Raw genomic sequence first — 56412 nt, 5'->3', positions numbered from 1 at the left:
GCTGGCGGCCAAGCGCATGACCCGCTTCACCTGGCGCGACATCGTCGAGATGACCGCGCCGGCCACCCTGGCCGAGCACCGCCAGGTCGGCGTGCAGATGCTCGACCGGCTGATGCAGCACCTGCCACGCCTGTCGCAGACCGGCCAGGACAGCGGCGTGGCCCTGCGCGACCTGCGCGTGGGCCTGAACCTGCTCGACCTGCTGGCCTACCTGCCGCGTGCCGGCGCCGAGGCCCGCGAGCGCCTGCGCACGGTGATCGAGGAGGTCGGCAATCACTACGCCGCCTGCCTGCGCGCCGGCGAGCGCCTGCATGCCCCGGCGGCGCTGCTGCGCAACATGGAGCGCGCGCGCCTGGCGCTGAACCTGGACGAACTGTACGAACGCGGCGACGCCCGCACCCACCTGCTGCACGCCCTGAGCGGCCTGCGCCTGGCGCTGCTGCCGGGCGTGGAAGTGATGCTCGAGCCTGCCGAGCAAACGCAACTGCCCCCCGGGCTCGACGGAGCGCCCCTGTGATCGGTGAACTGGATATCAGCGGGGTATTCCTGCCCACGCTGCTGGTGATGATGTTTGGCACCTACCTGCTGTTCCTCGGGGTGCACGCGGTGCTGGTGCGCCTGCATTTCTACCGCCTGGTCTGGCACCGGGCGCTGTTCAACGTTGCCCTGTATGCCGTGCTGCTTGGCGCGGTGGACCACTTTTGCCGAAGCCTGATGCTGCCATGAAAAAACCTTTGCTGACCCTGGGCCGCGTGGTCCTGACCTTGCTGGTAGTGACCTTCGCCGCCGTGCTCGTGTGGCAGATGGTGGTGTACTACATGTTCGCCCCCTGGACCCGCGACGGTCATATCCGCGCCGACGTGATCCAGATCGCCCCGGATGTGTCCGGGCTGATCCAGAAGGTCGAGGTGCGTGACAACCAGACCATCAAGCGCGGCGACGTGCTGTTCACCATCGACCAGGACCGCTTCACCCTGGCCCTGCGCCAGGCCAAGGCGACCCTGGCCGAGCGTCAGGAGACCCTGGCCCAGGCCTCCCGCGAGGCGCAGCGCAACCGCAAGCTGGGCAACCTGGTGGCGGCCGAGCAGCTTGAAGAGAGCCAGTCCCGCGAAGCCCGCGCCCGCTCGGCGGTGAACGAGGCCCAGGTGCAGGTGGATGTGGCCCAGCTCAACCTCGACCGCTCGGTGGTGCGCAGCCCGGTGGACGGCTACCTCAACGACCGCGCCCCGCGCGCCCACGAGTTCGTCAGCGCCGGGCGCCCGGTGCTGTCGGTGGTCGACAGCGCCTCGTACCACGTTGACGGCTACTTCGAAGAGACCAAGCTGGGCGGTATTCATATCGGCGACGCCGTGGAGATCCGCGTGATGGGCGACAACACCCGCCTGCGTGGCCGCGTGCAGAGCCTGGCCGCCGGCATCGAGGACCGCGACCGCAGCAGCGGCGCCAACCTGCTGCCCAACGTCAACCCTGCGTTCAGCTGGGTGCGCCTGGCCCAGCGGATTCCGGTGCGCATTGCCTTCGACGAAGTGCCGCAGGACTTCCGCATGATCGCCGGGCGCACCGCCACGGTGTCGATCATCGAGGGCCAGCATCCATGAAACAGCTGATCCTGGCGGGGCTGTGCCTGTCCCTGGGCGCCTGCATGATGGTCGGCCCTGACTACGAGCTGCCCAAGGACGCCGCCGTGCAGCGCGGCGACCTCAATGGCCCGCTGCGCCAGGACGCCGACAGCGTGGTCTCGGCGCCGGTGCCCGAGGACTGGTGGCAGCTGTACCAGGATCAACGGCTCAACGAGCTGGTGCGCCAGGCCCTGGGCGCCAACACCGAACTGCGCGTGGCCGCCGCCAATATCGCCAAGGCTCGTGCCCAGGTGGAGGTGGCCGAGTCCCAGGGTGGTTTCAACGGTGGCGTCAAGCTGGGCGCCCAGCGTCTGCAGGAGTCCGGCGAGGCCTTCCTGCAGCCGGAGAAAGTGCCGGTGGCCAATATCGGCGAAGCGATCATCAGCGCCAGCTACCAGTTCGACCTGTGGGGTACCTTCAAACGCGGCACCGAGGCCGCCAAGGCCAACGCCGACGCGGTGCAGGCCGCCGCCGACACCGCGCGCATCACCCTGGTGGCCGATGTGGTCAAGGCCTATACCCAGGTGTGCTCGGCCAACGAGGAGTACCACATTGCCCGCGAGTCGCTGGACCTGCAGCAGCAGAGCGTGCAGCTGACCCAGCGCCTGCGCGACGCCGGGCGTGGCGACGAGACCCAGGTCACCCGTTCGCAGACCCAGTTCAAGTCCCTGCGCGCCGAATTGCCGCGCTTCAAGGCCGAACGTGAGGCGGGCCTCTACACCCTTGCTGCGTTACTGGCCAAGCCGGTCGAGCAATTGCCCGCCGGCACCGCCGATTGCGCCGAACTGCCCCATCTGTCGCAGCTGGTGCCGGTCGGTGACGGCGCGGCCCTGCTCAAGCGCCGTCCGGACGTGCGTCAGGCCGAGCGCCAGCTGGCGGCGGCCACCGCCAGCATCGGCGTGGCCACCGGCGCGCTGTACCCGGACATCAGCATCGGCGCCCAGGTGGGCACCATCGGCATTCTCGAGAATCTCGGCGAGCCGGCCACCAACCGTTGGGGCTTCGGCCCGCAGATCAGCTGGAACATCCCCACCAACGGCACCCGCGCGCGCATCCGCATGGCCGAGGCCTCGACCCAGGCGGCGCTGGCGCATTTCGACGGGGTGGTGCTCAACGCCATTCGCGAAACCCAGACCCGCCTGGCGCAGTACAGCGCGTTGCTGGACCGACGCGACGCACTGGCCGAGGCGGAGCGCTCGGCCAAGGAGTCGGCGGACCAGACGCATCTGCGTTACCAGGTGGGGCGTGAGTCGTTCCTGGCGGATCTGCAGGCGACGCGGACCTATACAGACGTGCGGGCGCAGCTGGCGGCGGCCAACAGCCAGGTGGCGATGGGGCAGATCGGGGTGTTCCTGGCCTTGGGTGGCGGCTGGAAAGGCAGTGCCAGACCCTGATGATTCCCCTGTAGGAGCGGCCTTGTGCCGCGAAAGGGCCGCATAGCGGCCCCGACAGCAGTAATGCATGAATCGCTGGGGCTGCTCTGCAGCCCTTTCGCGGCACAAGGCCGCTCCTACAGGGATTGCGTGTGGCTTAGTTCAGCACCTGCGCCGGCTCATCCGGCGGCAGGTTGTCCCGGCCGCGTGGCTGCTTCGGCTGCCCGGGCACGGAACCGCCCAACTGCTCGGCCAGCTGCTGCGCCACATCCTCGCCCAGGGCCTTCGATACATCACGCACCACCCGCGGACGGTTCAGCGTCACGCGGCGGTCCTGGCTCTTCACCAGCTTGGTGTCCTGCCCCTCACCCATGGCGGTGAACGCCGAGGTGATCTCGTAGGTGCGGGTGTTGATCAGGCTGAAGTCGGCGACCACGGTCAGGCCCAGCACCGCCGAGTAGCTGTCGGTGTGGTCCAGCGAGTTGATGTCCTGCTGGAAGTCGATGTCCGACAGGGTGCCGAACAGCACGTAGTCGGCACCCTTGAACGCGCCGTTCTTGATGCGGCGGATCACGTCGTAGACGTCTTCCTTCGAGTCGGCGGTATAAGGGCGGCCCTGGACCAGCTGGAACATGCCGGTCTTGAGGATCTCACCCTTGATGTCGCCACCGAACTTGCGCAGTTCGGTCTGCTCGATGTAGCTGTTGAGGCTCTCGTACTCGCTGTAGCTCGACTGGCCGCTGGCGTGGTACATGCCGGCCTGGCCGCTGCTCTGGGCGTTGATGGTGTGGATGTACTCCTCCACCTGCGCCTGATAGGCCAGGTCGGTCACTGCCACCTTGGGGGCCGCCTGCGCGCCGAAGGCGCAGGCCAGGCCGATGATTGCCATCCATGCACGCATTGATCAGCGCTCCGTGGTCTTGCGGATTTCTTTTTCGTCCATCCACTCGGCCAGGCCGCTTTCCACGTCGATCAGCTGCAGGCTGAACTTGTAGAACACGTCCTTGTAGTCGCTGCTGCGCTTGACGATCGAGCTGATCGAACCTTCCAGGCGGTACTTGGCGGCGATCATGTTGCCGGTCTTGGCCACGGTCTTCTTCTTGTACAGGCCGCTCTGGTTCTGCAGCTTGAGCTGGTCGACCTGGCTCTGCATCTCGGTGTTGTCGCTGGCGAAGCGGGCGGCGCCGGACTTCATCAGTTGGGTCTTGATCGAGGTGGTGATCTCGCGGGTATCGATGTACTCGCTGGTCTTGTTCTTCACGTCGTACACCTGCACCACCGGGCGGCCGTGCAGCACGCCGGACTGGGCCAGGGAGCGGGTCATGCTCTCGGCGATCATCTGCAGGTCGGTGGAACCGAACTCGTTGGTCACCAGCTCGACGGCCTTGCTGTCGCCGTAGCTGATGTTCTTGCCGCCGAGAACCGGCGACGGGGTGCTGCAGCCGCTGACCAGGGCGATGGCGATGGCGGCGAGGGAAAGGCGTGCAAACATGGAACGTGCTCCTGAATGGGATTACCGGGTGTGGACTTCGAGGCGGAAGTCGCGGGCAGCAGGGGTCGGGGCGATGGCGGGGAGGAACTTGGCCTGCTTGCCGTACAGCGGCAGGGCCTTCCAGCTCTCTTCGTCGGCCACCGGGAAGCCGTCGTTGCCCAGCCAGGCGAAGCGGTAGTAGAGCGTGCGATTGCTGCGGCTGGTGTTGGTCAGCGCCACGTTGACGGTGAGGTAGCCGTTTTCGCGGGCGACGCGCATCTGGCCGACTTCGATGTCATCCAGCTGGCCCATGGTCACCACCTTGCTGGCGGCGCTGCCGGGGGCAGGGGGCGGGGTGGCGCAGCCGGCCAGGAGGGCGACGGCGGCCAGGGCGAGGCATGTTCTGCGCATGTTCGATCCTTGGGTTACTTGAGGCTGGCGACAGCGGTGGCTGCGGCCTGCGGGGCGACGATGACGGCCGGGCCGCCAGCGAATACGCGGTTGCCGACCACGCGCAGGCTGATCACCTGGTAGGGACGATCGACCTTCACGGTGACCTGGGTGCCACCGAGGCTCGATGGCAGGCTCAGGTGGTGTTCGCCTTGCTTGAGGCGTACCCGGGCCACCTGGGTTTCGTCGGGCAGGGTGCGCCAGGTGCGGGTATCGGCGCCTTCCAGCACGGTGGAGGCGATGCCCACCACCAGCCCGGCCATCGGGTTGGCCTTGTTCAGGTTTTTCTGCGCCACGCCGCGGCTGATGGCGCGTACGCTGGTGCGCAGGATGATGCCCGGCATGTCGTCGCGCAGGGCGCGGCGCGACATGGCCGTGGTGCTGTTGAGCGCGGTCAGGGCCAGGGCCTTGTCGTTGAGCTGGATCTCGCCCACGTGCGCGGTCGAAGTGTCTTCCTTGATGATCGGGAACGACAGCGGGGTGATCACCAGGTTGTCCTGGATCGGCAGCGGCAGTGGGATGCGGATCGAGTCACGGGCCGGGGCCAGGCCGGTCTGCACCACGATCAGCACGTCGCTTTCGCCGGCCTTGGCGCTGTTCTTGTCCAGTTCGAGCAGTGCCTGGTCGAGCAGCGGCGTGTTCGGGCGCAGTTCGGCGGCCTTGCGATAACCCGGCGCGGCCAGGCCTTTCTCACCGAGGGCCTCGTAGACATAGCCGGACAGGTAATGGCTGAAGGCGCTCTGGTAGCTGTTCTTCAGGCCGACCACCTCAGGGGCGTCGAGGCTGGCGACCGGGTAACCCTGCAGGTCCTTGTACTCGGTCTTGATGCCTTCCTTCTCGGCCTGCTCCTCGCGCTTGAGATATTCCTTGTCGCGCAGCTCGGCGATGATCGCCTCGCGCTCGTGGGTCTTCTTGATCTCGGTGCGGGCACCGTCGAAATCGTTCTGTGCCAGCAGGTTCAGGGCCATCTGCGTGGTCAGCATGACTTTTTCGTAGTCATAGCCTTCGTAGCGACGGACCTTGTCGTTGACCAGGTAGCTGCCGAACTGGCTCAGGTACTTGTCGGTGTCGAGCTTGACCGACTCTTCCCACTGGAACACCACGCTGTCGGCCGAGCGCCAGGCGTCCTGGCTGCCCTTGAGGTCACCCTTGGAGCGCAGCAGCTCGCCTTTTTCGAAGTAGTAGAGCAGGTCTTTCTGCTCGCCCTTGTTATTGCTCTCGAGCAGGGCGAGGGCGGCGTCGACGTTGCCGGCGGCCAACTGCTTGTTGGTCTCCTGCAGTTCGCTGTCGTAGCTGCGGAACACCGAGCAGCCGGTGAGCTGCACGGCGGCGACCAGGGTCGCCAGGGTGAGGGCGCGGGATACCATCGGACTTTCTTCTTTCCCTGAAACGGTTGGCCGCGTGGGCGGGGGCGGCAGATCCCTCTGTTTTATCGCCAGAACCTCTCGATGGAGGCGCCTTGATTGCTAATGGCTATTACGGCGGCGCGGGATTATACCCAAAGTAGTAGCGGGGTGATGGCGAATTGCTTCGCATTTTTAGGTTGATGCCATCAGTCGGAAAAAACCGTTCCCAGCGGGTGTTCCGTCAATTTGTCTCAAGATTTTTCATGAAATCTGCCCCTGAGCCTTGAGCGGGGGAGAGTGGAAGTGAACAATGTTCTCTTTCGTATTTCCGTCGAGATTGGCCATGATTTCTCGTTTCCGTCTGCCTGCCTGGCTGCCTGCCCTGTTGCTTGGCCCGGTGCTGGCGCTGTGCAGCCTCCCGACGCTGGCCGAAGCGCCTGCCGAGGCGACCAAGGCGCTGCACCTGCTGGACTACATCGGTGCCGACTACCCGCCGACCGTGCGCGACGGCAAGGTGGTGGACGACGGGGAATACCGCGAGCAGCAGGAGTTCAGTGGCGTGCTGGCCGAGCTGGTCAAGGGCCTGCCCGAGCATGCCGAGCGCGGCGCCCTGGAACAGGGCGTGCAGAGCCTGCGTCAGGCCATCGACCAGCGTCAGGACGGTGCCGCCGTCGCCCGCCAGGCCCGGCAACTGGGTGCGCGCCTGGCAGTGGCCTACGAGGTCAGCCAGGCCCCGGTGATCACCCCCGATCCTGCTCGCGGCGCTTCGCTGTATGCGCAGAATTGCTCGATCTGTCATGGTGACACGGGCCTCGGCGACGGCCCGGCCGGGGTCGGCCTGGAGCCTGCGCCAGCCAACCTGCGCGATGCCGGGCGCCTCGACCAGTTGAGCCTGTTCGACCTGTACAACACCCTCGGGCTGGGCATCGAAGGCACCGAGATGCCGTCGTTCGCCGACCAGCTCGACGAGCGCCAGCGCTGGGACGTGGCGGCCTATATCGCCAGTTTCACCGCCGATCCGCAGGCGGCCAAGGGCGGCAAGACCTGGAACATCGCCGACCTGGCCCGGCAGACCCCGGCCGAAGTCGCCGCCAGCGAAGGCGCGGATGCCGTGGCCGCGTTCCGCGCCCAGCGGGCGCAGCCGCCGCAGGTCAAGCGTGGCCCGGCACAGCTGCTCGAATACACCTCCAGCACTCTGGACAAGAGTCTGGCGGCCTACCGCGCCGGCGACCACGACCAGGCCTACGACCTGTCGGTGGCGGCCTACCTGGAAGGCTTCGAACTGGTGGAAAGCTCCCTCGACAACATCGACGCCCAGGCCCGCAAGGACACGGAAAAGTCGCTGATGGCCTACCGTCAGTCGTTGCAGGACGGCTTGCCGGTGGCCCAGGCCGAACAGCGCCTGGCCGAGGCCAAGGCCAAGCTGGAGCAGGCGTCCAAGCTACTGGGCAGCGATGGCCTGAGCTGGTCGCTGAGCTACATTTCCGGCCTGCTGATCCTGCTGCGCGAGGGCCTGGAGGCGATCCTGGTGCTGGCGGCGATCCTGGCCTTCCTGCGCAACACCGGCCAGCAGTCGGCGGTGCGCAGCGTCAATATCGGCTGGGGCCTGGCGCTGGTCGCCGGTTTCGCCACCTGGGCCCTGGCGGCCTATGTGATCGACGTCGGCGGTGCGCAGCGCGAGCTGCTCGAAGGCTGCACGGCGCTGTTCGCCGCGGTGATGGTGCTGTGGCTTGGCGTGTGGATGCACGATCGCCGCCACGCCGCCGCCTGGCAGGACTACATCAAGAGCAGCCTGGTCAGTGGCGGCGGGCGTTTCGGTTTTGCCGTGCTGGCGTTCTTCTCGGTGTACCGCGAGCTGTTCGAGGTGATCCTGTTCTACGAGACCCTGTGGCTGCAGGCCGGTCCGGCTGGCCATCAGGCGGTGCTGGCGGGCGGCGCCACGGCGCTGGTGCTGCTGGTGGGCCTGGCCTGGGTGATCCTGCGCGGCTCGGCCAAGCTGCCGCTGTCGTTGTTCTTCAGCATCAACGCCGCTTTGCTGTGCGCGCTGTCGGTGGTGTTCGCCGGGCATGGCGTCAAGGCGCTGCAGGAGGCCGGCGTGCTGGGTACGCGGCCGGTGGCGTTCTTCGAGTTCGACTGGCTGGGAATCCACGCCGACGCTTATTCGCTGGGTGCGCAGGCGCTGGCGTTGCTGGCCATCGTGTTCCTCTATGGGCGCAGCCGGTTGGCCGAGAAGCGCCGGGCGGCGGCCAGCTGAGATCAGTGGTGGTTTCTTCACGGGTAATCCCCCTCCCACAGGTGCTGCGCTGTCTTCAGCAGTGGTGAGTTCCCTGTGGGAGCGGGTTTACCCGCGAAAGGGCCGAACCTGCGACAATGGCTATCCGCCAAACCCAGGAAACAACCAATGCGTGTATGGATCGATGCCGACGCCTGCCCCAAGGCGGCCAAGGACCTGATCGTCAAGTTCGCCCTCAAGCGCAAGCTCGAAGTGGTGATGGTGGCCGGCCAGCCGCAGATCAAGCCGGCCTTCGCCTGCGTGCGGCTGATCGTGGTGCCCAGCGGCATGGATGCTGCCGATGACTACCTGGTGGAGAACGCCGAGCCCGGCGAACTGGTGATCTGCAGCGACGTGCCGCTGGCCGACCGGCTGATCAAGAAGGGCGTGGCGGCGCTGGATCCGCGCGGTCGCGAGTTCGACGAGCGCAACATGGGCGAGCGCCTGGCGGTACGCAACCTGTTCACCGAACTGCGTGAGCAGGGCCAGGTCGGCGGTGGCCAGGCGCCCTATGGCGAACGCGAGAAGCAGGCGTTCGCCAATGCGCTGGACCGGGTTATCACCCGATTGTCGAAGCTGTAGTTGCCCGGGCCTGCTGCGCCGGCCATCGCGGCACAAGGCCGCTCCTACAAGGAAACGCGATCCGCCTGTAGGAGCGGCCTTGCGCCGCGAAAGGGGTGCGTAGCGCCCCCAGTGCCTTACTTATCGTTCTCGTGGGTCAGTTCCAGCACCCGATCCACCAGCTTGTAGATGCCGCCCGCCGCTTCGCTGATCGACTTGGCCAGCATGTACGCCGGGGTAGTCACCAGCTTGCGCTGGGTATCCTCGACGATATCGTGCACATCGCATTCCTCATGGGTGCCGCCCATCTTCACCACCGCCGCGCTGGTGCCGGCGTCGTTGCCGATGGTGCAGACCACGCCTGGGCCGTAGATCTTCGCCGCAAGGGCTGGCGAGATGCAGATCAGGCCAACCGGCTTGCCCGCCTCGGCGAAGGCTTCGGCCAGGGCCAGCACGTCCGGCTGCACGCTGCACTTGTCGCCTTCGACGGCAAAGTTGGAGAGATTCTTGGCCGCACCGAAGCCACCGGGCACGATCAGGGCGTCGAAATCCGAGGCATTGGCCTCGCGAATGTCCTTCACCTCGCCACGGGCGATACGCGCCGATTCCACCAACACGTTGCGCGACTCGGGCATCTCTTCCCCGGTCAGGTGGTCGATCACATGCATCTGCGCGATGTTCGGCGCGAAGCACTGCACCTGGGCGCCACGCTGGTCCAGGCGCAGCAGGGTGATCACGCTCTCGTGGATCTCGGCGCCGTCGTACACGCCGCAACCGGACAGAATCACCGCAACTTTTTTCGTCATGCTCAATACTCCAGTGTCGAGGCGCTAAATGTCCTCTAGTTTGGCAGATGTAGCCATGGGATTTGCCCTTCGGCGGGCCTAATCTTCGTGGACAACCTTGGAGGTGGCCGTTCATGGACCTGATTCTGCTGGCCGTGCCGTTCTTCTTCGTGCTGATCGCGGTGGAGCTGATCGCCGATCGCGTGCGCGGGCGGCGCAACTACCAGCTCGCCGACTCGATCAACAGCCTGAGCACCGGCGCGCTGTCCACCAGCACGGGGCTTCTGACCAAAGGGGTGGGGCTGGTCACCTATGCCGTGGCCTGGGAGCACCTGGCCTGGCTGCGCCTGCCCGCCGATGCCTGGTGGGTGTGGGTGGTCGCCTTCGTGCTCTACGACCTCTGCTACTACTGGCTGCACCGCCTGGGCCACGAGCGCAATGTGCTGTGGGCCGCGCACTCGGTGCACCACCAGAGCGAGGAATACAACCTCACCACCGCCCTGCGTCAGACCAGCAGCGGCTTCCTGTTCTCCTGGATCTTCTACCTGCCGCTGGCGCTGCTGGGCGTGCCGCCGCTGGTATTCATCACCGTGGCGTCGCTGAACCTGCTGTACCAGTTCTGGGTGCACACCCGCCATGTGCCCAAGCTGGGCTGGCTGGAGTGGATCTTCATCACGCCGTCCAACCATCGCGTCCACCATGCGCAGAATCCTCTGTACTTGGATCGCAACTACGGCGGCGTGTTCATAATCTGGGACCGACTGTTCGGCACCTTCCAGGAGGAGGACGAGCGCGAGCCGGTGATCTTCGGCGTGACCACGCCGCTGGCCAGCTGGAACCCGCTGTGGGCCAACGTGCAGTTCTACGCCCAGCTCTGGCATGACGCCCGTCGCGCCGGCAGCTGGTGGGACAAGCTGCGCATCTGGTTCATGCCCACCGGCTGGCGCCCGGCGGATGTGGCCGCCGCTTATCCACAGCCCAAGCAGGACCTGGCGGCGTTTCGCAAGTTCGCGATTCCCCTGGGCGGCGCGCGGCAGGTGTACGTCACCGTGCAGTTCGCGCTCTATGTGGCGCTGGGCAGCTATCTGATGGAGGTGGCGGAGCAGGTGGCGCCTGCAGCCCTGGTATTGGGCTGGACGGTGATGGCGTTCGGGCTGTTCGTGCTGGGGGCGGCGCTGGAGGACCGGCCCTGGGCAGGGCGCATGGAACTGGCACGGCTGCTGTCGAATGCGCCGGCGCTGTATCTGGCCGGCGCGCTCGGCTTAGTGTTGGTCACGCCCGTGTTCTGGTTGCTGCTTCTGGGCTACAGCCTGCTCAGCGTCGGCGGCCTGGCCTTCTGCCGCCGCGCGGCGCTCGGCGCGGAGGTTGCGAAAACGTCGGCGCAGCCAGAGCGCCAGGCCCAGCACCAGCAGGCCGCCGAGCACCCATAGCTCGTACTTCTTGATGCTGCCGAGCATGCCTTCGAGAATGGCGCCGAAGTGGTAGGCCGCCAGGCCCAGGGCCAGGGCCCACACCGCGGCGCCGATGCCGTTGAGCAGCAGGTAGCGGCGCGGTGGGTAGCCGGACAAGCCGATAGCCACCGGCATCACCGTACGCAGGCCGTAGACGAAACGGAAACTCAGTACCCAGATATCCGGATGGCGGCGGATGTGCTCCAGCGCCCGGTCACCCATGGCCTGCCAGCGCGGCTTGCGGGCAAGGATCTTGCGCCCGTGGCGGCGGCCCATGAAGTACCACAGCTGGTCGCCGGCGTAACTGCCGCAGAAGGCCACCAGGACCACCAGCTTGATGTCCATGTATTCGCGGAACGCAAGAAAGCCCGCGAGCACCAGGATGGTCTCGCCCTCGAAGAACGTGCCGAGAAAAAGGGCAAAGTAGCCGAAATCGTTCAGGAATTGTTGAAGCATTTTCTGGCGTGCTGGCGAAATGAACGCGCAGCCTACCCCTTCAGACGCGCTGGGGAAAGTGTCCAAATGTGTCTCGACGTGAAGATTCCCTGCAACGACAATGGCTGCGGCCACAAGTCGCAGGGTTGCCTAAGGATGTAACACAGGCGTCATAATGGCCGCTTATAACTGTCGCGCTGCCCGCCCGCGCGGGCTCAGGAGTCTGCCGTGAGCTTTACCCCCGCCAACCGTCTGTTTCCTGCCACCCGCCTGCGTCGCAACCGCCGGGATGAATTTTCCCGTCGTCTGGTTCGCGAAAACACCCTGACCGTCGATGACCTGATTCTTCCGGTATTCGTGCTGGACGGCGAGGGCCGTCGCGAAGAAGTACCGTCCATGCCGGGCGTAGAGCGCCTGTCGATCGACCTGCTGCTGGAAGCCGCACAGGGCTGGGTGGAGCTGGGTATTCCAGCGTTGGCGCTGTTCCCGGTGACCCCGACCGAGAAAAAATCCCTCGACGGCGCCGAAGCCTGGAACCCGGACGGCATCGCCCAGCGCGCCACCCGCGCCCTGCGCGCCCGCTTCCCGGAGCTGGGGGTGATCACCGACGTCGCTCTGGACCCGTTCACCACCCATGGTCAGGACGGCATCCTCGATGAAGAGGGCTACGTGCAGAACGACATCACCGTCGAGGCCCTGGTGCGTCAGGCGCTGTCCCACGCCGAGGCCGGTGCCCAGGTGGTGGCCCCTTCGGACATGATGGACGGTCGCCTTGGCGCGATCCGCCAGGCCCTGGAAGAGACCGGCTACGTCAACGTGCGCATCATGGCCTACTCGGCCAAGTACGCCAGTGCCTACTACGGCCCGTTCCGCGACGCGGTCGGCTCGGCGCTGAACCTGGGCAAGGCCAACAAGGCCTCCTACCAGATGGACCCGGCCAACAGCGACGAGGCCCTGCACGAAGTGGCCACCGACCTCGCCGAAGGCGCCGACATGGTCATGGTCAAGCCGGGCATGCCGTACCTGGACATCGTTCACCGAGTGAAAGCCGAGTTCAAGGTGCCGACCTTCGCCTACCAGGTCAGCGGCGAGTACGCCATGCACATGGCCGCGATCCAGAACGGCTGGCTCAGCGAGGCCGTGATCCTCGAATCCCTCACCGCTTTCAAACGGGCAGGCGCTGATGGCATCCTGACCTATTTCGCCGTGCGTGCCGCTCAATTGATGAGAGGGCAGTAACGCCCTCCAGGAACGTCAGATGAATAACGAAGTGCTAACCCCTGTCGAGATCAAGGATGCCCAGGCCGTGCCCGAAGAGATGGTGCAGACCCCGCCCGACCTGCCAGCGGTAGTGGAACCGGAAGCGGTCGCCGAAGCCGCCCCGGCACCCGCGCCTGCGCCGGCTCCGGCGATCGCCGTGCCGAGCCTGGACGACAGCAGCCTGTACATTCATCGCGAGCTCTCGCAGCTGCAGTTCAACATCCGCGTGCTGGAGCAGGCGCTGGATGAGTCGTATCCGCTGCTCGAGCGCCTGAAGTTCCTGCTGATCTTCTCCAGCAACCTCGACGAGTTCTTCGAGATCCGCGTGGCGGGCCTGAAGAAGCAGATCAACTTCGCCCGCGAACAGGCCGGCGCCGACGGCCTGCAGCCGCACCAGGCGCTGGCGCGCATCAGCGAACTGGTGCACATTGAGGTGGACCGCCAATATGCGATCCTCAACGACGTGCTGCTGCCGGAGCTGGAGAAGCACGCCATTCGCTTCATCCGCCGGCGCTACTGGACGCCCAAGCTCAAGACCTGGGTGCGCCGCTACTTCCGCGACGAGATCGCGCCGATCATCACCCCGATCGGCCTCGACCCGACCCACCCGTTCCCGCTGCTGGTGAACAAGAGCCTGAACTTCATCGTCGAGCTCGAGGGTGTCGACGCCTTCGGCCGCGATTCGGGCCTGGCGATCATCCCGGCGCCGCGCCTGCTGCCGCGGGTGATCCGCGTGCCGGAAGAGGTCGGCGGCCCCGGCGACAATTATGTGTTCCTGTCGTCGATGATCCACGCTCACGCCGATGACCTGTTCCAGGGCATGAAGGTCAAGGGCTGCTACCAGTTCCGCCTGACCCGCAACGCCGACCTGGCGCTGGACTCCGAGGAAGTCGACGACCTGGCCCGCGCCCTGCGCGGCGAGCTGTTCTCGCGCCGCTACGGCGATGCCGTGCGCCTCGAGGTGGCCGACACCTGCCCGAAACACCTCTCCGACTACCTGCTCAAGCAGTTCAGCTTGAGCGAGAGCGAGCTGTACCAGGTCAACGGCCCGGTCAACCTGACCCGCCTGTTCAGCATCACCGGCCTCGACAGCCACCCGGAGCTGCAGTACACGCCGTTCACCCCGGCGATCCCCAAGCTGCTGCAGAACGCCGACAACATCTTCAGCGTGATCGGCAAGCAGGACGTGCTGCTGATGCACCCGTTCGAGTCGTTCACCCCGGTGATCGACCTGCTGCGCCAGGCCGCCAAGGACCCGCATGTACTCGCCGTGCGCCAGACCCTGTACCGCTCGGGCGCCAACTCGGAGATCGTCGACGCCCTGGTGGACGCGGCGCGTAACGGCAAGGAGGTCACCGCGGTGATCGAGCTGCGCGCGCGCTTCGACGAAGAGTCCAACCTGCAGATGGCCAGCCGCCTGCAGGCCGCAGGCGCGGTGGTGATCTACGGCGTGGTCGGCTTCAAGACCCACGCCAAGATGATGCTGATCCTGCGCCGCGAGCAGGGCGAGATCGTCCGTTACGCGCACCTGGGCACCGGCAACTACCACGCCGGCAACGCCCGCCTGTACACCGACTACAGCCTGCTGACTTCCGACGACGCCCTCACCGAGGACGTCGGCAAGCTGTTCAGCCAGCTGATCGGCATGGGCAAGACCCTGCGCATGAAGAAGCTGCTGCACGCCCCCTTCACCTTGAAGAAGGGCATGCTCGACATGATCGCCCGGGAGACCCAGTTCGCCCTGGAAGGCAAGCCGGCGCACATCATCGCCAAGTTCAACTCGTTGACCGACGCGAAGATCATCAAGGCGCTGTACAAGGCCAGCCAGTCGGGCGTGCGCATCGACCTGGTAGTGCGCGGCATGTGCTGCCTGCGTCCGGGCATTCCGGGGGTGTCGCACAACATCCACGTGCGCTCGATCATCGGCCGCTTCCTCGAGCACACCCGGGTGTTCTACTTCCTCAACGGCGGCGAGGAGCAGATCTACCTGTCCAGCGCCGACTGGATGGAGCGCAACCTCGACAAGCGCGTCGAGACCTGCTTCCCGGTGGAGGGCAAGAAGCTGCTGCTGCGGGTGAAGAAGGAGCTGGAGGGGTACCTGACCGACAACACCCAGGCCTGGACCCTGCAGCCGGACGGGCGCTACGTGCGCAGCACGCCGACCGGCAACCAGAACCCGCGCAGTGTGCAGGCGACGCTGCTGGAGCGGCTGAGCAATCCGGTGCTGAACGTTCGGTAGTACCGATATGGGGGCCGCTTTGCGGCCCTTTCGCGGCACAAGGCCGCTCCTACAGGGGCCACTATCGCCTGTAGGAGCGGCCTTGTGCCGCGAACACCGGCGCAGCCGGTGCCATGACCCGCGGTTTACCGGACGCTGAGAACAAAATTGACCCGCGCCAGCCACTCCGCCTCGTTGGCAAAGTCAGCCTGGGTCAGCTGGTTCTGCTCCAGCCAGCCACTCGGGAACACCACTTCCAGGCTGTTGTCGCCTGCCTGCAATTCCACCTTGGGCATCTGCTGGGTGCCGCGGATATGGTGGAACAGGATGGCGAAGCGCAGCAGTACGCACAGGCGGATCAGCTTGACGCCTTCGTCGCCGAACTCGGCAAACTTGTCCTTGGGAATGTTGCGGCGGTGGCCACGCACCAGCAGGGCCATCATCTGCTGGTCCTCGCGGGAGAACCCTGACAGGTCGGAGTGCTCGATCAGGTAGGCACCGTGCTTGTGGTAGTGGTAATGGGCAATATCCAGTCCGATTTCATGGATTTTCGCCGCCCAACCCAGCAGATCACGCCAGTTTCCGTGCTCCAGGTCCCACGCTGCGGCTACCTGGTCGAAGGCGTGCAGTGCCTTGCGCTCCACGCGCGCGGCCTGGCCCTGGTCGACGTGGTAGCGCTCCATCAGCGAGTTCAGGGTGCGCTCGCGCACGTCCTCGTGGTGATGGCGGCCCAGCAGGTCGAACAGCACGCCTTCGCGCAGGGCGCCGTCGCAGTGGTCCATGCGCTGCAGCTCCAGGGCGTCGAAGATCGCCTCGAGGATGGCCAGGCCCGCTGGGAAGATGGTCCGCCGATCGGGCTTGACCCCTTCGAAGTCGATCTTGTCGGTCTCGCCGAGCTTGAACAGCTTGCGCTTGACCGCCGCCAGGCCCTCGGCGTTGACCTCGCCGCTGCCCTGGCCGATGGCCTTGATCGCCGCGGCGATGGCGCGGATGGTCCCGGACGAGCCGATGGCCTCGTCCCAGGTCAGGCGGTGCAGGGCGTTCTCGATGCTCATCAGTTCCAGGCGCGCGGCGGTGTAGGCCTGGGCGTAGCGCGCCGGGGTGATCTTGCCGTCACGGAAGTAGCGCTGGGTGAAGCTCACGCAGCCCATCTGCAGGCTTTCGCGCAGCAGCGGCTCGAAACGCTGGCCGATGATGAACTCGGTGCTGCCGCCGCCGATGTCGGCAACCAGGCGCTTGCCGGGGGTGTCGGCCAGGGTGTGGGACACGCCCAGGTAGATCAGGCGCGCCTCTTCACGGCCGGAGATGACCTCGACCGGGTGGCCGAGAATGGCTTCGGCGCGCAGGATGAATTCATTGCGGTTGCGCGCTTCGCGCAGGGCGTTGGTGCCGACGATGCGCACCGAACCCTGGGGCATGCCGTTGATCAGCTGGGCGAAGCGCTTGAGGCATTCCAGGCCGCGCTCCATGGCTTCTTCGCTGAGCTTGCGCTCATCGTCGATACCGGCGGCGAGCTGAACCTTTTCTCCAAGCCTTTCGAGGATGCGGATTTCCGTGTGATGGGCCTTGGCCACGACCATGTGGAAGCTATTGGAGCCCAGGTCGATGGCGGCGATCAGAGACAGGTTCTTCGCGGTGGTGTGCGGCATGGTCTGGAGGTTCTCGGTCGTTAACCCGGCAATCGTGCCACGATCGCCGGCATACGCCAACGAGCGGCACGGCAAGGCTTGATGCATGGCAATGTCATAGCAATGTTATGACCGTGACATGACGGTTTCGATTCGTGGCGTCTTGCACAACTATAGTTACACTCAATCAGCTGTGGCTTCCTGTCGCGCCAGGGTGCGGCTATGATGGGCAACGTTTTTTTATGCTTACGACCTGGAGATATCCATGAGCAGCGATCTTATCAAACATGTCACCGACGCCAGCTTCGAAGCCGACGTACTCAAGGCTGAAGGCGCGGTGCTGGTCGACTACTGGGCTGAATGGTGCGGCCCATGCAAGATGATCGCTCCGGTGCTGGACGACATCGCCTCTGAATACCAGGGCAAGGTGACCATCGCCAAGCTGAACATCGACGAAAACGCCGAAACCCCCGCCAAGCACGGCGTGCGTGGCATCCCGACGCTGATGCTGTTCAAGAACGGCAACGTCGAGGCCACCAAGGTCGGCGCGCTGTCCAAGTCGCAGCTCAAGGCGTTCCTCGACGCCAACGTGTGATGTGACAAAGCCCCGCAAATGCGGGGCTTTTCTTTATCTGTTGTAGGCATTTTCCCTGAGGGCTGGCGAGCCCCGCTATCGCGCCCATCCAGACGGATAGCCCCGGAAAACGGTGGTCAAAACCACTAGACGTCGAAAAAAGCAAGTGTTACATTCGGCCTCGCACTGCTTCTCCAGTGCCCTCTGCACGCCGTCGCCGAAGCATCCCTAATTCGAATCAGTACGCGATCCTGTCGCCATCTAGCGGCGCGGCCTCATTAAGCCAACGCTTAATTTCTCCCTTCCTTACATGATTACGTCACTCCCCTTATGAACCTGACAGAACTCAAGCAAAAGCCGATTACCGATCTTTTGGAAATGGCCGAACAGATGGGCATCGAAAACATGGCCCGTTCGCGCAAACAGGACGTGATTTTCGCCCTGCTGAAAAAGCATGCGAAAAGCGGCGAAGAGATCTCCGGTGACGGCGTGCTGGAGATTCTCCAGGATGGTTTCGGTTTCCTGCGCTCGGCGGATGCCTCCTACCTGGCCGGCCCTGACGACATCTATGTCTCGCCCAGCCAGATCCGTCGTTTCAACCTGCGCACCGGCGACACCATCGTCGGCAAGATCCGTCCACCGAAGGAAGGCGAGCGTTACTTCGCACTGCTGAAGGTCGACACCATCAACTTCGACCGTCCGGAAAACGCGAAGAACAAGATTCTCTTCGAAAACCTGACGCCGCTGTTCCCCAACAAGCGCCTGAAGATGGAAGCCGGCAACGGTTCCACCGAAGACCTCACCGGTCGCGTCATCGACCTGTGCGCCCCGATCGGCAAGGGCCAGCGCGGCCTGATCGTCGCCCCGCCGAAAGCGGGCAAGACCATCATGCTGCAGAACATCGCGGCCAACATCACCCGTAACAACCCCGAGTGCCACCTGATCGTCCTGCTGATCGACGAGCGCCCGGAAGAAGTGACCGAGATGCAGCGCACCGTGCGCGGCGAAGTGGTTGCCTCGACCTTCGACGAGCCGCCGACCCGCCACGTGCAGGTCGCCGAGATGGTCATCGAGAAGGCCAAGCGCCTGGTCGAGCACAAGAAGGACGTGGTCATCCTGCTCGACTCGATCACCCGTCTGGCCCGTGCCTACAACACCGTGATCCCGAGCTCCGGCAAGGTCCTGACCGGTGGTGTCGACGCCCACGCCCTGGAGAAGCCGAAGCGCTTCTTCGGTGCTGCACGTAACATCGAGGAAGGCGGTTCGCTGACCATCATCGCCACCGCGCTGGTCGAGACTGGCTCGAAGATGGACGAAGTGATCTACGAAGAGTTCAAGGGTACCGGCAACATGGAGCTGCCCCTGGACCGTCGCATCGCCGAGAAGCGTGTGTTCCCGGCCATCAACATCAACAAGTCCGGTACCCGCCGCGAAGAGCTGCTGACCGCCGACGACGAACTGCAGCGCATGTGGATCCTGCGCAAGCTGCTGCACCCGATGGACGAGATCGCCGCCATCGAGTTCCTGGTCGACAAGCTCAAGCAGACCAAGACCAACGACGAGTTCTTCCTGTCGATGAAGCGCAAGTAAGCGTTTCAGGCCGGAACTGATAGGGGCTGCTGCGCAGCCCATCGCGGCACAAGGCCGCTCCTACAGGATTATCCATCCCCCTGTAGGAGCGGCCTTGTGCCGCGATGGGCCGCGAAGCGGCCCCTTTTCATTTTTGCCCCCAAACCAGGCGTGAACGGCGCTACACTCTGCACCCCGACCGATACGCCCAACACGAGGCCCTTGCATGCAGTATCGCGATCTGCGCGACTTCATCCGTGGTCTGGAACAGCGCGGTGAACTCAAGCGCATCCAGGTTCCCATCTCCCCTGTACTGGAAATGACCGAAGTCTGCGACCGCACCCTGCGCGCCAAGGGCCCGGCGTTGCTGTTCGAAAAGCCCACCGGCTTCGATATCCCGGTGCTGGGCAACCTGTTCGGCACCCCCGAGCGGGTGGCCATGGGCATGGGCGCCGAATCGACCGAGGAACTGCGCGAGATCGGCAAGCTGCTGGCGTTCCTCAAGGAGCCCGAGCCGCCGAAGGGGCTGAAGGACGCCTGGTCGAAACTGCCGATCTTCAAGAAGGTCGTGTCCATGGCGCCGAAGGTGGTCAAGGACGCGGTATGCCAGGAAATCGTGGTCGAAGGCGACGACGTCGACCTGGGCCAGTTGCCCATCCAGCACTGCTGGCCGGGCGACGTGGCGCCGCTGATCACCTGGGGCCTGACCGTCACCCGCGGGCCGAACAAGGACCGCCAGAACCTGGGTATCTACCGCCAGCAGGTGATCGGCCGCAACAAGGTGATCATGCGCTGGCTGAGCCACCGTGGCGGCGCGCTGGACTACCGCGAATGGTGCGAGAAACACCCAGGCCAGCCGTTCCCCGTGGCCGTTGCCCTGGGCGCAGACCCTGCGACCATCCTCGGCGCCGTGACCCCTGTCCCCGATACCCTTTCCGAATACGCCTTTGCCGGCCTGTTGCGCGGCAACCGTACCGAACTGGTCAAATGCCGTGGCAACGACCTGCAGGTGCCGGCCACTGCCGAGATCATCCTCGAAGGTGTGATCCACCCGGGCGAAATGGCCCCGGAAGGCCCGTACGGCGACCACACCGGTTACTACAACGAAGTGGACAGCTTCCCGGTGTTCACCGTCGAGCGCATCACCCACCGGCAGAAACCGATCTACCACAGCACCTACACCGGCCGACCGCCGGATGAGCCGGCGATCCTCGGGGTGGCGCTGAACGAAGTGTTCGTGCCGATCCTGCAGAAGCAGTTCCCCGAGATCACCGACTTCTACCTGCCGCCGGAAGGCTGCTCGTACCGCATGGCGGTGGTGACCATGAAGAAGCAGTATCCAGGCCACGCCAAGCGCGTCATGCTGGGTGTGTGGTCGTTCCTGCGACAGTTCATGTACACCAAGTTCGTTATCGTCACCGACGACGATATCAACGCCCGCGACTGGAACGATGTGATCTGGGCCATCACCACGCGCATGGACCCCAAGCGTGATACGGTGATGATCGACAACACCCCGATCGACTACCTCGACTTTGCGTCGCCGGTGTCGGGCCTGGGGTCGAAGATGGGCCTGGACGCCACCCACAAGTGGCCGGGCGAGACTACACGCGAATGGGGCCGGGTCATCGTCAAGGACGAGGCCGTCACCCGCCGTATCGATGAGCTGTGGGACCAGTTGGGAATAGATTGATGCAGGTAACCTTGCAGCCTTCCGGGGCGGTACTGGCGGTCGAACCGGGTGAAAGGATTCTGGATGCGGCGCGGCGCCTGGGCTACGACTGCCCAAGCAGCTGCCGCAACGGCAACTGCCATGTGTGTGCCGCGCTGCTGGTGGAAGGCAGTGTTCGCCAGGAAGGCCAAGTCCGCGATCACGGTGAACTGTTCACCTGCATCGCCGAGCCGCTGGAGGACTGCGTGTTGCTGTGGGATGGTGTGCTGGCCCTGGGCGAGCTGCCGGTGCGCAAGCTGGCCTGTACCGTGAGCGAATGCGTCGAGGTCGGTGGCGACGTCTGGCGCGTGCGCCTGCGCGCGCCTGCCGGCAAGCCGCCGCGCTATCACGCGGGGCAGTACCTGATGATCGAGCGTGAGGGCATGGACAAGGCGGCCTTCTCCCTCGCCTCGGCGCCCCATGGTGGGCGCGACCTCGAGCTGCACGTGCTGGCGCGGGAAAGCAGCGCGGTGCAGTTGATCCAGCAGTTGCAGCGCAATGGACTGGCACGCATCGAACTGCCGTTCGGCGACGCCCACCTGGCGGAGCTGCCCGATGGCCCTCTGGTACTGATTGCCGCCGGCACCGGCATGGGCCAGATGCACAGCCTGCTCGAGCACTGCCGCGCCCAGGGCTTCAAGCATCCGGTGCACCTGTACTGGGGCGTGCGCCGGCCTGAAGATTTCTACGAGATCGAGCACTGGGACGAGTGGCAGCGCCTGCCCAACCTGTTCCTGCACAAGGTGGTCAGCGACCTGTGCGGCTGGGAAGGACGCTGTGGGCTGCTGCACGAGGCGGTGTGCGAGGACATCGGCGACCTGAACCAGGTGCATGTCTATGCCAGCGGCTCGCCGAACATGGTCTATGCCACCCTCGATGCGTTGGTCGAGGCCGGCATGGATGCCCACCGCATGCGCGCCGACGTGTTTGCCTACGCGCCGCGCGGCTGAAACAACCCGCACGCTGCAAGGGCGTGCCGGGTTTAATAACCAAGTATTTTCCTGTTGATTATAGGGCGGGGATTATTACCGGTGCGGGTAATAAGTTTCGCTATACTCGGATTATTAGTTTCCGTTCAGCGGAAGGTTGAATGAAATTGTGTCTTCCGGCTTGAGTCGCAAGTGTCTTATCCCTTACGTTAAGCGCCAGGGCCTTCGCGGGTAAACCCGCTCCCACAAGCCCTGCACACCTCCTGTGGGAGCGGGTTTACCCGCGAAGACGTAGGGTCAGGCCCTGCATCAACAGCAGTGGAACGCGCAACTTTGTAGTTCACAGGAATTAATGGCGGCAGCTCATGTCGACACTTGAAAGTTTATCCTGGCAAATAGCCTATCCGCCGTCACTCGACTTCGGGCAACAGTTGTCCCGCGAACAACTGCAGCGCTCGATGCAGGAAACCATGTCCCTGCACGAAGGCGGCCCGGTCTGGCTGTTTGCCTACGGCTCGCTGATCTGGCGCCCCGAGTGCAATTCGGTCGAGCGCCAGCGGGCACGGGTGCATGGCTACCACCGCGGCCTGTACCTGTGGTCCCACGAGCACCGCGGCACACCGGAATGTCCGGGCCTGGTGTTCGGCCTGGACCGTGGCGGTTCCTGCAGTGGTTTCGCCTACCGTCTGGACGAAAGCAACCTTGACGATTCGCTGATGGCCCTGTGGATGCGCGAAATGCCGTTCCCGGCCTATCGCCCGCACTGGCTCAGCTGCCGTCTGGGCGACGGCAGCAAGGTCCAGGCCCTGGGCTTCGTGCTGGAACGGCACCTGCCATGCTACGCGGGCAACCTGCCGGACACCTTGCTCAGCCAGATCCTCGCCAGCGCCAAGGGGCGCTATGGCACGACACGCGATTACGTGGAGCAGACCCTCAACGCCCTGCGCAGCCACCAGATGCCCGATCGCAACCTGGAAGCCCGTTTCAGGCGTTGCCACAACCTGCGCGAGGTGTGAGCCCCGCGCATCGGGTTCATTCCTGGCCGGCGGCGGTGCCGAGGAACTTGCGCAGGAACTGGCGGGTGCGCTCTTCCCGCGGATTGGCGAACAGCGCCTTGGCCTCGCCTTGCTCGACGATCACCCCCTTGTCGAAGAAGATCACCCGGTTGGCGACATCGCGGGCGAAGCTCATCTCGTGGGTGACGATGATCATGGTGCGCTTTTCCTCGGCCAGGCCGCGGATGGTTTCCAGCACCTCGCCCACCAGCTCCGGGTCGAGCGCCGAGGTAGGCTCGTCGAACAGGATCACCTCGGGTTCCATGGCCAGGGCGCGGGCGATGGCCACCCGCTGCTGCTGGCCACCGGACAGGCGGCGCGGGTAGGCGTCTTCCTTGCCCGCCAGGCCGACCTTGGCCAGCAGGCGCCTGGCCAGCTCGATGGCCTTGTCGCGGGGCGTCTTCTTGACGATCACCGGCCCCTCGATGACGTTCTCCAGGGCGGTGCGGTGGGGAAACAGGTTGAAGTTCTGGAACACGAATCCGGCCTGCTGGCGCAGGCGGCGGATCGCACCCTGCTGGCCGCCCAGCGGGCGATTGGCATCGATGCTGATGTCGCCGATCTGGATGCGTCCGGCATCGGGGGTTTCCAGCAGGTTCAGGCAACGCAGGAACGTGGTCTTGCCCGAGCCGCTGGGGCCGATAATGGCGACCACCTCGCCGGGTTGCACGGTCAGGTCGATGCCGTTGAGCACGGTATGGCCCTTGAACTGCTTGGTCAGGCCTTGTACTACGATCATCTCATTGCTCCTGGTCGTGCTGGTTGACCCGCGCTTCCATGCGGTTCTGGAAGTGCGCCAGGATGCTGCAGAGGATCCAGTAGACCACCGCGACAGCCAGGTACATGGTGAAGACCTCGAAGGTCCGGGCGGTGATCAGCTGTGCCTGGCGGAACAGCTCGGGCACCTGGATGGTCGCCGCCAGGGCGGTGTCCTTGACCAGCGAGATGAAGCTGTTGCCCAGCGGCGGCAGTGCGGTGCGCAGGGCCTGCGGCAGGATCGCCCGGCGCATGGCCTGGGTGCGGGTCATGCCGATGCTGGCCGCCGCTTCCCACTGACCACGGTCGATCGAAGAGATCGCCGCGCGGAGGATTTCGCAGATATACGCCGCCATGTTCAGCGACAGGCCGATCAGCGATGCCGGGATCGGATCAAGCTCGATGCCGATCTGCGGCAGGCCGAAGTAGATCACGAACAGCTGCACCAGCAGCGGCGTGCCGCGGAAGAACGACACGTAGATGCGGGCGAGCCAGTCCAGCGGCAGGATCTTCGACAGGCGCATCAGTGCCAGGGCGAAGCCCAGCACCAGGCCGAAGAACATGCCGCCGACACTGAGCAGCACGGTATAGCCCGCGCCCTTGAGCAGGAAGGGCGCGGAATCGACAACGAGTTGCAGGCTTTCAGCGATCATTTGGTGACATCGGCACCGAAGTATTTCTCGGACAGCTTGGCCAGCGTGCCGTCGGCCTTGAGCTTGTCGATGGCCTTGTTCAGCGCCGCGAGCAGTTCAGGTTCGCCCTTGCGCAGGGCAACGCCCGACTCCAGCTTGGAGAATTTCTCGCCGGCCAGCGCGGTGGGTTTCTTGTCCTTGGCGGTTTTCTGCACGTACTCGAGCGCGGCCAGGCGGTCGATCAGGATGGCGTCGATACGGCCGTTGCGCAGGTCGGCGAATTTGGTCGGGTCGTCTTCATAGGTACGGACATCGGCTGTCGGCACGTCCTGTTTCACCCACTGCTCGTAGTTGGTGCCCAGGCCGACGCCGACCTTCTTGCCACCGAGGTCGGCGGCGGTCTTGATGTTCTTCTCGTTGTCGCTGCCCTTGAGCACCAGGGCCTGGATGCCGGAAACCGTGTAGGGCTCGGAGAAGTCGTACTTCTTCTTGCGCTCCTCGGAGATGGTCACCTGGTTGATCACCACGTCCAGGCGCTTGGACTCCAGGGCGGCGAGGATACCGTCCCACTTGGTCGGCTGGACCTTGGCCTTGACCCCCAGTTCCTTGGCCAGCAGTTCGGACAGTTCGACCTCGAAGCCGGCCAGCTTGCCGTTCTCGTCCTGGAAGCTGAACGGTGGGTAGGTGCCTTCCAGGCCGACGTTGATCACGCCCTTCTCCTGGATGGTCTTCAACTGCTCGCCGGCGAAGGCCTGGCCGAGCAGGCCGGCACCGAGCAGGAGCGCCAGGCTGGCGTTGAGAAGGGGTTTGGCGAATTTGGTCATGGCAGGCCCCGCGCTTGTTGTGGAAGTAGTGAGGTGGCGACTATAGAGGTGGGCTTCATAGGCCGGGAAATAATAAAAAATCATGTTGTTATTCCCGTTTCTGCATTTTGCAGCCGCTTATGCCCGACTTAGCTCAGGATGGAATAAAGCGTTGTTTTTTCCAAGAGGCAGATTTGACGTATCGTTGATCGCATCCATCCAATGCTGGCCTCTTCGCGGGTAAACCCGCTCCCACAGGTCCAGCGCAAGCCTCAAGGGCAATACGGTCCCTGTGGGAGCGGGTTTACCCGCGAAGGGGCCCTACCCGGCGATAAAAACAGTTGGCCTATCCGGCAGGAGAAACACCGTGAGCGAACAACCATCAACCGGGCACTGGCAACTGCAGGGCATCGTCAGTGGCCTGCGCAGCGCCCGTGAGCAGTGGCGCAGCAGCAACGGCCGCAGCAGCGGCGAGCAGGGCGGGCGCGAACTGCCATCGCGCGAGGCGCTGCGACAGATTCTCGAGCAGCTGTGCGGCGCGCTGTTCCCCATGCGCCTGGGCCCGGTGGATCTGCGTGAAGAGAGCGAAGACTTCTACGTCGGCCACACCCTCGACGCCGCGCTCACCGCGCTGCTGGCCCAGGCCCGCCTGGAGCTGCGCTACGCGGCGCGCCATGGCAAGACCGATGTGGTCGATGTCGATGGCCATGCCCTGCGCCTGATCCAGGACTTCGCCGCGGCCCTGCCGGCCCTGCGCGTGCTGCTGGACACCGACGTGCTCGCGGCCTTCCACGGCGACCCGGCGGCGCGCAGCGTCGACGAGGTACTGCTGTGCTACCCGGGCATCCTGGCGATCATCCACCACCGCCTGGCCCACCACCTGTACCAGGCCGGCCTGCCGCTGCTGGCGCGGATCAGCTCGGAGCTGGCGCACTCGGCCACCGGCATCGACATCCACCCCGGCGCGCAGATCGGCCCGAGCTTCTTCATCGACCATGGCACCGGCGTGGTGATCGGCGAGACCGCGATCATCGGTGAGCGGGTGCGTATCTACCAGGCCGTGACCCTGGGCGCCAAGCGCTTCCCCAGCGACGAGTCGGGCAACTTGCACAAGGGCCTGGCACGCCACCCGATCGTCGAGGACGACGTCGTCATCTACGCGGGTGCGACCATCCTCGGGCGGATCACCATCGGCAAGGGTTCGACCATCGGCGGCAACGTCTGGCTGACTCGCAGCGTGCCGGCTGACAGCAATATTACCCAGGCTAACCTGCAGTTGGATTGCCAGGACAAGGGCTGAGCCTGCCCCGGCCTTTTCGCGGGTAAACCCGCTCCCACAGGTACGGCGCTGAACAGACTGACAGCGCGACCCTGTGGGAGCGGGTTTACCCGCGAAGGGGCCGCCGCCGATGCCCCGCCCAGCGGCATCGGGTCGCATTGAAACTCGATCCATGTTTAACTTGAACGCTTGTTCAACGAAAAACGCTGGTCCATTGCCGGTGTTCAAAAGGAGGAATCGCCTTTGCTGAACCCGTTCAATCCGAACCTCACGTCCTTCGACGAGGTGCCCGTTCAATGAGTGCACCGACCCCCGACCTTGCCCACGGCAAGATCCGCATGAACCCCCCCGTGTTCTACTTCGCGGCAAGCTTCATCCTCCTCTTCGGCCTGGTCGTCATCGCCCAGCCCCAGGCGGCCGGCGACTGGCTGCTGGCGGCGCAGAACTGGGCGGCCAACACCGTCGGCTGGTACTACATGCTGGCCATGACCCTGTACCTGGTCTTCGTGGTGGTCACCGCCTTGTCCGGCTACGGCAAGATCAAGCTTGGTGCCGACCACGACGAGCCCGAGTTCAGCTACCTGTCCTGGGCCGGCATGCTGTTCGCCGCCGGCATCAGCATCACCCTGTTCTTCTTCTGCGTCTCCGAGCCGCTGACCCATATGCTCCAGCCGCCGCAGGGCGAGGCCGGCACGGCCGAGGCCGGGCGCCAGGCGATGCAGATCCTGTTCCTGCACTGGGGCCTGCACGGCTGGGGCGTGTTCGCCTTCGTCGGCATGGCGCTGGCCTACTTCGCCTACCGGCACAACCTGCCGCTGGCCCTGCGCTCGGCGCTTTACCCGCTGATAGGCAAACGCATCAACGGCCCGATCGGCTACGCGGTGGACGGCTTCGGCATCATCGCCACGGTGTTTGGCCTGGGGGCCGACATGGGCTTCGGCGTGCTGCACCTGAACGCCGGCCTCGACTACCTGTTTGGCATCAGCCACAGCCAGTGGGTGCAGGTGATCCTCATCACCCTGATGATGGGCGCGGCGGTGGCCGTGGCGGTCGCCGGGGTGGAGAAGGGCGTGCGGGTGATGAGCGACATCAACCTGTTCCTGGCCTGCGCGCTGCTGCTGTTCGTGCTGTTCGCCGGGCCCACCCAGCACCTGTTCAATACCCTGATCCAGAACCTTGGTGACTACCTGGGCGCCTTGCCGCGCAAGAGCTTTGATGTGTACGCCTACGGCGAGCAACGCGACTGGCTGGGTGGCTGGACGGTGTTCTATTGGGCCTGGTGGATTGCCTGGGCGCCGTTCGTGGGGCTGTTCATCGCGCGGATTTCGCGCGGGCGCACCATCCGTGAGTTCGTCTTCGGCGTGTTGCTGATCCCGCTGGGCTTCACCCTGGCGTGGATGTCGATCTTCGGCAACAGCGCCCTGGACCAGGTGATCAACCACGGCATGACCGCCCTCGGCCAGTCGGCCATCGACAACCCGTCGATGAGCCTGTACCTGCTGCTGGAAACCTACCCGTGGAGCAAGACGGTGATCGCCGTGACGGTGTTCATCAGCTTCGTGTTCTTCGTCACCTCGGCCGACTCCGGCACGGTGGTGCTGTCGACGCTGTCTGCCAAGGGCGGTGGCGCCGACGAGGACGGCCCGAACTGGCTGCGCATCTTCTGGGGCGCGATGACCGCGCTGATCACCAGCGCGCTGCTGTTCGCCGGCAGCATCGATTCGCTGAAGTCGGCGGTGGTGCTGACCTCGCTGCCGTTCTCGCTGATCCTGCTGTGCATGATGTGGGGGCTGCACAAGGCCTTCTACCTGGAAAGCCAGCGGCAGATCGCGCAGATGCATTCGCTGGCACCCTTCGCCCAGTCCCGGCGTGGGCGTGGCGGCTGGCGCCAGCGCCTGAGCCAGGCCGTGCACTTCCCGTCGCGGGACGAGGTGTATCGCTTCATGGACGACGTGGTGCGCCCGGCGATCGCCGAGGTGCGCGAGGTGTTCGAGCAGAAGGGGCTGGTGCTGATCACCCAGGACGATCCGAGCCATGACAACGTCAGCCTGAAGATCGGCCATGGCGAGGAGCAGCCGTTCATCTACCAGGTGCAGATGCGTGGCTACTTCACGCCGTCGTTCGCGTTGGGTGGGTTGGGTACCCAGGAGTTGAAGAACCGTCGCTACTACCGGGCGGAGGTGCACTTGAGCGAAGGTAGCCAGAACTATGATCTGGTGGGCTACAGCAAGGAGCAGATCATCAACGACATCCTCGACCAGTACGAGCGGCACATGCAGTACCTGCATCTGGTCAGGTAGATCGCTGGGGCCGCTTTGCGGCCCTTATCGCGGCACAAGGCCGCTCCTACAGGGGAATGTGATCTCCTGTAGGAGCGGCCTTGCGCCGCGAAAGGAGGCCAAAGGCCTCCCAGGGGCTCAGAACGGCGCATCCCCCAGGATGGTCGCCCGGTGCATCACCCGCCGATTGGGTCGGTAATCATCCACAGCAAAATGCTGCGTGACGCGGTTGTCCCAGAACGCCACGTCATTTTCCTGCCATCGCCAGCGAATGCTGAACTCCGGCCGCGTCGCATGGGCGAACAGCAGCTTGAGCAGCGCCTCGCTCTCCTGCTCGTTCAGCTCGTTGATCCGCGTGGTGAAACCTTCATTGACGAACAGCGCCTTGCGCCCGCTGACCGGGTGGGTACGCACCACCGGGTGCGACAGTGGCGGGTTGTTGCGCCGGGTGGCTTCCCAGCGCGCCAGGTCCTCTGGGGTGGTGCCGAAGCGCTCCAGCGGGAACGACTTGGTGAAATCGTGGGTGGCGGTCAGGCCGTCGAGCATCGTGCGCAGCGGCGCCGACAGCGCCTCGAACGCGGCGATCCCGCTGGCCCACAGGGTGTCGCCGCCAAAGGCCGGCAACTGCTTGGCGCTGAGCACCGCGCCCAGCGCGGGAGTCGGCAGGAAGGTCACGTCGGTGTGCCAGACGGCGTTGTCGCGCACGTCGGTGACCGCGGTGTCGAGGATCAGTACCTGCGGCGTCTGCGGCACATTGGGGTAGATCGGGTGGATGTGCAGGTCGCCGAAGCGCGCGGCGAAACGGGCCTGTTGCTCGGGGGTGATCGGCTGGTCGCGGAAGAACAGCACCTGGTGTTCGAGCAGCGCCTGCTCGATGGCATCACGCTGTTCGAGGGTGATGTCGCGGCTGATGTCCACGCCGCTGATCTGCGCGCCAAGGGCTGGGCTGAGAGGGGTGATGGTCAGGCTCATGTCGGTCTCGCTTGAAGGTTCGTTTCTCGTGCAGGCCGAGAAGTTCTATCGCGGGGCAAGCCCGCTCCCACGAGGTGAGACGGCTGCGTGGGAGCGGGCTTGCCCCGCGAATGGTCGTGACGGATCAGTGGCTCTGGCCATGCCAGGGCACCAGCTTGCGCTGCAGGGCGCGCAGGCCCATTTCCAGGGTGAAGGCGATCAGGGCGATCAGCAGGATCCCCAGCACCACCACGTCGGTGACCAGGAACTGCGCCGCCGACTGCACCATGAAGCCCAGGCCGCTGGTGGCGGCGATCAGCTCGGCGGCGACCAGGGTCGACCAGCCCACGCCAAGGCCGATGCGGATGCCGGTGAGGATGTCGGGCAGGGCGCTGGGCAGGATCACATGGCGGATCAGTTGCGCCCGGGTGGCCCCCAGCGACTGCGCGGCGCGCAGCTTGGCCGGGTCGACGGTGCGCACGCCGGTGGCGGTGGCGATGGCGATCGGGGCGAAGATCGCCAGGTAGATCAGCAGCACCTTCGACAGCTCGCCGATGCCGCACCAGATGACGATCAACGGCAGGTAGGCCAGCGGCGGGATCGGCCGGTAGAACTCGATCAGCGGGTCGAGGATGCCACGGGCCACGCGGTTGTAGCCGATGGCCAGGCCGACGGGGATGGCGGTCAGGGTCGCCGCCACCAGCGCCAGGCCGATACGGCCCAGGCTTGCGCCCAGGTGCTGCCACAGGCTGGCATCCATGTAGCCCTGGGTAAGCAGCGTCCAGCCCTTGGCCAGGATATCGGCGGGCGAGGGCAGGAACAGGGGTTCGACCCAGCCGGCGGCGGTTACCAGCCACCACGCCAGCAACAGGGAGGCCAGGGTGAGGGTGCTGATCCAGCGGGTCGGCAAGGGCTTGCGGGTTTTCACGACAGGAGGCGTGCGTGGTGCCCGCTTGGCGGCGGCCGGCAATTCGATACTGCTCATGCGGACTCCTGACGTTGCGAGAACACCCGCGCCAGCACGTGCTCGCGGGTTTCGATGAAGCGGGGATCGGACTTGATCGCCCGGGCCGACTCGCCAGCGGCGTAGCGCTGGCCAAAGTCCAGTTGCAGACGCTCGACCACACGCCCCGGATTGGGCGCCAGCAGCACCAGCTCGGTGGCGAGGAACACCGCCTCTTCGATGTCGTGGGTGATCAGGAACACCGGTTTGGCGGTGCGCTGCCAGACCTGCAACAGCAGCTCCTGCATCTGTTCGCGGGTAAAGGCATCGAGGGCGCCGAACGGCTCGTCCATCAACAGCACCCGCGGGTCGGCGGCCAGCGCCCGGGCCAGGCCCACGCGCTGCTTCTGCCCGCCGGACAATTGCCAGATACGCCGCTCGCCGAAGCCGGCGAGGTCGACCAGCGCCAGCATCTCGCGGGCCTTGGCTTCACGCTGGACACGGGGCACGCCGGCCAGCTCGAGGCCGAAGGCGACGTTGCCGAGCACGTCCTGCCAGGGCAGCAGGGCATCGTCCTGGAACACCACGCCGCGATCGGCGCCAGGGCCTTGCACTGGCGCGCCGTCGAGGCTGATGCGCCCGCCGCTGGGGGCAACGAAGCCGGCGATCAGGTTGAGCAACGAGGTCTTGCCGCTGCCGGACGGCCCGAGGGCCACCAGCAGCTGGCGCGGGCCCAGGCTCAGGTTGATGTCGGCCAGCACCGGGGTAGCGGCGCCGGGGTACTGTGCGCTGATGCGCTCCAGTTCGAGCAAGGCCATGACGGGCTCCGGATCAGTTGGGCAGGTATTGGGCGCTGACGTAGGGCGAGTAGTCGGGCAGCACGGCGTCGACCTTGCCCTGTTGCTTGAGGAAGGTGGCGGTGTCGGTCAGTGCCTGGGTGGTCGGCTCGCGCAGTGCGCTGGCCTGGTCGGCGGCCAGCGGATAGACGTTGCCCTGCAGCAGCACCGGGATATCGGCAGGCTTGGCGCCGGACAGCTTGACCAGCTTGGCGACGTTGTCCTTGTCGGCCAGCCAGGCTTTCGGGTCCTTGCGGTAGTCGGCGTAGGCATCGAGGGTGACCTTGGCGAACGACTTGACGATCTCCGGGTGCTTGGCGGCGAAGTCCTTGCGCACGATCCAGGCATCGAAGGTCGGCGCGCCTTTCTCGGCCAGCTCGCCCGAGGTGATCAGCACCTTGCCGTTTTCCTTGGCCACGCCCAGGGCCGGGTCCCAGACGTAGGTGGCGTCGATGTCGCCGCGCTTCCAGGCGGCGATGATCGCCGGTGGCGCGAGGTTGAGGATCTGCACTTTCGACGGGTCGATGTTCCAGCTCTTGAGCGCGGCCAGCAGGCTGTAGTGGCCGGTGGAAACGAACGGCACGGCGACTTTCTTGCCGACCAGGTCCTGCGGGGTCTTGATGTTGTCACGGGCGACCAGGGCCTCGCCGGCGCCGATCTGGGTAGCGATCAGGAAGGTCTCGACCGGCAGCTTGCGAGTGGCGGCGGCGGCCAGCGGGCTGGAGCCGAGGTAGCCGATCTGCACGTCGCCCGAGGCGACGGCGGTGATCACATCGGCGCCATTATCGAACTTGCGCCAGTCGATGCTGGCCTTGCTGTCCTTTTCATAGGTGCCATCGACCTGGGCCACCTTGGCCGGGTCGACGGTGGTCTGGTAGGCGACGGTCAGGTCGGCGGCCTGGGCCAGCCAGCTGGCACTGGCGAGGGTCAGGGCGGCGAACAGGCGCAGCGGAGCATGCGGGATCATGGTTGAACCTCTCGTCAGGCATTCTGGGATGGATGGCGAGAAGACTAGATGATCTAAGAAATAGTAAATAAATAACTTTTTAGAATTAGCTTAAAAGCCAAACGCTCTGAACCTGCGCGGTTTACGGGCTCGCTCCCGCACGAGGTGGGAAGCTGGCGGAATCGCTCAAGACGGCTAGTCTTGTTCGGTTCCTGCGGGGGTACCATCGGTCGACAGCTCGGCAAACGTTTGCACATAACCTAAAGGTATGATTGACGGCGTCGATACAGCGTTTCGTAGGAATGGTTCCGATGTTATTCCGTAAAAATCTTACAGATTCATAAAACGGTCATTTTGGATTTATAGGATTGTCATTATCCTGTAGCGCAGGTCGGCGGGTTAGACCAAAGTCGCAGATCGACCGTTAGCGATTGACTTGGCGGTCACGCATTTGTGCTAAATCGCCAATCCGGGTGAGTGGGGCAGCAGACTCCGCCGCTTGAGACGCACAAAAATTAGAACGTAGAGGAGCAAAACATGTACAAGTCCAGCCTGGCCCTGGCCGTGGCACTGGGGGTTCTCGCCCAACAAGCAGGCGCTGCCGGTTTCATCGAAGACAGCAAGCTGTCCCTGAGCTCGCGCACCATGTACTTCGACAACAACAACCGCGAAGCGCACGCCACTCCGGCAACCGCGACTCGTCCGGCCGGCAAGCGTCCGGATCAGCGTGAAACCGGTCAAGGTTTCAAGCTCGACTACATCTCCGGCTTCACTGAAGGCACCGTAGGCTTCGGTGTCGATGCCCAGGCCGTGTGGGGTATCCACCTCGATGGTGGCAAGGGCTACCACAAGTCCGGCTTCCTTCCGGACGATACCGACGGCTCTTCGGTAAGCCAGTGGGCACGCGTTGGCGCCAACGCCAAGGCCCGCTTCTCCAAGACCGAAGCGCACTTCGGTAGCGCCCTGGCACCGATGCTGCCGATCCTGGTCTCCAACGACGGTCGTCTGCTGCCGCAGACCTTCGAAGGTGCAACCATCACCTCGAAGGAAATCGACAACCTGACCATCAACGCCGGTCAGCTGACCCACGCAATGGGTCGTGCCTCGAGCAACCGTACCGGCCTGTCGGTCAACGGCGCGACCGCTGACAGCAACAAGTTCCGCTACGGTGGCCTGGACTACAAGCTCACTCCAGACCTGACCCTGCAGTACTACTACTCGAACCTGGAAGACTTCTACAAGCAGAGCTTCCTGGGCGCCACCCACGTCTTCAAGATCGCTGACGACCAGTCGTTCAAGACCGACCTGCGCTACTTCGACAGCAGCAGCGATGGCAAGAACGGCCACGGTGGCGGCTACAACTTCAACAACAACGGCGGTTATGCCAAGGAAACCGGCAAGGTCGACAACAAGACCTGGTCCGCCATGTTCACCTATACCCTCGGTGGCCACGCGCTGATGCTCGGCCATCAGCAGGTCAACGATGATGGTGGCTTCGTCTGGCTGAACCAGGGCGGTGTCGTTGATGGCAACGGCCGTGCCGAAGGTGCGGGCGGCGCCAGCTTCTACCTGTTCACCGACAGCATGATCAACCAGTTCGCCAAGGCCGGTGAAAACACCACCTTCGGTCAGTACTCCTACGACTTCGCCCGTCTGGGCGTGCCGGGCCTGAAGGCTTCGGTCGCCTACCTGCGCGGTCAGGATGGTCGTAACACCGACGGCCACGGTACCTTCAGCGAGTGGGAGCGTGACGCGCGCGTCGACTACGTTCTGCAGGAAGGCACCCTCAAGGGCCTGGGCTTCAGCCTGCGCCAGGGCGTCTACCGTGGCACCGGTTCGGGCGCTGCGAACGACCAGGATCAGACTCGCTTCATCGTCAACTACACTTACGCCTTCATGTAAGTCGTAGCGGCATCAAGAAAGCCTCGCCTAGTGCGAGGCTTTTTTGTGTCTGCGAATCCGTATGCTTAATGGTTATAAATAAATCGATATTTATTCTTTTTATTTTTATTCGGAAGCAGGCACATTGAACCCACAAGGCCAGACACAGCACAGGAGCCGCTTTCATGAGCCTCAAACTCGGCGATATCGCCCCCGATTTCGAACAGGATTCCAGCGCCGGCAAGATCCGTTTCCACGAATGGCTGGGCGACAGCTGGGGCGTGCTGTTCTCCCACCCGGCCGACTTCACCCCGGTGTGCACCACCGAGCTGGGCCTGACCGCCAAGCTCAAGGAAGACTTCGCCAAGCGTGGCGTGAAAGCCATCGCCCTGTCGGTGGACCCGGTCGACTCGCACCACAAGTGGATCGATGACATCAACGAGACCCAGAACACCGTGGTCAACTTCCCGATCATCGCCGACGCCGACCGCAAGGTCTCCGACCTGTACGACCTGATCCACCCCAACGCCAGCGACACCCTGACCGTGCGCTCGCTGTTCGTCATCGACCCGAACAAGAAGGTGCGCCTGACCATCACCTATCCGGCCAGTACCGGGCGCAACTTCAACGAGATCCTGCGGGTGATCGACTCGCTGCAGCTGACCGACAACTACAAGGTCGCCACGCCAGGCAACTGGCAGGACGGCGACGAGGTAGTGATCGTGCCTTCGCTCAAGGACGAGGACGAAATCAAGCGGCGCTTCCCGAAAGGGTACCGGGCGGTGAAACCCTATCTGCGACTGACCCCGCAACCAAATCGATGAGGTATTGCTCGTTGCATTGCTCTTAGCCAAGCAGGGATCTTCGGGCCGTTTCGACGGCCCTTTTTTATGTCTACCGAAAGCCTGTAGGAGCGGCCTTGTGCCGCGAAAGGGGGGCGCAGCACCCCCAGGATTTTCAGCGTCAATGCACTTATCGCCGGGGCCGCTTTGCGGCCCTTTCGCGGCACAAGGCCGCTCCGACAGAGATAAATCTGAATATCTCTATATGGAATAAATAAATACGAAAATATGATTTCTAGATATATATGACTAACTGTTAATGTCACTTCCATCCAGCGGGGACAACCCCTCGCGGCCCTGCAATCGAATCGAAGGAAGCGCTTTCAATGCTGGTTGTTTCTGTCGGTGGTAGCCCCAGTCTTCGTTCACGCTCCGGCGTGCTGCTAGAGCGCTCGCGCGACTGGCTGCAGGAGCGCGGCGTCGAGGTGGTGACCTTCCAGGTGCGGGAATTCCCCGCCGAGGACCTGCTCCACGCGCGCTTCGACAGCCCGCAGGTGCGTCACTTCAATGAACTGGTGGCCCAGGCCGATGGCCTGGTGGTCGCCACCCCGGTGTACAAGGCGTCGTTCGCCGGCGCCCTGAAGACCTTGCTCGACCTGCTGCCCGAGCGTGCCCTGGAACACAAGGTGGTCCTGCCGATCGCCACCGGTGGCAGCATCGCCCACATGCTGGCCGTGGACTACGCCCTCAAGCCCGTGCTGTCGGCCCTCAAGGCGCAGGAGACCCTGCAGGGGATCTTCGCCGACGACAGCCAGATCGCCTACGGCGAAGGCGCCAGGCCCGCGCAACTGGCCGCTGCCCTGGAGCAGCGCCTGCAGGATTCGCTGGAAACGTTCCACAGCGCCCTGGCGCGCCGGCCTCGGCCGGTGGTGCCGGGCGAGCTCAACGAACGCCTGATCAGTGCCCGTTGGAGCATCTGACCGCCCGCTATACCGCTTGACCGTTTTTCCCACCTTACTCGCCCGTCAACGAGGCAAGCAGGTGCTACCCGAACCCACTCGCACAGGAGAGCGCCATGCGCACAGTCTTCTTGCGTCGCGGTCTGGTCGCCCTGTTTGCGGCGGCTGTGTCCTTCGGCGCCATCACCCAAGCCCAGGCCGAGAGCCTGCGCATCGGTTACCAGAAATACGGCACCCTGGTGCTGCTCAAGGCCAAGGGCTCGCTGGAAAAGCGCCTGAAGGAACAGGGCATCGACGTGCAATGGACCGAGTTCCCCGGCGGCCCGCAACTGCTCGAAGGCCTCAACGTCGGCTCCATCGACTTCGGCGTGACCGGCGAAACCCCGCCGGTGTTTGCCCAGGCCGCGGGTGCCGACCTGCTGTACGTCGCCTATGAGCCGCCAGCTCCGCACAGCGAGGCGATCCTTGTGCCGAAGGGATCGACGATCCAGTCGGTGAAGGAACTCAAGGGCAAGAAAGTCGCCCTCAACAAGGGCTCCAATGTGCACTACCTGCTGGTGCGCGCCCTGGAAGACGCCGGCCTCAAGTACACCGATATCCAGCCCGTCTACCTGCCGCCGGCCGACGCCCGCGCCGCCTTCGAGCGCGGCAGCGTCGACGCCTGGGTGATCTGGGACCCGTACCAGGCCGCCGCCGAGCAACAGCTGCAGGCACGCACCCTGCGTGACGGCAAGGACCTGGTCGACAACCACCAGTTCTACCTCGCCACCCGCAGCTATGCGACCCAGCACCCGGCGGTGATCAACACCCTGGTCGAGGAAGTGCGCGCCGTGGGCGAGTGGTCCCAGGCCAATCCGCAGCAGGTCACCGACCAGGTCGCGCCGCTGCTCGGCCTGCCCGCCGACATCACCCTGACTTCGGTGAAACGCCAGGGCTACGGCGCCGCGCCGCTGACTCCGGACGTGATCGCCGCGCAGCAGAAGATTGCCGACACCTTCCAGGCCCTGAAGCTGATTCCCAAGCCCTTGAGCATCAAGGACGTGATCTGGACACCCCCGGCCAAGGTCGCCAGCGCGCCTTGAACGATTCGCCTGCGCCGGGGCGTCGCCCCGGCTTGAGCCACCCTTGAGGAGACAACTCCAATGAGCCTTAACATCTTCTGGTTTCTCCCCACCCACGGTGACGGCAAGTACCTGGGCACCAGCGAAGGCGCCCGCGCCGTCGACCACGGCTACCTGAGCCAGATCGCCCAGGCCGCCGACCGCCTGGGCTTTGGCGGCGTGCTGATCCCCACCGGACGTTCCTGCGAGGACTCCTGGCTGGTGGCGGCCTCGCTGATTCCGGTGACCGAGCGCCTGAAGTTCCTGGTGGCCCTGCGCCCGGGGATCATTTCGCCGACCGTGGCCGCGCGCCAGGCCGCCACCCTGGATCGCCTGTCCAACGGGCGTGCGCTGTTCAACCTGGTGACCGGCGGTGATCCTGACGAACTGGCCGGTGATGGCCTGCACCTGAACCATCAGGAACGCTACGAGGCGTCGGTGGAATTCACCCGTATCTGGCGCAAGGTGCTCGAAGGCGAAACCGTTGACTACGACGGCAAGCACATCCAGGTGAAAGGCGCCAAGCTGCTCTACCCGCCGATCCAGCAGCCGCGTCCGCCGCTGTACTTTGGTGGCTCCTCCGAGGCCGCACAGGACCTGGCCGCCGAGCAGGTCGAGCTGTACCTGACCTGGGGCGAGCCGCCGGCGGCCGTCGCCGAGAAGATCGCCCAGGTGCGCGAGAAGGCTGCCGCCCAAGGCCGTGAAGTGCGCTTCGGCATCCGCTTGCACGTGATCGTGCGGGAAACTAACGAGGAGGCCTGGGCCGCCGCCGACAGGCTGATCTCGCACCTGGACGACGACACCATTGCCCGCGCCCAGGCGTCGCTGGCGCGTTTCGACTCGGTCGGCCAGCAGCGCATGGCCGCCCTGCACGGTGGCAAGCGCGACAAGCTGGAAGTGGCGCCGAACCTGTGGGCCGGTGTCGGCCTGGTGCGTGGCGGTGCCGGTACCGCGCTGGTGGGCGATGGCCCGACCGTCGCGGCGCGGGTCAAGGAATACGCCGATCTTGGCATCGACACGTTCATCTTCTCCGGTTATCCACACCTGGAGGAGTCGTACCGCGTCGCCGAGCTGCTGTTCCCGCATCTGGACGTGCAGCGCCCGGAGCAGCCGAAGACCGGTGGCTACGTGAGCCCGTTCGGTGAAATGGTCGCCAACGACATCCTGCCCAAGTCCGTGTCGCAGAGCTGAGGACCGGGGCCATGAGTCGTGCATCCCCCACCACCTGGTCGAAGCGCCTGGCGCCCTGGGCCCTGCCGATCCTGCTGCTGGCGGTATGGCAGCTGGCGGTCAGCGCCGGCTGGCTGTCGACCCGCATCCTGCCGGCGCCGAGCGCGGTGGTCAGTGCCGGTGTCGAGCTGGTGCGCAGCGGCCAGATCTGGACCCACCTGGCTATCAGCGGCTGGCGTGCCGGCCTGGGCTTCGTGATCGGCGGCAGCCTTGGTCTGTTGCTGGGTTTCATCACCGGCCTGTCGAACTGGGGCGAGCGCCTGCTCGACAGCTCGGTGCAGATGATCCGCAACGTGCCGCACCTGGCGCTGATCCCGCTGGTGATCCTGTGGTTCGGCATCGACGAGTCGGCAAAGATCTTCCTGGTGGCACTGGGGACGCTGTTCCCCATCTACCTGAACACCTACCACGGGATCCGCAACGTCGATCCGGCGCTGGTGGAGATGGCGCGCAGCTATGGGCTGTCGGGCTTTGCGTTGTTCCGCCAGGTGATCCTGCCGGGGGCGCTGCCCTCGATCCTGGTCGGCGTGCGTTTTGCCCTGGGTTTCATGTGGCTGACGCTGATCGTCGCCGAGACCATCTCGGCCAACGCCGGCATCGGCTACCTGGCGATGAACGCCCGCGAGTTCCTGCAGACCGATGTTGTGGTGCTGGCCATCGTCCTGTACGCGGTGCTCGGCAAGCTGGCCGACCTGGCCGCCCGGGGCCTGGAGCGGGTGTGGCTGCGCTGGCACCCGGCGTACCAGGTGGCGAAGAAGGAGGGCGCATGATGACCGTGCTCAAGGAACAGCCGCCACGCCTGCTGCGTGGCATCCCCCTGGCGGCCCGGGACCTGCGTCGCACCTTCGGCCAACGTGAAGTGCTGCGCGGCATCGACCTGCACATTCCGGCCGGCCAGTTCGTCGCCATCGTCGGCCGCAGTGGCTGCGGCAAGAGCACCTTGTTGCGGCTGCTGGCCGGGCTCGACCAACCCAGCGCCGGCCAACTGTTGGCGGGGGCCGCGCCGCTGGCCGAGGCCCGCGAGGATACCCGCCTGATGTTCCAGGACGCGCGCCTGCTGCCCTGGAAGAAAGTGATCGACAACGTGGGCCTGGGCTTGTCCGGCAACTGGCGGCCCCGCGCCCTGGAGGCATTGGCGGCGGTCGGCCTGGTCGATCGCGCCAACGACTGGCCGGCGGCGTTGTCCGGCGGCCAGAAGCAGCGGGTGGCCCTGGCCCGGGCGCTGATCCACCAGCCGCGCCTGCTGCTGCTGGACGAGCCATTGGGCGCGCTGGATGCCCTGACCCGTATCGAAATGCAGCAATTGATCGAGCGCCTGTGGCGCCAGCACGGTTTCACCGTGCTGCTGGTCACCCACGACGTCAGCGAAGCCGTCGCCGTGGCCGACCGGGTGATCCTGATCGAAGACGGCGCCGTCGGCCTGGACCTGGTCGTCGACCTGCCACGGCCACGGGTGCGGGGTTCGCACCGCCTGGCGGCGCTGGAAAGCGAAGTGCTCAACCGTGTTCTGTCCGTCCCGGGCACCCCGCCCGAGCCGGAGCCTGTAGCCCCCTTGCCCACGCAGTTGCGTTGGGCTCACTGAATCCTCGAAGCCGCAAAAGGAATGACGCCATGACCATCAAAGCCATCAACGTTCGCAACCAGTTCAAAGGCACCGTGAAGGAAATCCTCGAAGGCCCGGTACTGTCGGAAATCGACGTGCAGACCGCCTCCGGTATCGTCACTTCGGTGATCACCACCCGTTCCGTGAAGGAGCTGGAATTGCAGGTGGGCAGTGAGGTGATCGCCTTCGTGAAATCGACCGAGGTGTCCATCGCCAAGTTGTGATGGTCTGGATAGAGGGCGCTGTGCGCCCTTTTCGTGGCACGAGGCCGCTCCTACAGGGGATCGCATAACCCCTGTAGGAGCGGCCTCGTGCTGCGAAAAGGGCCGCAAAGCGGCCCCAAGGATCTCAAGCCGACCGCTTGGCCAGAAACGGCGGCAGATACAGCCCCAGATACGCCTCGAACACCCGCATTCCCTCTTCCGCCATGCGCGGCGTGATCGCTTCATGCAGCTGCATCGAGCGGGCATACACCCGGTCGCTCAGCTCCATCGCCAACGCGAACACATCCACATCCCGAGGCATCGCCGGCAGCTGGAAATGCCGATCGAACAGCCGGTGCATCAGCTCGCCCAGCTCCAGGTCGTGCTGACGATCAGCCTGCACCACTTCGCTCAGCCCATGCTGGGCCAGGATCAGTTGCCGCGCCGCGGCATCTTCGGTGTAGATGTCGAGCATGCGCTGCTCGATCAGACGCGACAGTTGCGGCCAGGTACTGAATGCAGTGCTGTCGATGGGCGCGTTCAGGGCCTCGCGAAAAGCCCGATGCACGTCGGCGGTCAGTGCCTCGAGCAAGGCCGGCACGCTGGCGAAGAAGTGATACACCGACGACGGCGGAATTTGCGCCCGTTCAGCCACGCTGTAGATCGACAGCGCCGCCACCCCTTGTCCGGCCAGCAGCTCGCGGGCCGCAGCGAGGATCGCTTCGATCCTGGCCTGGCTGCTGGCGCGTGGCTTGCGCGGGGTGGCGGGGCGGGTCATCAGTTGCTGATCGCCAGGATGCTGGCCTGGTAGGCACCGACGAACAGGTCGAAGTCACCCACCTCCTGCTGCTCCAGGCGCGACTGCTCGGCCAGGGATTCGCGGGCGAGGGTCTCGAAGGCCTGCTGGCGCTCGGTGGGCAGCGGCTGCTCGCGGAAGGTCTCGGCGTGGTTCCGGCTTTGGCGCAGGGAGAACTTGATGAAGCTTTCGTTGTGTTCGGCCATGCGTGCCAGCACCTGGGCGGATGGCGTCAGCGAGGCGTCATCGACCTTGGCCTGTTGCGCTTCCAGCGCCTTGGCATGTTCGTCGCCACCTTGGGCATGGTCGAGCAACTCGGCCAACTGCCCGATGCGGCCGATCAATTCGCTGGCCCACACTTTCAGCTCGATCGGCTGGCCGTCACGGTGCAGTTCCAGGCCAGGACGGCGGCCTTCCTTGACCACGGTGAGGAAGTTGTCGGTGCACTGGCCGCACTCGCCGTTGTCCAGTTGCGGGCTCTCTTCCAGCGCGCAGAACAGCAGGAAGGCGTCGAGGAAGCGCGCTTCGGTCAGGTCGATACCCACCGGCAGGAACGGGTTGATGTCCAGGCAGCGTACTTCCACGTACTGCACGCCACGGGAGGTCAGGGCTTGGATTGGCCGCTCGCCGGTGTAGGTGACGCGCTTGGGGCGGATGTTCGAGTAGTACTCGTTCTCGATCTGCAGGATGTTGGTGTTCAACTGCACCCACTCGCCATCCTTGTGCGTGCCGACCTCGACATAGGGCGGGTAGGGCGTGCCCACCGCCTTGCGCAGGCTGTCGGTGTAGCTGGCGAGGTTGTTGTAGCAGGGCGTCAGGCCTGCCTGGGCGTTGCTCTGGTAACCCAGGTCGCTCATGCGCAGGCTGGTGGCGTAGGGCAGGTAGAGCGTCTCGGCATCCAGCTCTTCGAGCTGGTGCGCACGACCGCGCAGGAAGCCTTTGTCCAGGGCCGGGGACGCGCCGAACAGGTACATCAGCAGCCAGCTGTAGCGGCGGAAGTTGCGGATCAGCGCGATATAGGCCGAGGACTGGTAGTCGCGGTCGTCCTGCTCGCCGCCTTCGGCATCGCGCAGCAACGGCCACAGCGCTTCGGGCAGGGAGAAGTTGTAGTGGATGCCGGCGATGCACTGCATGGTACGGCCGTAACGCAGGGCCAGGCCCTTGCGATAGACGTGCTTGAGCTTGCCGATGTTCGAGCTGCCGTATTCGGCGATCGGGATGTCTTCCTCGGCCGGCAGCGCGCAGGGCATCGACGGGCTCCACAGGTATTCGTCGCCCAGCTTGGTGTAGACGAAACGGTGGATCTGGTCGAGGCTCTCGAGCACCTTGGCCGGGTCGGCCAGGGCCGGGGTGATGAACTCCAGCAGCGACTCGGAATAGTCGGTGGTGATCTGCTCGTTGGTCAGCGCCGAACCCAGGGCTTCGGGGTGCGGGGTCTGGGCCAGGCGACCGTCGTTGGTCACCCGCAGGCATTCGCGCTCAATGCCGTGCAGGCACTGCTTGAGCAGGTCGATATTGTCGCCGAGCAGGCTCAGGCGGCGGTTGAGGAGGTCGCTCAAGATGGATTCCTTCACGCGTCAGTCGCCCCAATATGGGGGTAGGGATGACGGTCTACAAGGGTAGTTGGGAAAGGAACTGGCGTTGTCGCCTGGTTTACGCGGTTCCGTCGCTGGCCTGTATGCGTCTGATCGCGGGACAAGCCCGCTCCCACTAAGCCTGTGAGCATTCGTGGGAGCGGGCTTGCCCCGCGATCAGGTGTACAGCAATACGCCGAAAATACCGCAGATGGGGGCCTGTCAGCTAGAGAACCGCGAAGGTTCCCTGCGCCTTGGCCACCAGCTTGTCGTCCTGAAGCACGTCGGCGTCGACCACCAGCGTGCGCCGCCCGGCGTGCAGCACCCGGGCGGTGCACAGCACCTCGCCCTCGCTGACGGCGCGCATGTAGTTGATCTTGCACTCGATGGTCACGCTCTGCTGGTCGAAGCCATGGCTGGCCGAGCAGGCCAGGCCCATGGCGATGTCCACCAGGCTGAAGATCGCTCCGCCGTGCAGCTTCTGGCCGCGGTTGCGCAGGTGCGGCTCGAGCGCCAGGGCCACCTCTGCAACACCCGTGTCCAGGCGTTGCAGGCGGCAGCCCAGGAGCTGGCTGAAGGCGCTCTCGACGTACGCTTTCGGTACGTCCATCACTTCTTCTTCAGCTGCTTGGCGTTGGCGAACAGCGATGCCATGGCGTTGTTGGCCGGCGCGGCGGTGGTGGTCTCGCGCTGGCGCGGCGCCTGCTGCTGGCGGTTGCCGCCGTTGCCACGGTTGCCGCCGCGGTTGCCCTCGACTTTCTCGCCGGGGGTGTCGCTCATGCGCATGGACAGGCCGACGCGCTTGCGCGGGATGTCCACTTCCATGACCTTGACCTTGACCACGTCGCCGGCCTTGACCGCTTCACGCGGGTCCTTGACGAACTTCTCGGACAGCGCCGAGATGTGTACCAGGCCGTCCTGGTGCACGCCGATGTCGACGAAGGCACCGAAGTTGGTGACGTTGGTCACCACGCCTTCGAGGATCATCCCCGGCTCCAGGTCCTTGAGGTCCTCGACGCCGTCCTGGAAGGTGGCGGTCTTGAACTCCGGGCGCGGGTCGCGACCCGGCTTGTCCAGCTCCTGGAGGATGTCGGTGACGGTCGGCAGGCCGAAGCTTTCGTCGGTGAACTTCTTCGGATCCAGGCGCTTGAGGAAACCGCTGTCGCCGATCAGCGAGCGAATGTCGCGGTCGGTGTCGGCGGCGATGCGCTGCACCAGCGGGTAGGCTTCCGGGTGCACCGCCGAGGCGTCCAGCGGGTTGTCGCCGTTCATCACGCGCAGGAAGCCGGCGGCCTGTTCGAAGGTCTTCTCGCCCAGGCGGCTGACTTTCTTCAGCGCGGCACGGGTGGCGAACGGGCCGTTGGCGTCGCGGTGGCTGACGATGTTCTGCGCCAGGGTCGCGTTGAGGCCGGAGATGCGTGTCAGCAGCGCCACGGAAGCGGTGTTGACGTCGACCCCCACGGCGTTCACGCAGTCCTCGACCACGGCGTCCAGGCCACGGGCCAGCTTCACCTGCGACACGTCGTGCTGGTACTGGCCGACGCCGATGGATTTCGGGTCGATCTTCACCAGTTCGGCCAGCGGGTCCTGCAGGCGGCGGGCGATGGACACGGCGCCACGGATCGACACATCCAGGTCCGGGAACTCGCGAGCAGCCAGCTCGGAAGCCGAGTACACCGAGGCGCCGGCCTCGGAGACCATGATCTTGGTGATCTTCAGGGCCGGGTATTTCTTGACCAGCTCGGCCACCAGCTTGTCGCTTTCGCGGCTGGCGGTGCCGTTGCCGATGGCGATCAGCTCGACCGAGTGCTTGGCGCACAGCGCGGCCATGATGGAAATGGTGCGGTCCCAGTCGTTCTTCGGCGCGTGCGGGTAGACCGTGGTGTGGTCCAGCAGCTTGCCGGTAGCATCGACCACGGCGATCTTGCAGCCGGTGCGCAGGCCCGGGTCGAAGCCCAGAGTTGCGCGCGGACCGGCCGGGGCGGCCAGCAGCAGGTCGTGCAGGTTGTGGGCGAAGACGTTGATCGCCTCGCCTTCGGCGTTGTCGCGCAGCTCGCCAAACAGGTCGGTTTCCAGGTGGGTGTACAGCTTGACCTTCCAGGTCCAGCGCACCACTTCGCCCAGCCACTTGTCGGCCGGGCGGTTGCGGTTCTCGATGCCGACCTGCTGGCCGATCATCAGCTCGCACGGGTGCAGGGTGCCCGGCAGCTCCTCGCCGACTTTCAGCGAGGCGCTCAGCACGCCTTCGTTGCGTCCGCGGAAGATCGCCAGGGCGCGGTGCGACGGCGCGGTGCGCAGCAGCTCGTCGTGGGCGAAGTAGTCGCGGAACTTGGCGCCTTCTTCTTCTTTACCGGGAACCACGCGGGCGGTCAGCACCGCTTCCTGCTTGAGGAAGCTGCGCAGCTTGTCGAGCAGGGCAGCGTCCTCGGCGAAGCGCTCCATGAGGATGTACTTGGCGCCTTCCAGGGCAGCCTTGACGTCGGCCACGCCTTTTTCGGCGTCGACGAAACGTGCCGCTTCGCTTTCCGGGTTCAGCTGCGGATCGTTGAACAGGCCGTCGGCCAACTCGCCCAGGCCCGCTTCCAGGGCGATCTGGCCCTTGGTGCGGCGCTTCTGCTTGTACGGCAGGTACAGGTCTTCGAGGCGGGTCTTGGTGTCGGCCAGCTTGATCTCGCGGGCCAGCTCCGGGGTCAGCTTGCCCTGCTCGTCGATGCTGGCCAGGATGCTGGCGCGACGATCGTCGAGCTCGCGCAGGTAGCGCAGGCGTTCTTCCAGGTGGCGCAGTTGGGTGTCATCCAGGCTGCCGGTCACTTCCTTGCGGTAACGGGCGATGAAGGGCACGGTCGATCCTTCGTCCAACAGGCCCACCGCCGCTTCGACCTGTTGTGGGCGCACGCCCAGTTCCTCGGCGATACGGCTGTTGATGCTGTCCATGAAAACCACCTGGCAAGGATTTAAAGCGGCGCATTATACCGATGTGGGAGCGGGTTTACCCGCGAACAGGGTCAAGTCCTTGTCAGGCACCGTGCTGGTTTCTTCGCGGGTAAACCCGCACACAGGGATCGCGCCAGATTCTAAAAATTGAGCAAGACAGTTGCTCCCACAGGCGTGGCGCGTGGCTTGAGGGCTGCACGGTCACTGTGGGAGCGGCTTCAGCCGCGAACACCGGCATAGCCGGTGCCAGGCACCGCGTCGCCTGCTTCGCGGCGGTGCGGCGGTCCGATAAACCCGCTCCCACAGGGATCGCGCCAGATTCTAAAAATTGAGCAAGACAGTTGCTCCCACAAGCCTGGAAGTGGCGCCGGGGGAAAAATCTGCTAACAATGCACACGGCACGCGCTGCAATGGCTACGCCATAATGCGCGGCGATATCAGAGGAGTTATTCATGACCAGCACCGCAAACGCCGCAGAAGGCGACAAGATTCTCATCGTCGACGACGACCCGGGCCTGAGCAGCCTGCTGGACCGTTTCTTCACCAGCAAGGGCTTCCGTGTCCGCACCGTGCCCAACGTCGAACAGATGGACCGCCTGCTGGCCCGTGAAGTGTTCAACCTGGTGGTCCTCGACCTGATGCTGCCGGGCGAGGACGGCCTGTCCGCGTGCAAGCGCCTGCGCGCGTCGAACAACCAGATCCCGATCATCATGCTCACCGCCAAGGGCGACGAGCTCAGCCGTATCAAGGGCCTCGAACTGGGCGCCGACGACTACCTGGCCAAGCCGTTCAACCCCGACGAACTGGTGGCCCGGGTCAAGGCCGTGCTGCGCCGTCAGTCCCCGAGCGTGCCGGGCGCGCCGGGCAGCGAGGAAGAGACCGTCACCTTTGGCGACTACGAACTGTCGCTGGCCACCCGCGAACTCAAGCGCGGCGAAGAGACACACATGCTCACCACCGGTGAGTTCGCCGTGCTCAAGGCCCTGGTGATGCACGCCCGCGAGCCGCTGACCCGCGACAAGCTGATGAACCTGGCCCGCGGCCGCGAGTGGGACGCCCTGGAGCGCTCCATCGACGTGCAGATCTCGCGCCTGCGCCGGATGATCGAGCCCGATCCGTCCAAACCACGCTACATCCAGACCGTATGGGGTGTGGGCTACGTCTTCGTGCCGGACGGAAACGCCGGCAAATGAGCCTGTCGGCTCGTCAGGGTGCAGCAGGGCGACCCACGCGGGTCGCCCTGTTTGCGTCTGTGACGGCCGGCCCTTTCAGTACAGTAGTTGATCGATGAAAACGCCTCTCTGGTTCCCGCAAAGCTTCTTCGCCCGCACCCTCTGGCTGGTGCTGATCGTCGTGCTGTTTTCCAAGGCACTGACGCTCGTGTACCTGCTGATGAACGAGGACGTGCTGGTCGACCGCCAGTACAGCCACGGCGTGGCCCTGACGCTGCGCGCCTACTGGGCTGCGGATGAAGAGAACCGTGACCAGATCGCCGAGGCGGCCGGGCTGATCCGGGTGACCGGCGCCGGCGTGCCGGAGGGCGAACAGCACTGGCCCTACAGCGAGATCTACCAGCGCCAGATGCAGGCCGAGCTGGGCGACGACACCGAGGTGCGGCTGCGCATCCACGCGCCGCCCGCGCTGTGGGTGAATGCCCCGAGCCTGGGCCCGGGCTGGCTCAAGGTGCCGCTGTATCCGCACCCGCTGCGTGGGCAGAAGATCTGGAACGTACTGGGCTGGTTCCTGGCCATCGGCCTGTTGTCCACGGCATCGGCGTGGATCTTCGTGCGCCAGCTCAACCAGCCGCTCAAGCGCCTGGTGTTCGCCGCCCGCCAGCTGGGCCAGGGGCGCAGCGTGCGCCTGCCGATCAGCGACACCCCCAGCGAGATGACCGAGGTGTACCGCGCGTTCAACCAGATGGCCGAGGATGTCGAGCAGGCCGGGCGTGAGCGCGAGCTGATGCTGGCTGGGGTGTCCCATGACCTGCGCACGCCGCTGACCCGGCTGCGCCTGTCGTTGTCTCTGATGGACAACGACAGCGATCTCAGCGAGGACATGGTCCGCGACATCGAGGACATGGACGCGATCCTCGACCAGTTCCTGGCGTTCATTCGGGACGGGCGCGACGAACCGGTGGAGGAGGTCGACCTCAACGACCTGATCTACGAAGTGGTGGCGCCCTACAACCAGCACAAGGAGCAGGTACGGCTGTGCCTGGAGCCTATCCCGCCGTTCCCGCTGCGCCGGGTGTCGCTCAAGCGCATGCTGGGCAACCTGATCGGCAACGCCCTGCATCACGCCGGCAAGGGCGTCGAGGTGGCGGCCTATGTGTCGGGCGACCAGAGCGCGCCGTATGTGGTGCTCAGCGTGCTGGACCGTGGCGCGGGCATCGACGAGTCGGAGCTGGAGACCATCTTCAACCCGTTCATCCGTGGCGACCGGGCACGGGGCGGCAAGGGCACCGGGTTGGGGTTGGCGATCGTCAAGCGCATTGCCGCGCAGCATGGCGGCAACGTGGAGTTGCGCAATCGCTCCGGTGGCGGGATCGAGGCGCGGGTGAGGTTGCCGCTGGGGTTGTTGTTGCCGCGTAACGCTGTCTGATCGTTGTTGTTTGTACGGGCCTCTTCGCGGCTAAAGCCGCTCCCACAGAGAACATGCAAAAACCTGTGGGAGCGGCTTCAGCCGCGAAGAGGCCGGTAAAGGCACCATCAACCCTTGCCCTTGGTCCGTGTCTGATTCGGCCCGCTGTTCTTCTCCAGGTGCTCGATGATCATCCCGGCCACGTCCTTGCCGGTGGTCACCTCGATACCCTCAAGCCCCGGCGATGAATTCACCTCCATCACCAGCGGCCCGTGATTGGATCGCAGGATATCCACCCCCGCCACGCTCAGGCCCATGACCTTCGCCGCGCGAATCGCGGTCATGCGCTCTTCCGGGGTGATCTTGATCAGGCTGGCCACGCCACCACGGTGCAGGTTGGAGCGGAACTCGCCCGGCTTGGCCTGGCGCTTCATCGAGGCGATCACCTTGTCGCCCACCACGAAGCAGCGGATATCGGCGCCCCCGGCCTCCTTGATGTATTCCTGGACCATGATGTTCTGCTTCAGGCCCATGAACGCCTCGATCACCGACTCGGCGGCCTTGGCGGTTTCGCACAGCACCACGCCGATGCCCTGGGTGCCTTCGAGCACCTTGATCACCAGCGGCGCGCCGTTGACCATCTGGATCAGGTCGGGAATGTCGTCCGGCGAGTGGGCGAAACCGGTGATCGGCAGGCCGATACCGCGCCGAGACAGCAGTTGCAGCGAGCGCAGCTTGTCCCGCGAGCGGGCGATGGCCACCGACTCGTTGAGCGGGTAGACGCCCATCATCTCGAACTGGCGCAGCACCGCGCAGCCATAGAAGGTGACCGATGCGCCGATGCGCGGGATCACCGCATCGAACCCCTCCAGCGGCTTGCCGCGGTAATGGATCTGCGGCTTGTGGCTGGCGATGTTCATATAGGCCCGGAGCGTGTCGATCACCACCACTTCGTGGCCCCGCTGGATACCGGCCTCGACCAGGCGGCGGGTGGAATACAGACGCGGATTGCGCGACAGCACAGCGATCTTCATGCAGCACCTGTGACAGGGGAAAGGGTGGCCGGGAAGGCCGGTTTGTCCTGGACGTACTTCAGACCTGGGTTGACCACCAGCTGGCCATGGATGAGCGCTTTCGAGCCGAGCAGCAGCCGATAGCGCATGCTCTTGCGGCAGGCCAGGGTGAATTCGACTTCCCAGACCCGGTCACCGAGCGCCAGGGCCGTGCGGATCACATAGCGGATCTGGGCCTGGCCGTTGGAGCTCTTGATGGTCTTCATGGTCACCAGCGGCGCCTCGCAACGCCGGTGACGCAACTGCACCACCGAGCCCAGGTGCGCGGTGAAGCGCACCCATGGCTGGCCATCGCGCTCGAACGGTTCGACCTCGGTGGCGTGCAGGCTGGAGGTGCTGGCACCGGTGTCGATCTTGGCGCGCAGGCCGGCGACACCCAGCTCGGGCAGGGCGACCCACTCGCGCAGGCCGATCACAGTCAGGTGGTCAAATGTCTTCACGAAGCGTGCCCTGGGGATATGGAGGTGAACTGTAATGACGGCACGGACTTTTTGCATCCGTCAGTCACGGTAGTACAGTTCCGTGAAAGACAGAATTCGAGGAAAGACCATGGCACAAAAGCCTGAAGACGACGACAAGGTACGCCTGGACAAATGGCTGTGGGCGGCGCGCTTCTACAAGACCCGCGCCTTGGCCAAGGCGGCGATCGAAAGCGGCAAGGTGCACTGCCGGGGCGAGCGCTGCAAGCCGGGCAAGGAGCCACGGGTGGGCGACGAGTTCGTGCTGCGCACCGGTTTCGACGAGCGCACCGTGGTGGTCAGGGCATTGTCGGTGGTGCGCCGCGGAGCGCCTGAGGCGCAGACGCTCTACGAGGAAACGGCCGAGAGCGTGAAACGTCGCGAACAGGCGGCCGAGATGCGCAAGGCGGGCGCGCTGGGCATGACCAGCGATGGGCGACCGAACAAGAAGCAGCGGCGGCAGATCCACCAGTTGCAGGGCAATTTCGAATGATCGGTGCTGCTGTGCAGCCCTCGTAATCAGCCCCTTGCAACATCCGGTAACTCCTCGACAGATGAGCAAGAAAATGGGATTCACTACCATTTACACTTCTCAATCCAGCGAGGAGTACCCCCGATGTTGCCCCGCAAGCCCCTACTGGCCGCCCTGGCCCTCACTCTGTTCGGCGGCACCGCCCAGGCGGCGGATGAAGTGGTGGTGTACTCCTCGCGCATCGACGAGCTGATCAAGCCGGTGTTCGACGCCTATACCGCCAAGACCGGCGTCAAGATCAAGTTCATCACCGACAAGGAAGCCCCGCTGATGCAGCGCATCAAGGCCGAGGGCGAGAACGGCGTGGCCGACCTGCTGCTCACCGTCGATGCCGGCAACCTCTGGCAGGCCGAGCAGATGGGCATCCTGCAGCCGATCAAGTCGGCGGTCATCGACCAGAACATCCCGCCGCAGTACCGCGCCTCGTCCCATGACTGGACCGGCCTGAGCCTGCGCGCGCGGACCATCGCCTACTCCACCGACCGGGTCAAACCGGGTGAGCTCAGCACCTACGAGGCCCTGGCCGACAAGAACTGGGAGGGCCGCCTGTGCCTGCGCACGGCGAAGAAGGTCTACAACCAGTCGCTGACCGCCACGCTGATCGAGAACCACGGCGAGGCCGAGACCGAGAAGCTGATCAAGGGCTGGGTCAACAACCTGTCCACCGATGTGTTCTCCGACGACACCGCGGTGCTCCAGGCCATCGCCGCCGGGCAGTGCGACGTGGGCATCGTCAACACCTACTACTACGGGCGCCTGCACAAGGAGAAGCCTGACCTGCCGGTGAAGCTGTTCTGGCCCAACCAGGCTGATCGCGGCGTGCACGTCAACCTGTCGGGTATCGGCCTGACCAAGCATGCACCGCATCCGGAAGCGGCGAAGAAACTGGTGGAGTGGATGACCGGCGAGGAGGCGCAGAAGCTGTTCGCCGACATCAACCAGGAGTTCCCGGCCAACCCGAAGGTCAAGCCTTCGACGGAAGTCGCGGCCTGGGGCAGCTTCAAGGCCGACAGCATTCCGGTGGAAGTCGCCGGCAAGCGCCAGGCCGAAGCGATTCGCTTGATGGATCGGGCTGGCTGGAACTGAGTTTCAGCGCTTATCCTTGCGGGGCCCTACAAGGGCCCCTTCGCGGCTAAAGCCGCTCCCACAGGTTCTGCGCTGCCTGGCAGGTTTGCGCGATCCCTGTGGGAGCGGCTTTAGCCGCGAACGACCGCGCAGCGGTCGCCACCTGCAACCGAGACTCCTGCATTGCCCCACACCCCCCAACGCCGCTGGTACCTGCCGGTCTCCCTGACCGCCGCCCTGGTCCTGCTCCCGCTGAGCGTCCTGCTGCTGTCCTGGCAATCGGTCGACATGCAGATCTGGTCGCACCTGCTCGACACCCAGATGAGCCGCCTGCTGGGCAACACCCTGACCCTGGTGCTGGGGGTGGGCCTCGGCGTGACCGTGCTGGGGGTGAGCCTGGCCTGGCTCACCAGCCTCTGCGAATTCCCCGGTCGGCGCTGGCTGGACTGGGCGCTGATGCTGCCGTTCGCGATTCCGGCCTATGTCCTGGCGTTCGTCTTCGTCGGCCTGCTCGACTTCGCAGGCCCGGTGCAGACGGCCCTGCGCGAGGTGTTCGGGCCCATGCGCCTGCCGCGGGTGCGCTCCACGGGCGGCGTGATCACGGTGCTGGTGCTGGTGTTCTATCCCTATGTCTACCTGCTGGCGCGCACCGCGTTCATGGCCCAGGGCAAGGGCCTGATGGAGGCGGCGCGGGTACTCGGGCTGTCGCCGCTGCAGGCGTTCTGGCGGGTGGCCTTGCCCATGGCGCGCCCGGCCATCGGCGCCGGCATCGCCCTGGCGCTGATGGAGACCCTGGCCGATTTCGGCGCGGTGGCGGTGTTCAACTTCGACACCTTCACCACGGCCATCTACAAGACCTGGTACGGCTTCTTCAGCCTGTCCAGCGCGGCGCAGCTGGCCAGCCTGCTGCTGCTGGCGGTGATGCTGGTGCTGTATGGCGAGCGCCGCGCCCGTGGTGCCAGCCGCAGCGGCAATGAGCGGCCGCGAGGCCAGGCGCTGTACCACCTGCGGGGGATCAAGGCATTGGCCGCCAGCGGCTGGTGCCTGCTGGTGTTCGCCTGCGCCTTCGTCATTCCGATGCTGCAGTTGCTGGCGTGGTTCTGGCAGCGCGGCCGACACGATCTGGATGAGCGGTATGTCGGGTTGGTCCTGCACACTTTGTACCTGGGCGCCATGGCGGCGCTGATCACGGTCAGTGTGGCCATGCTGATGGCCTTCGCCCGGCGCCAGGCGCCGACCACGGCCATCCGCGCCGGGGTCGGCCTGGCCAACCTCGGCTATGCCTTGCCGGGCTCGGTGCTGGCTGTATCGATCATGCTGGCGTTCAGCTACCTGGACAACCAACTGGTGGTGCCGCTGTCGCAATGGTTGGGCGGGGCGGGCAAGCCGTTGCTGCTGGGCAGCCTGTCGGCCCTGCTGCTGGCCTACCTGGTGCGCTTCATCGCCGTGGCCTATGGCCCGTTGGAAAGCAGCCTGGAGCGGATCCGTCCGTCGTTGCCGGAGGCGTCGCGCAGCCTCGGGGTCGCCGGGCCGGGATTGTTTTTCAAGGTGTATCTGCCGTTGCTGGTGCCCGGTGCGCTCAGCGCCGCCCTGCTGGTGTTCGTCGACGTGTTGAAAGAGATGCCGGCGACCCTGCTGATGCGCCCGTTCGGCTGGGACACCCTGGCCGTGCGGGTGTTCGAGATGACCAGCGAGGGCGAATGGGCACGGGCCTCGCTGCCGGCCCTGACCCTGGTGCTGGTCGGCCTGCTGCCGGTGATCGGCCTGATCCGTCGCTCGGCCCATCGTCCGGGCCACCCGCGCTGAGGGTGCCACGCAGCCTCCTTGCGGCTACAATGCGCGGCATTCGCAGCGACGGGTCCTACAAGAACAGGTGATGATTGAACATCGCCGACCGCCGCCGCCTCGCCACGCCCGGAAGGAGAAACCCATGGGACAGCGTACGCCTCTGTATGACCTGCACCTGGCGCTCGGCGCCAAGACGGTCGATTTCGGCGGATGGGACATGCCCCTGCATTACGGCTCGCAAGTCGAGGAGCACCACCAGGTGCGCAGTGACTGCGGGGTCTTCGATGTCTCCCACATGACCGTCATCGATATCGACGGTTGCGCCGCCACACCCTGGCTGCAACACCTGCTGGCCAATGACGTGACGCGTCTGGAAAGCCCCGGCAAGGCCCTCTACAGCCCCCTGCTCAACGCCGACGGCGGGGTGATCGACGACCTGATCGCCTACCGCACCGAGGACGGCTACCGTCTGGTGGCCAATGCCGCCACCCGCGACAAGGTACTGGCCTGGCTGCAAGCGCGTAGCGAAGGTTTCAAGGTCGGTTTCAAGGTGCGCCCTGACCTGGCCATTCTCGCCATCCAGGGCCCCCATGCCCGGGAAAAGGTCGCCGCCTTGCTCAGCGCCTCGCGTGCCGCGCTGATCCGCGAACTGCGCCCGTTCGAAGGCCTCGCCGACGGTGACTGGTTCATCGCCCGCACCGGTTATACCGGCGAGGACGGCCTGGAGATCATCCTTCCCGGCGCGCAGGCCCCGGCGTTCTTCAACGACCTGGTCGGCGCCGGCATCGCCCCGAGCGGCCTGGGCGCGCGCGATACGCTGCGCCTGGAAGCCGGCATGAACCTGTATGGCCAGGACATCGACGAAGCCCACACCCCGCTGACCTCCAACCTGGGTTGGAGCGTCGCCTGGGAGCCGGCGGGGCGCGAATTCATTGGCCGTGCCGGCCTGCTGGCGGAAATCGAGCAGGGCGTGAAGGAAAAACTGGTCGGCCTGGTGCTCGAGGAGCGCGGTGTACTGCGTGCCCACCAGGTGGTCCGTGTATCCGGGATTGGCGAAGGAGAGATAACCAGTGGTAGTTTCTCGCCTACGCTGAGCAAATCCATTGCCTTGGCCCGCGTGCCGATGGCCACCGGCGACCGCGCCGAGGTGGAGATCCGCGGCAAGTGGTACCCGGTGCGGGTGGTCAAGCCGACCTTCGTGCGCCATGGCAAGATCCTGATCTGATTATTCAAATGGCGGGCCGACCGCTGACCCTAACGAGGAATACAAGACAATGAGCCAAATCCCCGCCGACCTGCGTTTTGCCGAAAGCCATGAATGGGCCCGCCTGGAAGCCGATGGCACAGTGACCGTGGGTATCAGCGATCACGCCCAGGAAGCCCTGGGTGACGTGGTGTTCGTCGAGCTGGCCGAAGTCGGCAAGGTGTTCGCTGCTGGCGACGCCGCTGGCGTGGTCGAGTCGGTCAAGGCAGCTTCGGACATCTACGCGCCGGTGGGTGGCGAGGTGATCGCGGTCAACGAAGAACTGGCCGACAGCCCGGAACTGCTCAACGAATCGCCGTACGATTCGTGGATCTTCAAGCTCAAGCCGAGCGACAAGTCCGAGCTGGACAAGCTGCTGGATGCCGCTGGTTACGCAGCCCTGATCGGCGAGTGACAGGACCGGCCTCATCGCGGGGCAAGCCCGCTCCCACGCATGGTACACATCGTGGGAGCGGGCTTGCCCCGCGATGAGGCCGGTATTGTAAAAGCAAGTTTTCCCGCAATATCGCCGATCCCTTCCTAGACTTGTAAGTCTCCCTTGAGAACTGGTCCAGGAAGAGATCGTCGCCATGTCCCAGTCGCCATCCCTGCATCAACTGCAAGAGCCCAACCCTTTCCTGCGTCGCCACCTGGGGCCCGATGCCCAGGAGCAGCAGGCCATGCTCGACGCCCTTGGCGTCGCCAGCCGCAGCGAACTGATCGAGCAGACGGTACCGCCGGGCATCCGCTTCAACCGCCCGCTGGACCTGCCGCCAGCCCTCGATGAGCAGGCCGCGCTGGCCAGGCTGGCGAGCCATGCCGCGCAGAACCAGCTGTGGACCAGCCTGATCGGCATGGGCTACCACGCGACCATCACCCCTACGGTCATCCTGCGCAACGTGCTGGAGAATCCCGGCTGGTACACCGCCTACACGCCCTATCAGCCGGAAATCGCCCAAGGGCGGCTGGAGGCGCTGCTGAACTACCAGCAGATGGTCATCGACCTCACCGGCCTGGCCCTGGCCAATGCCTCGTTGCTCGACGAGGCCACCGCCGCCGCCGAGGCCATGGCCATGGCCAAGCGTGTGGCACGCAGCAAGAGCAATGCCTTTTTCGCCGACGAGCACTGCCACCCGCAGACCCTGTCGGTGCTCAAGACCCGCGCCGAGGGCTTCGGCTTCGAGCTGATCATCGATTCTGTGGATAACCTGGCCAAGCACAAGGTGTTCGGGGCGTTGCTGCAGTACCCGGACACCCACGGCGAGGTGCGCGACCTGCGTCCGCTGGTCGAGCAACTGCACGCCCAGCAGGCCCTGGCCTGCGTCGCCGCCGACATTCTCAGCCTGGTGGTGCTGACGCCGCCGGGCGAGCTGGGGGCCGACGTGGTGCTCGGCTCGACCCAGCGCTTTGGCGTGCCCATGGGCTACGGCGGGCCACACGCGGCCTATTTCGCCTGCCGCGACGACTACAAGCGGGCCATGCCCGGGCGCATCATCGGCGTGTCCCGCGATGCCCGCGGCAACACCGCGCTGCGCATGGCCCTGCAGACCCGCGAGCAACACATCCGCCGGGAGAAGGCCAACTCCAATATCTGCACGGCCCAGGTGCTGTTGGCCAATATCGCCGGATTCTACGCCGTCTACCACGGCCCCGAAGGCCTGCAGCGCATCGCCCAGCGGGTACACCGGCTGACCTTCATCCTCGCCGCCGGCCTTGAAGCCAAGGGCATCAAGCGCCTCAACCAGCACTTCTTCGACACCCTGACCCTGGACGTCGGCGGCACCCAGGCGGCGATCATCGAGAGCGCCGAGGCTGCCCGCATCAACCTGCGCATCCTCGGGCGCGGGCACCTGGGGGTGAGCCTGGACGAAACCTGTAACGAAGCCACGGTGCTCAAGCTGCTGGATATCTTCCTCGGCGTCGACCACGGCCTGGACATCGCCACGCTCGACCAGCAGGCGCTGCCCGAAGGCATCCCCGGTGCGCTGGTGCGCCGTACGCCGATCCTCGGGCACCCGGTGTTCAACCTGCACCACAGCGAAACCGAGATGCTGCGCTACCTCAAGCAGCTGGAGAACAAGGACCTGGCACTGAACCAGTCGATGATTCCGCTGGGCTCGTGCACCATGAAGCTCAATGCCAGCAGCGAGATGATCCCCATCACCTGGCCGGAGTTCGCCCAGCCGCATCCCTTTGCCCCGGCCGCCCAGGTGCAAGGCTACAAGGCGATGATCGACGAGCTGGAAAGCTGGTTGTGCGCGATCACCGGCTTCGACGCCATCTGCATGCAGCCCAACTCCGGTGCCCAGGGCGAATACGCCGGGCTCATGGCCATCACCCGTTACCACCGCAGCCGTCACCAGCCCGGGCGCACCTTGTGCCTGATCCCGTCCTCGGCCCATGGCACCAACCCGGCATCGGCGCAGATGGCCGGCATGGAAGTGGTGATCGTCGAGTGCGACGAAGACGGCAACGTCGA

The 56412-nt window shown here is 65.1% G+C and carries 51 protein-coding genes and 1 pseudogene (2 of these 52 cut by a window edge); 32 read left to right on the top strand and 20 right to left on the bottom strand.

All coding sequences use genetic code 11. The annotated features are described in order from the left end of the window. The 4 genes in view from PRtIB026_RS02100 to PRtIB026_RS02085 are tightly spaced (each overlapping or abutting the next) and all read left to right on the top strand, a layout consistent with a single transcriptional unit that may run on beyond the window. A protein-coding gene (locus PRtIB026_RS02100; protein WP_267813479.1) for an FUSC family protein crosses the window boundary here: on the top strand, nt 1-517 show its 3' portion. Its footprint begins 1571 nt before the window's first position; only the last 517 of its 2088 coding nucleotides appear in the window; the start codon falls outside the window, past its left edge; the stop codon is at nt 515-517. Then, entirely contained in the window at nt 514-726 is a 213-nt protein-coding gene (locus tag PRtIB026_RS02095) for a DUF1656 domain-containing protein (RefSeq protein WP_016392395.1), read from the top strand. Before PRtIB026_RS02100 ends, PRtIB026_RS02095 begins: the two co-directional genes overlap by 4 nt. Continuing rightward, on the top strand, nt 723-1598 hold the full coding sequence (locus tag PRtIB026_RS02090) for an HlyD family secretion protein (RefSeq protein WP_110735588.1): 876 nt from the start codon (nt 723-725) through the stop codon (nt 1596-1598). The genes PRtIB026_RS02095 and PRtIB026_RS02090 overlap by 4 nt, the downstream gene beginning before the upstream one ends. Beyond that, entirely contained in the window at nt 1595-3013 is a 1419-nt protein-coding gene (locus PRtIB026_RS02085) for an efflux transporter outer membrane subunit (RefSeq protein ID WP_110735586.1), read from the top strand. The genes PRtIB026_RS02090 and PRtIB026_RS02085 overlap by 4 nt, the downstream gene beginning before the upstream one ends. 136 nt (nt 3014-3149) lie before the next feature. Here the strand turns inward: PRtIB026_RS02085 and PRtIB026_RS02080 are convergent, their stop codons facing one another. The 4 genes from PRtIB026_RS02080 to PRtIB026_RS02065 are packed head-to-tail and all read right to left on the bottom strand — an operon-like array spanning nt 3150 to nt 6280. Further along, nucleotides 3150-3893, bottom strand: a complete 744-nt coding sequence (locus PRtIB026_RS02080) for a penicillin-binding protein activator LpoB (RefSeq protein WP_203649489.1) — start codon at nt 3891-3893, stop codon at nt 3150-3152. Nucleotides 3894-3896: 3 nt separating this feature from the next. Next, nucleotides 3897-4484, bottom strand: coding sequence for a penicillin-binding protein activator LpoB (gene lpoB, locus PRtIB026_RS02075; RefSeq protein ID WP_110735582.1), 588 nt, complete (start codon nt 4482-4484; stop codon nt 3897-3899). A 21-nt stretch (nt 4485-4505) separates the two neighbouring features. Further along, complete coding sequence (locus PRtIB026_RS02070) at nt 4506-4874, bottom strand: YcfL family protein (RefSeq protein ID WP_186716015.1); 369 nt, start codon at nt 4872-4874, stop codon at nt 4506-4508. Nucleotides 4875-4888: 14 nt separating this feature from the next. After that, nucleotides 4889-6280, bottom strand: a complete 1392-nt coding sequence (locus tag PRtIB026_RS02065; RefSeq protein ID WP_203649491.1) for a COG3014 family protein — start codon at nt 6278-6280, stop codon at nt 4889-4891. Nucleotides 6281-6569: 289 nt separating this feature from the next. Between PRtIB026_RS02065 and PRtIB026_RS02060 the strand changes: the two genes are divergently transcribed. Next, nucleotides 6570-8513, top strand: a complete 1944-nt coding sequence (locus tag PRtIB026_RS02060; protein WP_203649493.1) for a cytochrome c/FTR1 family iron permease — start codon at nt 6570-6572, stop codon at nt 8511-8513. Between the two features lie 147 nt (nt 8514-8660). After that, nucleotides 8661-9113: a YaiI/YqxD family protein gene (locus PRtIB026_RS02055; RefSeq protein WP_203649495.1), complete on the top strand. Its 453-nt coding sequence runs from the start codon at nt 8661-8663 to the stop codon at nt 9111-9113. Between the two features lie 116 nt (nt 9114-9229). On the opposite strand, the gene elbB is transcribed toward PRtIB026_RS02055, so the two are convergent. Continuing rightward, nucleotides 9230-9898, bottom strand: a complete 669-nt coding sequence (gene elbB / locus PRtIB026_RS02050; RefSeq protein ID WP_203649497.1) for an isoprenoid biosynthesis glyoxalase ElbB — start codon at nt 9896-9898, stop codon at nt 9230-9232. A 113-nt stretch (nt 9899-10011) separates the two neighbouring features. Between elbB and PRtIB026_RS02045 the strand changes: the two are divergent. Then, a pseudogene (locus PRtIB026_RS02045) lies at nt 10012-10590 on the top strand (sterol desaturase family protein); the annotation flags it as partial. Between the two features lie 549 nt (nt 10591-11139). On the opposite strand, the gene PRtIB026_RS02040 reads toward PRtIB026_RS02045, so the two are convergent. Further along, the gene (locus PRtIB026_RS02040; protein ID WP_203649500.1) at nt 11140-11784 is read right to left on the bottom strand and encodes a DedA family protein; all 645 of its coding nucleotides are present in this window, start codon (nt 11782-11784) and stop codon (nt 11140-11142) included. A 207-nt stretch (nt 11785-11991) separates the two neighbouring features. Between PRtIB026_RS02040 and hemB the strand changes: the two genes are divergently transcribed. Next, nucleotides 11992-13002 (top strand): porphobilinogen synthase, encoded by a 1011-nt coding sequence (hemB, locus tag PRtIB026_RS02035; protein ID WP_198745209.1) that lies wholly within the window; start codon nt 11992-11994, stop codon nt 13000-13002. A gap of 19 nt (nt 13003-13021) precedes the next feature. Next, complete coding sequence (gene ppk1 / locus PRtIB026_RS02030; protein WP_203649509.1) at nt 13022-15262, top strand: polyphosphate kinase 1; 2241 nt, start codon at nt 13022-13024, stop codon at nt 15260-15262. Nucleotides 15263-15387: 125 nt separating this feature from the next. Here the strand turns inward: ppk1 and ppx are convergent, their stop codons facing one another. Then, on the bottom strand, nt 15388-16890 hold the full coding sequence (ppx, locus tag PRtIB026_RS02025) for an exopolyphosphatase (protein WP_203652575.1): 1503 nt from the start codon (nt 16888-16890) through the stop codon (nt 15388-15390). Nucleotides 16891-17134: 244 nt separating this feature from the next. On the opposite strand from ppx, the gene trxA reads away from it, so the two are divergent. From trxA to PRtIB026_RS02000, 5 genes are all read left to right on the top strand, one after another. Further along, on the top strand, nt 17135-17464 hold the full coding sequence (gene trxA, locus PRtIB026_RS02020) for a thioredoxin TrxA (protein WP_203649511.1): 330 nt from the start codon (nt 17135-17137) through the stop codon (nt 17462-17464). A 309-nt stretch (nt 17465-17773) separates the two neighbouring features. Further along, nucleotides 17774-19033 carry a transcription termination factor Rho gene (rho, locus tag PRtIB026_RS02015; RefSeq protein WP_011536308.1) on the top strand — a complete coding sequence of 420 codons (1260 nt, stop codon included), beginning with the start codon at nt 17774-17776 and terminating at the stop codon, nt 19031-19033. Between the two features lie 205 nt (nt 19034-19238). Further along, nucleotides 19239-20705, top strand: coding sequence for a 4-hydroxy-3-polyprenylbenzoate decarboxylase (gene ubiD / locus PRtIB026_RS02010; RefSeq protein ID WP_186660587.1), 1467 nt, complete (start codon nt 19239-19241; stop codon nt 20703-20705). Beyond that, nucleotides 20705-21673: a CDP-6-deoxy-delta-3,4-glucoseen reductase gene (locus PRtIB026_RS02005; RefSeq protein WP_203649512.1), complete on the top strand. Its 969-nt coding sequence runs from the start codon at nt 20705-20707 to the stop codon at nt 21671-21673. The genes ubiD and PRtIB026_RS02005 overlap by 1 nt, the downstream gene beginning before the upstream one ends. Before the next feature lie 344 nt (nt 21674-22017). Then, nucleotides 22018-22668 carry a gamma-glutamylcyclotransferase gene (locus PRtIB026_RS02000; RefSeq protein ID WP_203649520.1) on the top strand — a complete coding sequence of 217 codons (651 nt, stop codon included), beginning with the start codon at nt 22018-22020 and terminating at the stop codon, nt 22666-22668. 16 nt (nt 22669-22684) lie between these two features. Here PRtIB026_RS02000 and tcyN read toward each other — a convergent pair whose 3' ends face one another. The 3 genes from tcyN to tcyJ are packed head-to-tail and all read right to left on the bottom strand — an operon-like array spanning nt 22685 to nt 24919. After that, nucleotides 22685-23446, bottom strand: a complete 762-nt coding sequence (tcyN, locus tag PRtIB026_RS01995; protein ID WP_203649522.1) for an L-cystine ABC transporter ATP-binding protein TcyN — start codon at nt 23444-23446, stop codon at nt 22685-22687. A gap of 1 nt (nt 23447) precedes the next feature. Beyond that, nucleotides 23448-24116 carry a cystine ABC transporter permease gene (gene tcyL / locus PRtIB026_RS01990; protein WP_203649523.1) on the bottom strand — a complete coding sequence of 223 codons (669 nt, stop codon included), beginning with the start codon at nt 24114-24116 and terminating at the stop codon, nt 23448-23450. After that, nucleotides 24113-24919 carry a cystine ABC transporter substrate-binding protein gene (gene tcyJ / locus PRtIB026_RS01985; protein WP_203649525.1) on the bottom strand — a complete coding sequence of 269 codons (807 nt, stop codon included), beginning with the start codon at nt 24917-24919 and terminating at the stop codon, nt 24113-24115. The genes tcyL and tcyJ overlap by 4 nt, the downstream gene beginning before the upstream one ends. 346 nt (nt 24920-25265) lie before the next feature. On the opposite strand from tcyJ, the gene epsC reads away from it, so the two are divergent. Further along, complete coding sequence (gene epsC / locus PRtIB026_RS01980) at nt 25266-26198, top strand: serine O-acetyltransferase EpsC (RefSeq protein WP_203649527.1); 933 nt, start codon at nt 25266-25268, stop codon at nt 26196-26198. 317 nt (nt 26199-26515) lie between these two features. Next, nucleotides 26516-28477 carry a choline transporter BetT gene (betT, locus tag PRtIB026_RS01975; protein WP_162232990.1) on the top strand — a complete coding sequence of 654 codons (1962 nt, stop codon included), beginning with the start codon at nt 26516-26518 and terminating at the stop codon, nt 28475-28477. Between the two features lie 117 nt (nt 28478-28594). Here betT and tauD read toward each other — a convergent pair whose 3' ends face one another. From tauD to tauA, 4 genes are all read right to left on the bottom strand, one after another. Continuing rightward, on the bottom strand, nt 28595-29428 hold the full coding sequence (gene tauD / locus PRtIB026_RS01970; protein ID WP_203649536.1) for a taurine dioxygenase: 834 nt from the start codon (nt 29426-29428) through the stop codon (nt 28595-28597). Nucleotides 29429-29552: 124 nt separating this feature from the next. Then, nucleotides 29553-30392 (bottom strand): taurine ABC transporter permease TauC, encoded by an 840-nt coding sequence (gene tauC, locus PRtIB026_RS01965; protein ID WP_203649538.1) that lies wholly within the window; start codon nt 30390-30392, stop codon nt 29553-29555. Further along, nucleotides 30389-31168, bottom strand: a complete 780-nt coding sequence (gene tauB, locus PRtIB026_RS01960; protein WP_203649540.1) for a taurine ABC transporter ATP-binding subunit — start codon at nt 31166-31168, stop codon at nt 30389-30391. Before tauB ends, tauC begins: the two co-directional genes overlap by 4 nt. A gap of 13 nt (nt 31169-31181) precedes the next feature. Next, on the bottom strand, nt 31182-32153 hold the full coding sequence (tauA, locus tag PRtIB026_RS01955; protein ID WP_203649542.1) for a taurine ABC transporter substrate-binding protein: 972 nt from the start codon (nt 32151-32153) through the stop codon (nt 31182-31184). Nucleotides 32154-32669: 516 nt separating this feature from the next. On the opposite strand from tauA, the gene PRtIB026_RS01950 reads away from it, so the two are divergent. The 8 genes from PRtIB026_RS01950 (at nt 32670) to PRtIB026_RS01915 (ending at nt 39911) form a co-directional block, all read left to right on the top strand. Beyond that, nucleotides 32670-34034 (top strand): OprD family porin, encoded by a 1365-nt coding sequence (locus PRtIB026_RS01950; RefSeq protein WP_203649544.1) that lies wholly within the window; start codon nt 32670-32672, stop codon nt 34032-34034. A gap of 164 nt (nt 34035-34198) precedes the next feature. Further along, nucleotides 34199-34837 carry a peroxiredoxin gene (locus PRtIB026_RS01945; RefSeq protein WP_028689219.1) on the top strand — a complete coding sequence of 213 codons (639 nt, stop codon included), beginning with the start codon at nt 34199-34201 and terminating at the stop codon, nt 34835-34837. Nucleotides 34838-35181: 344 nt separating this feature from the next. Next, nucleotides 35182-35775, top strand: coding sequence for an NADPH-dependent FMN reductase (gene ssuE / locus PRtIB026_RS01940; protein WP_203649547.1), 594 nt, complete (start codon nt 35182-35184; stop codon nt 35773-35775). Between the two features lie 95 nt (nt 35776-35870). After that, the gene (locus PRtIB026_RS01935; RefSeq protein ID WP_203649549.1) at nt 35871-36836 is read left to right on the top strand and encodes a sulfonate ABC transporter substrate-binding protein; all 966 of its coding nucleotides are present in this window, start codon (nt 35871-35873) and stop codon (nt 36834-36836) included. Nucleotides 36837-36896: 60 nt separating this feature from the next. Beyond that, complete coding sequence (gene ssuD / locus PRtIB026_RS01930; protein WP_203649551.1) at nt 36897-38045, top strand: FMNH2-dependent alkanesulfonate monooxygenase; 1149 nt, start codon at nt 36897-36899, stop codon at nt 38043-38045. 11 nt (nt 38046-38056) lie between these two features. Further along, nucleotides 38057-38854 (top strand): aliphatic sulfonate ABC transporter permease SsuC, encoded by a 798-nt coding sequence (gene ssuC, locus PRtIB026_RS01925; RefSeq protein WP_186712556.1) that lies wholly within the window; start codon nt 38057-38059, stop codon nt 38852-38854. Next, complete coding sequence (ssuB, locus tag PRtIB026_RS01920) at nt 38854-39666, top strand: aliphatic sulfonates ABC transporter ATP-binding protein (RefSeq protein ID WP_203652577.1); 813 nt, start codon at nt 38854-38856, stop codon at nt 39664-39666. The genes ssuC and ssuB overlap by 1 nt, the downstream gene beginning before the upstream one ends. A gap of 29 nt (nt 39667-39695) precedes the next feature. Next, nucleotides 39696-39911: a TOBE domain-containing protein gene (locus PRtIB026_RS01915; protein ID WP_008095172.1), complete on the top strand. Its 216-nt coding sequence runs from the start codon at nt 39696-39698 to the stop codon at nt 39909-39911. 124 nt (nt 39912-40035) lie between these two features. Here PRtIB026_RS01915 and PRtIB026_RS01910 read toward each other — a convergent pair whose 3' ends face one another. The 4 genes from PRtIB026_RS01910 to PRtIB026_RS01895 all read right to left on the bottom strand — a co-directional run bounded on the left by PRtIB026_RS01910 (nt 40036) and on the right by PRtIB026_RS01895 (nt 45194). Continuing rightward, nucleotides 40036-40668 (bottom strand): TetR/AcrR family transcriptional regulator, encoded by a 633-nt coding sequence (locus PRtIB026_RS01910; RefSeq protein WP_203649553.1) that lies wholly within the window; start codon nt 40666-40668, stop codon nt 40036-40038. Further along, the gene (gene gshA, locus PRtIB026_RS01905) at nt 40668-42245 is read right to left on the bottom strand and encodes a glutamate--cysteine ligase (RefSeq protein ID WP_203649555.1); all 1578 of its coding nucleotides are present in this window, start codon (nt 42243-42245) and stop codon (nt 40668-40670) included. Before gshA ends, PRtIB026_RS01910 begins: the two co-directional genes overlap by 1 nt. A 241-nt stretch (nt 42246-42486) precedes the next feature. After that, on the bottom strand, nt 42487-42870 hold the full coding sequence (locus PRtIB026_RS01900; protein WP_110735521.1) for a PaaI family thioesterase: 384 nt from the start codon (nt 42868-42870) through the stop codon (nt 42487-42489). After that, the gene (locus tag PRtIB026_RS01895; protein WP_203649558.1) at nt 42870-45194 is read right to left on the bottom strand and encodes a Tex family protein; all 2325 of its coding nucleotides are present in this window, start codon (nt 45192-45194) and stop codon (nt 42870-42872) included. Before PRtIB026_RS01895 ends, PRtIB026_RS01900 begins: the two co-directional genes overlap by 1 nt. A 452-nt stretch (nt 45195-45646) precedes the next feature. Here PRtIB026_RS01895 and ompR point away from each other — a divergent pair, with 452 nt between their 5' ends. Together ompR and PRtIB026_RS01885 are read left to right on the top strand one after the other, a co-directional pair. Further along, nucleotides 45647-46387 (top strand): two-component system response regulator OmpR, encoded by a 741-nt coding sequence (ompR, locus tag PRtIB026_RS01890; protein ID WP_028689209.1) that lies wholly within the window; start codon nt 45647-45649, stop codon nt 46385-46387. Nucleotides 46388-46481: 94 nt separating this feature from the next. Continuing rightward, nucleotides 46482-47795 carry an ATP-binding protein gene (locus PRtIB026_RS01885; RefSeq protein WP_110735515.1) on the top strand — a complete coding sequence of 438 codons (1314 nt, stop codon included), beginning with the start codon at nt 46482-46484 and terminating at the stop codon, nt 47793-47795. Nucleotides 47796-47902: 107 nt separating this feature from the next. Here PRtIB026_RS01885 and rimK read toward each other — a convergent pair whose 3' ends face one another. Together rimK and PRtIB026_RS01875 are read right to left on the bottom strand one after the other, a co-directional pair. Continuing rightward, on the bottom strand, nt 47903-48808 hold the full coding sequence (rimK, locus tag PRtIB026_RS01880) for a 30S ribosomal protein S6--L-glutamate ligase (RefSeq protein ID WP_203649560.1): 906 nt from the start codon (nt 48806-48808) through the stop codon (nt 47903-47905). Beyond that, a complete protein-coding gene (locus PRtIB026_RS01875) occupies nt 48805-49287 on the bottom strand; it encodes an ATP-dependent zinc protease (RefSeq protein WP_028689207.1) in 483 nt (160 codons plus the stop codon). Before PRtIB026_RS01875 ends, rimK begins: the two co-directional genes overlap by 4 nt. Before the next feature lie 109 nt (nt 49288-49396). On the opposite strand from PRtIB026_RS01875, the gene PRtIB026_RS01870 reads away from it, so the two are divergent. From PRtIB026_RS01870 to gcvP, 6 genes are all read left to right on the top strand, one after another. Then, nucleotides 49397-49798, top strand: a complete 402-nt coding sequence (locus PRtIB026_RS01870; protein WP_203649562.1) for an RNA-binding S4 domain-containing protein — start codon at nt 49397-49399, stop codon at nt 49796-49798. A 123-nt stretch (nt 49799-49921) separates the two neighbouring features. Continuing rightward, nucleotides 49922-50923 (top strand): extracellular solute-binding protein, encoded by a 1002-nt coding sequence (locus PRtIB026_RS01865; protein ID WP_203649564.1) that lies wholly within the window; start codon nt 49922-49924, stop codon nt 50921-50923. Between the two features lie 162 nt (nt 50924-51085). After that, nucleotides 51086-52708: an ABC transporter permease gene (locus PRtIB026_RS01860; protein ID WP_203649566.1), complete on the top strand. Its 1623-nt coding sequence runs from the start codon at nt 51086-51088 to the stop codon at nt 52706-52708. Nucleotides 52709-52832: 124 nt separating this feature from the next. Then, complete coding sequence (gene gcvT, locus PRtIB026_RS01855) at nt 52833-53915, top strand: glycine cleavage system aminomethyltransferase GcvT (protein ID WP_203649569.1); 1083 nt, start codon at nt 52833-52835, stop codon at nt 53913-53915. Nucleotides 53916-53964: 49 nt separating this feature from the next. Next, the gene (gcvH, locus tag PRtIB026_RS01850) at nt 53965-54348 is read left to right on the top strand and encodes a glycine cleavage system protein GcvH (RefSeq protein ID WP_203649571.1); all 384 of its coding nucleotides are present in this window, start codon (nt 53965-53967) and stop codon (nt 54346-54348) included. 175 nt (nt 54349-54523) lie between these two features. Further along, nucleotides 54524-56412 carry the 5' portion of an aminomethyl-transferring glycine dehydrogenase gene (gene gcvP / locus PRtIB026_RS01845; RefSeq protein WP_203649573.1) on the top strand. The gene runs 985 nt beyond the window's last position, so the window shows 1889 of its 2874 coding nt (coding positions 1-1889); its start codon is at nt 54524-54526; the stop codon falls past the right edge of the window.

This window comes from Pseudomonas sp. RtIB026 (assembly GCF_016861355.2).
Lineage (GTDB): Bacteria > Pseudomonadota > Gammaproteobacteria > Pseudomonadales > Pseudomonadaceae > Aquipseudomonas > Aquipseudomonas peradeniyensis.
This window is presented reverse-complemented; position numbering and strand designations above follow the sequence as displayed.

What these genes read in the sequence shown, in the direction of transcription:
- lpoB (WP_110735582.1), bottom strand. Translation starts at nt 4,484, where the DNA reads ATGTTTGCACGCCTTTCCCTCGCCGCCATCGCCATCGCCCTGGTCAGC.
- PRtIB026_RS02000 (WP_203649520.1), top strand. Translation starts at nt 22,018, where the DNA reads ATGTCGACACTTGAAAGTTTATCCTGGCAAATAGCCTATCCGCCGTCA.
- betT (WP_162232990.1), top strand. Translation starts at nt 26,516, where the DNA reads ATGAACCCCCCCGTGTTCTACTTCGCGGCAAGCTTCATCCTCCTCTTC.
- rimK (WP_203649560.1), bottom strand. Translation starts at nt 48,808, where the DNA reads ATGAAGATCGCTGTGCTGTCGCGCAATCCGCGTCTGTATTCCACCCGC.
- PRtIB026_RS01945 (WP_028689219.1), top strand. Translation starts at nt 34,199, where the DNA reads ATGAGCCTCAAACTCGGCGATATCGCCCCCGATTTCGAACAGGATTCC.
- PRtIB026_RS02065 (WP_203649491.1), bottom strand. Translation starts at nt 6,280, where the DNA reads ATGGTATCCCGCGCCCTCACCCTGGCGACCCTGGTCGCCGCCGTGCAG.
- ubiD (WP_186660587.1), top strand. Translation starts at nt 19,239, where the DNA reads ATGCAGTATCGCGATCTGCGCGACTTCATCCGTGGTCTGGAACAGCGC.
- ssuC (WP_186712556.1), top strand. Translation starts at nt 38,057, where the DNA reads ATGAGTCGTGCATCCCCCACCACCTGGTCGAAGCGCCTGGCGCCCTGG.
- tcyJ (WP_203649525.1), bottom strand. Translation starts at nt 24,919, where the DNA reads ATGACCAAATTCGCCAAACCCCTTCTCAACGCCAGCCTGGCGCTCCTG.
- tauA (WP_203649542.1), bottom strand. Translation starts at nt 32,153, where the DNA reads ATGATCCCGCATGCTCCGCTGCGCCTGTTCGCCGCCCTGACCCTCGCC.
- ompR (WP_028689209.1), top strand. Translation starts at nt 45,647, where the DNA reads ATGACCAGCACCGCAAACGCCGCAGAAGGCGACAAGATTCTCATCGTC.
- PRtIB026_RS02090 (WP_110735588.1), top strand. Translation starts at nt 723, where the DNA reads ATGAAAAAACCTTTGCTGACCCTGGGCCGCGTGGTCCTGACCTTGCTG.
- PRtIB026_RS02085 (WP_110735586.1), top strand. Translation starts at nt 1,595, where the DNA reads ATGAAACAGCTGATCCTGGCGGGGCTGTGCCTGTCCCTGGGCGCCTGC.
- trxA (WP_203649511.1), top strand. Translation starts at nt 17,135, where the DNA reads ATGAGCAGCGATCTTATCAAACATGTCACCGACGCCAGCTTCGAAGCC.
- tauB (WP_203649540.1), bottom strand. Translation starts at nt 31,168, where the DNA reads ATGGCCTTGCTCGAACTGGAGCGCATCAGCGCACAGTACCCCGGCGCC.
- PRtIB026_RS01885 (WP_110735515.1), top strand. Translation starts at nt 46,482, where the DNA reads ATGAAAACGCCTCTCTGGTTCCCGCAAAGCTTCTTCGCCCGCACCCTC.
- PRtIB026_RS01900 (WP_110735521.1), bottom strand. Translation starts at nt 42,870, where the DNA reads ATGGACGTACCGAAAGCGTACGTCGAGAGCGCCTTCAGCCAGCTCCTG.
- PRtIB026_RS02055 (WP_203649495.1), top strand. Translation starts at nt 8,661, where the DNA reads ATGCGTGTATGGATCGATGCCGACGCCTGCCCCAAGGCGGCCAAGGAC.
- PRtIB026_RS01865 (WP_203649564.1), top strand. Translation starts at nt 49,922, where the DNA reads ATGTTGCCCCGCAAGCCCCTACTGGCCGCCCTGGCCCTCACTCTGTTC.
- PRtIB026_RS01895 (WP_203649558.1), bottom strand. Translation starts at nt 45,194, where the DNA reads ATGGACAGCATCAACAGCCGTATCGCCGAGGAACTGGGCGTGCGCCCA.
- gcvH (WP_203649571.1), top strand. Translation starts at nt 53,965, where the DNA reads ATGAGCCAAATCCCCGCCGACCTGCGTTTTGCCGAAAGCCATGAATGG.
- PRtIB026_RS02040 (WP_203649500.1), bottom strand. Translation starts at nt 11,784, where the DNA reads ATGCTTCAACAATTCCTGAACGATTTCGGCTACTTTGCCCTTTTTCTC.
- ssuE (WP_203649547.1), top strand. Translation starts at nt 35,182, where the DNA reads ATGCTGGTTGTTTCTGTCGGTGGTAGCCCCAGTCTTCGTTCACGCTCC.
- tcyL (WP_203649523.1), bottom strand. Translation starts at nt 24,116, where the DNA reads ATGATCGCTGAAAGCCTGCAACTCGTTGTCGATTCCGCGCCCTTCCTG.
- PRtIB026_RS01915 (WP_008095172.1), top strand. Translation starts at nt 39,696, where the DNA reads ATGACCATCAAAGCCATCAACGTTCGCAACCAGTTCAAAGGCACCGTG.
- elbB (WP_203649497.1), bottom strand. Translation starts at nt 9,898, where the DNA reads ATGACGAAAAAAGTTGCGGTGATTCTGTCCGGTTGCGGCGTGTACGAC.
- PRtIB026_RS02070 (WP_186716015.1), bottom strand. Translation starts at nt 4,874, where the DNA reads ATGCGCAGAACATGCCTCGCCCTGGCCGCCGTCGCCCTCCTGGCCGGC.
- ppx (WP_203652575.1), bottom strand. Translation starts at nt 16,890, where the DNA reads ATGCCGCACACCACCGCGAAGAACCTGTCTCTGATCGCCGCCATCGAC.
- PRtIB026_RS01870 (WP_203649562.1), top strand. Translation starts at nt 49,397, where the DNA reads ATGGCACAAAAGCCTGAAGACGACGACAAGGTACGCCTGGACAAATGG.
- PRtIB026_RS01950 (WP_203649544.1), top strand. Translation starts at nt 32,670, where the DNA reads ATGTACAAGTCCAGCCTGGCCCTGGCCGTGGCACTGGGGGTTCTCGCC.
- PRtIB026_RS02005 (WP_203649512.1), top strand. Translation starts at nt 20,705, where the DNA reads ATGCAGGTAACCTTGCAGCCTTCCGGGGCGGTACTGGCGGTCGAACCG.
- tauD (WP_203649536.1), bottom strand. Translation starts at nt 29,428, where the DNA reads ATGAGCCTGACCATCACCCCTCTCAGCCCAGCCCTTGGCGCGCAGATC.
- ssuB (WP_203652577.1), top strand. Translation starts at nt 38,854, where the DNA reads ATGACCGTGCTCAAGGAACAGCCGCCACGCCTGCTGCGTGGCATCCCC.
- rho (WP_011536308.1), top strand. Translation starts at nt 17,774, where the DNA reads ATGAACCTGACAGAACTCAAGCAAAAGCCGATTACCGATCTTTTGGAA.
- tauC (WP_203649538.1), bottom strand. Translation starts at nt 30,392, where the DNA reads ATGAGCAGTATCGAATTGCCGGCCGCCGCCAAGCGGGCACCACGCACG.
- PRtIB026_RS01935 (WP_203649549.1), top strand. Translation starts at nt 35,871, where the DNA reads ATGCGCACAGTCTTCTTGCGTCGCGGTCTGGTCGCCCTGTTTGCGGCG.
- ssuD (WP_203649551.1), top strand. Translation starts at nt 36,897, where the DNA reads ATGAGCCTTAACATCTTCTGGTTTCTCCCCACCCACGGTGACGGCAAG.
- gcvT (WP_203649569.1), top strand. Translation starts at nt 52,833, where the DNA reads ATGGGACAGCGTACGCCTCTGTATGACCTGCACCTGGCGCTCGGCGCC.
- tcyN (WP_203649522.1), bottom strand. Translation starts at nt 23,446, where the DNA reads ATGATCGTAGTACAAGGCCTGACCAAGCAGTTCAAGGGCCATACCGTG.
- PRtIB026_RS01910 (WP_203649553.1), bottom strand. Translation starts at nt 40,668, where the DNA reads ATGACCCGCCCCGCCACCCCGCGCAAGCCACGCGCCAGCAGCCAGGCC.
- PRtIB026_RS02080 (WP_203649489.1), bottom strand. Translation starts at nt 3,893, where the DNA reads ATGCGTGCATGGATGGCAATCATCGGCCTGGCCTGCGCCTTCGGCGCG.
- ppk1 (WP_203649509.1), top strand. Translation starts at nt 13,022, where the DNA reads ATGAATAACGAAGTGCTAACCCCTGTCGAGATCAAGGATGCCCAGGCC.
- PRtIB026_RS02060 (WP_203649493.1), top strand. Translation starts at nt 6,570, where the DNA reads ATGTTCTCTTTCGTATTTCCGTCGAGATTGGCCATGATTTCTCGTTTC.